The organism is Micromonospora sp. NPDC049048, assembly GCF_043197615.1.
Lineage (GTDB): Bacteria > Actinomycetota > Actinomycetes > Mycobacteriales > Micromonosporaceae > Micromonospora.
The window spans coordinates 72,866-130,027 of sequence record NZ_JBICTM010000011.1 but is presented as its reverse complement, the minus strand read 5'-3'; the positions used below and the strand labels follow the sequence as shown (position 1 = coordinate 130,027).

The window sequence follows — 57,162 nt, the reverse complement described above, 5'->3', positions numbered from 1 at the left end:
GGCGGGAATGATTCGGCGGATCGCGCCGACGGGTTGGGATGGCAAGGGTTTTCCCTCCAGATTCGGCCACCACCCGGATTCGTGCGACGGCTGATACGCCGTACGGCCGGGTTTGGCGACGGGCAGTTGTCGGCGGCTGAAGAGTGGAGCAATTTTCCCGGCGGCAATTATCCTGCCGTCATCCTTCGGCAGTTGATTGCCGTCGGATCGGGACGTCCACCACGCGGAGCGCTACGGCTTACGCGGTCGGCGCTGCCCATTCTCAACCAATCGAGGCATGACGTGCGGTCCCTTCACGATGCCTGGCGAACCGGGTGCGAAAGTCGCCGCCGGCTCACTTATGGTCGCGGGAGCACGGCCCGAGTTCTTCTCAAAAGTTGCTCAGTGGCCGACTACGCCGGATGTGTGACCGCCGCCCGATCGGACCCGTCACCCGTTAGACACCCGCACTCAACCACCGTGAGTGGGAAATCGCAGCGCGACGTGGCGCTCGTGCGCCATACGGCGCAGGGCGGACAGGGCGACGCCGAACAGGACGCTGCGGACGAGTGCGGGGCCCTTCTCGGTTTCGCCCTCGTCGGCGGCCAGGTCGAACTCCGTCATGACGAGCTGCTCGGCGGCGCGGGCGTAGGGAACGAAGAAGGTCGCCTCGGCCGCGCAACCGAGGCTGCGCAGCCCCGCCAGGACGTGGGCCAACACCTCGCCGGCGGGGGTGGCCTCATTGGACCAGCCGAGGGCGTCGGCGAGGTCCGCCACCTCCGTGCGTGCGCAGTCCACGGCGGCGCGGCCCAGCGTCGTCGAGCCGTCCAGGTAGAGAGTCCGGTCCAGGACCTTGTACGCGTCCCGCATAGTGACATCTTCGTCGTCGATGGCGGCCAGGATCTCCCGGACGGAGGACAGGTCCAGTCCCCCTATCCCGGTCAGCGTCCGGATCAGACGGATCCGCCGCAGATGCCGATCGCTGTAGTCGGCCTGGTTGCGGCCGGTGGGCAGGCCGGCCGGGAGTAATCCCTCACGCAGATAGAACTTGATGGTCGGGACCGACACGCCACTCTGCCGACTGAGCTCCGAGATACGCACGCGTCCTCCGCCCCTGGCGAACGTTTGGGCAATCTTGCCATAGAGATCGACCGGGAGCCATTGATGATTGCCGACTCCTGATGGCGGCAGACGCGACGCGGACCGAACCGGGCGGCCGGCCGACCACTTCAGATCGGCGCACACCACGGATGTCCGAAAAATTATGCTAAGGATTGATAAGCCGCAGCACGGATACTGGCGAGTTCCACAATACAATGAGCAATCCTAGCGATCTTCATCCCGATCGTACAGTGGCACGTGCCAATTCTGGGCAAGAAATGATAAGCCCATGGCCGTCACTCCTGGCTACGCTCCGAACGCAGAACGTGTTGACCGGGCAGCCGGCCTCGGCTAGCATCGACTGCGGTTAGCGGGGAATGGTGGCAGTCGACACCCCAGAATTGTTCGGCCGAATTCGCCACGTCCACACAATGTGATTGTCCGCAATCCGGGGGAGACAAATGCACGACACAGCAGAGCAGGCAGTGGAACGCGCCATCGACACCATGCGGAGCAATTTATCCGAGCAGTTGACGGTGGATGACATGGCGCGGGCCGCCATGTTCAGCAAGTTTCACTTCACGCGAATCTTCCAGCGGGTCACCGGAATCTCCCCAGGTCGATTCCTGTCCGCGATCCGCCTCCAGGAGGCCAAACGGCTGCTCACCACGACACGGCTCAACGTCACCGACATCAGCCTCCGGGTGGGATACAACAGCGTCGGGACTTTCAGCACCCGCTTCACCAAGAGCGTCGGTCTGCCACCCACCACCTACCGACGAATGGGAGGCTTCGCTCCTCGCATTCCCACGCAACGCCCGACGGGCGTGACGCAGGGCGTCATCACCGGACGGATCAGCGCGCCCCTCGACGGGCCCGTACCCGGGCTCATCTTCATGGGCCTGTTTCCGCACCGCATCCCCGAGGGCCCGCCCGCACGGTGCGCCATCCTGGAATCCCCCGGCGTCTACCGCTTCGCGAACGTGCCCGACGGCACCTGGCACCTGCTGTGTCACTCGGTCTCCGGTGACGTGCTCCGGCTCCAGCAGGACAGGGTGATGGTGTCCTCGGTGGGCCCGCTGACCGTCCGCGGACAGCTGACCCTGACCGCCGACGCCCATCTCAAGCAGGTGTCCAAGATCGACCCGCCGGTGCTCCTGGCCCTGCTCGACAGCCGCAAGGCGGCGTTCGAACGGCAGAACCAGTCCAAGGTGTACGCAGCCTGACCCATCCGGGGGCACGCAGCCCTCGGCGGCTTCCCAACACCGGGCCGCCGGCGCCATCAGGCGCCGGCGGCCCGCTGCCGTGCCCGCTGCCGCCTGCTGCCCTGCCGCCCCTGGTGGATGGGCCACCGTCGGCGCTCTGTGGCCTGCACCCGCCGCAGCGCTCTCGCCGGGACCACCGTGGCGATCGCGCCGGCGCCGCTGACCGGCGGAGCCGGGGGTGCCGCACGGGCACCGGGAGCGGGCTCGACGGACCACGGTGGGCGGCCCGGACATGCGCCCCGCTCCGAGCTCCGCGAGAGGGGTGGGCGGGCCGGGAATGCGCCCCGCCCGGAACTCCGTGGGGGTAGGCGGCCCGGGAGTGCGGCCGCACCGCGCTTCGTGCGGGTGCCCGGGCGGACAGCGACGGTCCCGCGGACGCCGGGGCGGCCGCGGGACCGGTGGACGCGGATCAGTTGACCTTGTGGACCGTCATCGGCAGGCCGCCGCGCACCCGCAGCGACAGCATCGGCTCGGGCACCACCGGCCGGCCGGGGAGCCCGACCAGGCGCACGTCCCGCACCAGCATGGCCAGCACCAGGGTGGCCTCCATCATCCCCAGGTTGTTGCCCACGCAGAACCGCGGTCCGGCGCCGAAGGGGATGTACGCGTACCTGGGCCGCTCCGAGCTGCGCTGCGGGTCGAAGCGTTCCGGGTCGAAGCGTTCCGGCGCGTCCCAGAACCGGGGATGGCGGTGCAGGGTGTACGGGGAGATGAGGATGTCCGCCCCTGCCGGCACGTGGTACCCGCCGATCTCGTCGGCCTCCTGCGCCTTGCGGGGCAGCAGCCACACCGGCGGGTAGAGCCGGATGGCCTCCTCCACCACCATCGCGGTGTACCGCAGCCGGTGCAGGTCCTCGTAGCCGGGCAGCCGGTCGCCGAGCACCGTCACGGCCTCCTCCCGGACCCGCTGCCTGATCTCGGGGTGCCGGTCGAGCAGGTGCAGGCTCCAGCCCAGCGTGCTCGCGGTCGTCTCGTGCCCGGCCAGCAGCAGCGTGACCAGTTCGTCGCGCAGCCGCTGCCGGGCCACCCGTGGGTCGCTCTCGCGCCCGGTCGAGAGGATCAGGCGGGAGAGGACGTCGTCGCGCCCCTCCACGTTCCGCCCCCGTCCGGCGACGAGCTCGTCGACGATGTGCTGGAGGTGCCGGCGGGCATGCCGGAACCGGCGCTGCCGGGGCAGCGGGATCCAGTGCGGCACGGCGCTCAGCGTCTCCAGCTCGAACATGGCCTGGTCCTGCACGGCCGCGAAGGACCCGCCGATGCCGTGGAAGCCGTTCAGCTCCGCGTCGAGCAGGGTCCGCCCGAGCACCCCGAGGGTCAGCGTCGTCATCTCCTCCAGCACGTCCACCGGGGGACCGTCGATCCGGGCCGACAGCCGCTCCACCAGCAGGGCGGCCTCCTCGCCGACGACGCCCGCGTACTGGGCGAGGCGGCGGTTCTGGAACGCCGGCTGGATGACCCTGCGCTGCTTACGCCACAGCTCGCCCTCGCTGGTGAGCAGGCCGTCCCCGAGCGCCCGGCGGGCGTGCACCAGGCCGATGCCCTTCTGGTAGTTGGCGCTGTTGTCGGCCAGCACGTGCTTGGCGTGCTCGGGGTGGTTGAAGAAGTAGAGCTTCTTGTGCCCGACCGGCAGCCGGGCCGCGTCGCCGTACCGCTCCGCCGCCAGGGTCATCATCCGCAGCCGGTCCCGGCCCATCAGGATCAGCATGCTCAGGGCGTGGGAGCGCGGGGGGCCCTGGGGCGTACGCCGGGCCCCTCCCTCGATCGTCGTCATGCCGCCTCACTCCGCTCGCGCTCGACCTGACGGAACCGCCCGGAGAGGAAGAGCAGGGCCTCCCCGTCCGCCCGGCGCTCCAGGGAGAGCAGCCGGCCGAGGAAGATGGTGTGGTCGCCGCCGTCGTAGACGCGCCACACCTCGCACTCGAAGTGGGCGAGAGCCCCGCTGATCAGCGGGGCCCCCGTCGTCGTGCCCGGGCTCCAGTCCACCTGGTCGAACTGCTCGCCGCCGAGCGGTCGCCGCCCGTCGGCGAAGTACCGGGCCACCCCCTCCTGGTCGTCGGTCAGCACCGAGACCGCGAACTCGCGCGTCTGGGAGAGGCAGGCGTGCATCACCGCGTTGCGGTCGACGCACACCAGCACCAGCGGTGGGTCGAGCGACACCGAGGTGAACGAGTTGGCGGTCATCCCGTGCGGGGTGGCGCCACCGACGGTCACCACCGTGACGCCGGTGGCGAACGCGCCGTACGCCCGCCGCAGTGCCGTCACGTCGGACGTGCCGACCGTGAGTGTTCGCTGTACGTCCACGACGTCTCCTTCTCGCGCCGTCAGGAACGCCGCGCCGAGGTGTACGGCGCGAGCGCCGTCACCAGTGCCTCCGGCACCCTCGCCGGCGCGGTGCGGGTGTTCGGGCCGCGCATGCAGGCGATGCGCTGCCGGCCCCGGGCCACCAGCGTCTCGCCGCCGTCCCGGTCGAGCTTGACGTAGTCGAAGCTGAACTCCAGCTGCGTCTGCGCCAGCTCCACCAGGCGCATCCGGATGGACAGCTCGTCGAACGCGGTGATCTCGGCGAAGAACTCGCAGTCGACGCGCAGGGTGAACAGCTTCAGGTCGTCGCGTACGTCCGCCAGCACGTCCGGCGCCCGTTCCTTCAGGAACATCTCCCGGCAGCGCCCCTGCCAGCGCAGGTAGTTGACGTAGTACACGTTGCCGACGAGGTTGGTCTCCTCGAAGCCCACCGTGTGCAGGTACTCGAAGTACTTGTCCATCCCTAGGCACGTCCTTCCGTGAGGATCGCGAACGCCATCGGCTGCGGCACGTCCCGCACGGTGGTGACGAGCGTGGCGATCCGCAGGTCGCCGGAGGCGAAGACCAGCCAACCGGCCCGCTCCGAGGGCACCGCGACCAGCGGCGCCCGGTGCGAGAGCCCCGCCTTGCGCAGGCACTCGATCGCCGCCCACACCCGCGTGGCCGCCGCGTCCAGGGACTCCCCGCCGTCGGCGGAGCAGAGCCGGGCGAGGTCGACGTGCGCGCCGAGGAGCCCGCGCCAGACCGACTCCTCCCGGTCGCGTACCGCCTCCACGTCGCAGGCGAGCGGCCCGGTGCCGACCACGCACAGGGTCAGGTCCTCGGCGTGCGCGGCGGAGAGGGACCGCCCGTCGCCCAGTTCGGGGCGGCCGTCCGGCCGGTACGCGACCTCGACCGGCCCGCCCGCGGCCCGGCCGGCGGCCAGGGCGGTGCGGGCCCGCCGGCGGCGGATCCCGTCCGGCGTGCCGGGCCCGGCCGGCTCGCCGCCCCCGGCCGGGGCCGCCGGGGCCGGCTCGACCGCGACGGCCACGTCGCCGCCGACCAGGTCGCCGAGGGTCCGCTCCAGGTACGACCCGAGCAGCGGGGCCACCCACGGCCCACGGCCGTCCTTCTTGCGTACCGCCCGCAGCCGCAGGCCCTCCCACCGCTCCACGACCTCACCGTCGGCGGAGCGCAACGCGATGTCGTAGACGTAGGTGTCACCGTCGCGGCTGCGTTCCTCGGCGCAGTAGCGCAGTTCCTCCGTCTCGGTCAGCCGGGGCCCGGCGGGGTGGAGCCGCTCGATCCCGGCCGGCAGCAGCGTCGCGTCGGGGACGCAGACCTGGTTGCCGTGCATGAGGGCGTCCCGCACGCCGGGGTCGCCGAGGAGCAGGCTGTCGGGCAGGTAGTCGGCGAACCACCGCGTCTGCGGCACCGTGACGACGTCGGCGTCGACGTGCCGGGCGGCCGACCGGTGGTAGCGGCGCAGCCGCTGGAACCGGCCGCCCTGGAACAGGATGTCGCCGTACAGGTCGGTGGCGGGGTCCAGCGGCACGGCCGGCAGCCCGGCGGGCACCTGCTCGGGCGGACCGGCCGGCGGTCGCGTCCCGGCGAAGTGCAGCCGCGCCCGGAAGTGCGCGGCGCTGAACTCCGTCTCCGCGCTGTAGACGACCGCGTCCACGAGGTCGTCGTCGACCACGAGGGTGGCGATCCGAATGGTGGTGCTGCCCTCCGGCGGCACCACGACGGGCCGCAGGAACTCGGCCCGCTCGACCACCGGCGTGTCGGTCCGTCCGGTCACCGCGGCGGCGACCTGGGCCATCGCCTCCATACCGAACACCGCCGGGAACAGCAGGTTTCCGTCCAGCCGGTGGTGGTCCAGGTAGAGGTCGGTGACCGGCTTGAGTTCGGTCTCGGTGACCAGCTCGACGCCGTGGTAGCGGACGAGCGGCCGGTCCACGAACCGCAGCAGCGGCAGCTCCGGAAGGTCCATCCGGACGGTGTCGATGCCCTCGGTACGCCCACTGACGACCACCACCGACGGTGCGTGCGCGTCGGCGAGCAGCCGCCGGAGCATCGCCACCCCCTGGTCGGGGGTGACCGGGGTGATGCCGTCGCGGGTCAGCGCCTCGACGACGGAGAGCCGCTCGCCCATGCCCACACCGGACCAGACCGACCACTCCAGGCAGAGGCTGCGGCAGTTCGGGTGGCGCCGGCCGAAGTCGACGGTCAGCTCCGCCAGCCAGTCGTTCGCCGTCGCGTAGTGGGCCTCGCCGCGCAGGCCGGCCCGGCCGATGATGCTGCCGAACGTCACCAGCAGGCGCAGCCGGTCGGGGTCGACCGCGTCGAGCACCGCCCGCAGGCCGTCGACCTTCGGCGCGAAGGTGCGGCGGAACGCGTCCATGGTCAGACCCGTCAGTGCCGCCGGCTCGTTGCGGCCCGCGCCGTGCAGCACCGCCGTGACCGGTCCCCACTCGGCGACGAGGCCGTCGACGGCCTGCCGTACCTGCTCGGGGTCGGCCACGTCGGCCCGGGCGTAGCGCACCCGCACGCCGGCGTCGGCCATCCGCTTGAGGTTCGCGGCCAGCTCCTCGTCGGCGGCGGGGTCCGAGCGGCCCAGCACGGCGAGGCGGGCGCCACTGTCGACGGCCATCGCCAGGGCGCACTCCGCGGTGATGCCCTTGCCGCCGCCGGTGACCAGCAGCAGGTCCTCGGCACCCAGCGGCTGCCGCGTCTCGGTCGGCCGCACCGGCAGCCCGCGCAGGGTGGGCACCCGCCGCCGCCCGGCGGCGTCGTGGTGCACCTCGGCGAATCCGTCGGTGGCGGCGACCTCCGCCGTCACCCGGGCCACGGCCTCCGGCACGGGCGGGGTGTGCACGATCGTGGTCCGCAGGTGCGGCGCCTCCAATCGCAGCGTCCTGGCCAGCCCGGCCGCGCCCGCGCCCTGCTGGACGAGGACGAAACGGGTGCCGGGGGCGGCGGCCGTCGCCGCCTGCGCGCCGCGCAGGGCCAGCTCGAGATCGGCCTGCGCGTACCGCTCCGGCAGGCACACCAGCACTCCCGCGCCGACGCCCGCGCTCTCCAGGGCCACGCGCAGCGGCTCGGCGAACGGGTGCCCGGCGGGGGCGAACAGCTGCCAGGGCCCGTCGGGCTCAGCCCCGGCGACCGCCGGCGCCGACAGGTCGTCGAACTCGACCGACCAGGCCCGGCACCAGTCGGCGACGCCGTGCACGAAGGCCGGGCCGGCGGTGTCGGCGTCCCGGCCGGTGCTGGCGAGCTGCTCCAGTGCCTCGGCGAGCTGCCCGACGGTGGCCGTCGCGAAGTTGGTCGGGGTCTGCGCGGCCGGCACGCCGAGCTGCTGCGCCGCCTGGTTGACCAGCTGACCGACCGTGATCGAGCTGAGGTGCAGGTCGTCGAGGAGTTGGCTGCCGTCGTGGACCATCTCCAGCGGCAGCTCGGCCCGCTCGGCGGCCAACCGCCGCAGCAGTTGCAGGCTCGACTCGCCGGCCGGCCGCTCCGGCTCCGGCCGGTGCACCTCTTTCTGCGACGGGGTCGTCGCCCGTACGCCGGTGCCCCCGGCCAGGCCCACCACCGGGGCGGACTCGCAGGGGCTGGCGAAGAAGCGGAAGTGCTGGCCCACCTCGAGCGGCCGGACCAGCCGGTCGTGGAAGAGCGCCCCCTCCACGCCGCCGGCGCCGACGACGTACGCGGCCGCCGCGACACGCAGCAGGCCCGCCAGCGACTCGTCGTCGGTGTTGAGGGCCACCGCCGGCAGGTCGGTGCTGCTCGACGCGAGGCCGGAGAGCACCTGCCCCGGGCCGATCTCGACGAAGAGGTCGACCTCCTTGGCGGCGAGCGCGACGGCCTGGCTGAACAGCACCGGGTCGGTGATCTGGCGGCGCAGGAGGGCGGCGACGTCGGTGTCGTGAGCGAGTGGCTCGCCGGTGACGGTGGAGACGACCCGCCGGTTGACGGACCCGAACCGCTCCCCCGCCAGCGCCCCCAGGAAGGCGTCGGCGGCCGGCTCGACCAGCGGCGAGTGGAACGCGTGCGACACCGGGAGCCGGGTGGTCCGCAGCCCGGCGGAGGTGGCCCGCTCGCAGGCGTCCTGCACGGCGGCCTCCGAGCCGGCGATCACGGTCTGCTCCGGCCCGTTGTATGCGGCGATCACCACGGACAGGCCGGCGATCAGCCCGGCCACCCGCTCCGGCGGGGCGCCGATGTTGGCCATCGTGCCGGAGGCGCTGTGCTCCCCCATGGTCCGGCCGCGCACGCCGGCGACCCGCAGCAGGGTCTCCTCGTCGAGCACGCCGGCCCAGTGCAGGGCGGCGATCTCGCCGAGGCTGTGCCCGACGGCGACGGTCGCGTCGAGGTTGAGCAGCGCCATCGCCCGCAGGCCGGCCAGCGAACCGGTGACGATCCGCGGCTGGGCCACCGCCGTGGCGACCATGTCGCCGCTGCGCGGCAGCGCCGCGCGCTGGTAGACCTCCTCCACGTCGGCGAAGCGCCGGCGCAGCGCGCCGCCCGAGGTGCCCCGGCCGGACCCCTGCCCGGGGAAGAGGAAACCGATGCGACCCGGCCCGCTCACGTGGCCCAGGAAGCAGCGGCCGTCGGCGGAGAAGAGTCGTACCTCGCCGGCGTCGAGGGTGTCGCAGACGCGGCGCAGCTGCCGCTCGGCGTCCTCGGGCGAGGAGACCACCACACCCGCCCGGTAGGGCAGGTCACGCAGCTCCCGGTGCAGGGTGGCGGCGAGGTCGCCCAGCTGGGCGTACGACACCGTGGGCGCGAACTCGACGAGGCGTTGCAGCCGCTCGCGCAGCTCCTGCGGGCTGCCGCCGTCGACGAGGAGCAGCTCCACGTCCTGCATCGACGCGGCGAGATTACGGAAGCGGCTGTCCAGTCGGGACGAGCGCCGCGGCTGCCCCTTGTCCAGCACGATGTGGGTGTTGATGCCGCCGAAGCCCATCGCCGTCACGCCGGCGCGTACCGGCAGGTCGCGCGGCCACGCCTCGGCCCGGCGCAGGGCCCGCAGCGCGGACTGCTCGGCGGTGAGGATCTCGTGCGGATCGACGCAGCCGATGGTCGGCGGCAGGACCTCGTGGTGCACCGCCATCGCGGCCTTGATCAGGCCGGCGACGCCGGCCGCCGCCTTGGTGTGCCCGATCATGCCCTTGATGGAGCTGATCGCGGCCTGCGGGGAGTTCGCGTCGGCGTTGCGCCGGGCCAGCGACAGCGCCTGGAGCTCGGTGGCGTCGCCCACCGCCGTGCCGGTGCCGTGGCCCTCGAAGAGCCCGACGGTCTCGATGCCGAACCCGGCCCGCTCGTACGCCCGGCGCAGGGCGAGCTGGTAGCCGGCGACCTCCGGGCGGGTGATGCCGCCCTTGCCGTCGGAGGAGATCCCCCAGCCCGCGACGGTGGCGTAGATGCGGTGGCCCGCCTGACGGGCCTCGGCCTCGCGCATCAGGACCACCATGCCGCAGCCCTCGCCCGGCCAGAAGCCGTTCGAGCTACGGTCGTAGACCCGCATCTCACCGCGGGCCAGTGCGCCGGTCTTGGCGAAGCCGATGATCTCGAAGGGGTCGATGGAGAGGTCCACGCCGCCGGCGATCGCCACGTCGACCTCGCCGTCGGAGAGGGTCTTGCACGCGGTGGCGACGGAGAGCAGCGACGAGGAGCAGGCGCCGTCGACGGTGTAGCCGCCGCCCTTGAAGTCGAAGTGGTTGCAGATGCGGCCGGCGATGGTGTTGGAGAGGCCACCGGCGAGGGTGTCCTCGTCGACCTCCGGGAACGGGCCCTTGAACGTCGCCTCGAAGTCGTCGAGGAAGCCGGTGAGCTGGTCGTCGTCCCAGTCCTGTTCCTTCAGCGCGGCGGCGACCATGCGGCGCACGTACGGCCAGCGCAGCCGCAGCTGGTTGGCCCGGGAGAACTCGCCGGTCAGCGTGTTGCCGACGACCACGCCGGTGCGCTCGCGGGGCAGTCCCTCCCCCATCGGGAACCCGGCGTCGGCCAGCGCCATGGCCGCCATGTCGAGGGCGAGCCAGTGGGTGAGGTCGGTGGACCGGTAGGTGCTGCCGGCGACCTTGTACGCGATCCGGTCGAACTCGTAGCCCTCGATCACCGCCGCGTTACGGGCGTAGAAACGGTCGGGCGCGGCGGGGTCGGGGTCGAAGTAGTCGTCGAGTCGCATCCGTTCCTCGGGCAGCCGCCGGAAGGCGCGGCGCCCGGCGATGGCGTTCTCCCACAGTTCCCGGGGGGAGGTGGCATCCGGGTAACGGCACGCCATCCCCACGACAGCGATCCTGGTCACGAGGTTTCTCCTTTGTCGCGCATGATGGTGGACCGCCGGGGCGTGGAACCGATCTGGCCTCGGGACGCCACGCTCAGCACCACCCCTCGAATTCCGCGGCGATGGCGCGCCGCCACCGCTCGTAGGCGGGTTCCTCGCCCTCCCGCTCGGCGGGCAGGGTGACGTCGGTGGCCTTCGCCGCCTCGGCGGTGGACACGCCGCAGAACACCTGGGTGGCGATCTCGTTGTGCGGGACGACCAGACCCGCGCGTACCCGGGCCCCGGCCGCGAAGGCGCTGCCCTGGGCGAGGTCCACGCGGTAGTCGCCGGCGTGGTCGCGGAAGCGGTGCAGCTCCGCCTCGGTGACGCCCCCGGCGTAGGTGGCGGCGAGGCCGGCCCCGGCGTACAGGTCGGCCCGCCGGTGCGCGGGGAACGCGCTGAAAATCTGGGTCACCCGGTCCACGTCGGTGCCGCCGACGAACCAGGTGGCCCGGCCGATGCCCTGGTCGATGACCCGGTCGGCGTACTCGCGCGGGCCGTCGGCCGGCCAGGGGAAGCGCGGGTGACGGTACTGGCCGTACACGTACCGGTCGGTGTGGAAGTACGCCTGGTGGAAGCCGTAGCCGTCGAGCACCAGCCAGCGCAGCAGCGGATCCGGGGCGTGCAGCTGGCCCCAGCGCATCCGGGGCAGCCGGGCCATCGCCCAGCCCACACCTACGTAGATCATGTAGAGGTGCGCGTCGCCCCGGCCGGCGAGCAGGTCGGCCACGTGCCGGGGGCGGCCCGGCCGCAGCGCGTCCCGGACGGCGAAGCCCATCCCGGCGCCCTCGTACGCGAAGCCACGAAAACGCTTCGGCACCGTCTCCAGGCGGCGCTCGGCGGCTGCGGCGCTCGGCGCCTCGGCGGCGTATCCGTAGCCGGAGAGGAATGAGGCGCCGACGGTTTCGAGTAGCGCCTTCGATTCCTCGTTCTTCACGTGGAATCCGCGCACATCCATTTTGGTCTCGGAGATATTTGGCGTCAGGATTCTGCGCCGCAGATCACGCAGGCTCTGCATCGCACGTTCCCCCAAAGGGTCGGTGTTGCCGCTGAACAGGGATGGACAGCTATTTCGATGATGGCAAGAGCGCGAACGGTTGATTTCTTCAACCTTGCGCATTCATCGCAACAATTCGAAGCGTGCACCTGGACCGCGGACTCGTCGGTCCACGGGCGTGCGGCGGCGCCACGGCGGGCGACGCGGGCGGTCCTCAGTGGTCGTGACCGACGCCGGCCGGCTCGAAGTGCGCACGGACGTTGCGCCGCCACAGCTCGTACGCCGGCAGCCGCCCGGCCGTCTCCGCGCGGACCGCCACGTCGTCGGCGAGGGCCGCGGCGGCGGCCACGCTACGCCCGCCGAACGCGTGCATCGCCGCCTCGCTGTGCGCCGGCACGTGGCCGGCGTGGCTGCGGGCCTTGGCGGCGAAGACCGCGCCCTGGGCCAGGTCCGGCGCGCAGTCGCCGGCCTCGGCGCGCAGCGCCGCGAGCGCCTCGGCGTCGGCGCCCCCGGCGAAGGTGGCGGCGAGCCCCACCCCGCTCCACAGGTCGCCGTGCCGGTCCGCGGCGAAGGCCCGCACGGCCCCGGCCACCTCGGCGGTACGGGCGCCGTGGATGAACCACAGCGCCCGCCCGAGGCCCTGGTCGGTGGCCCTCGCGAAGTAGTCCCCGTGGCCCTGCCAGGGGTACGCCGCCAGCCGCTCCTGCCGGGTCACCCACCGGTCGAGGTCGAAGTAGGCGCGGTCGAATCCGTAGCCGTCCACGGCCAGCCAGGTCATCGTCGGGTGGTACGGGGAGCCCGTGAGGTCGGGTACCACGTGCCGCCAGAGGGGCCGCGGCAGGCGCGCCATGGCGAACCCGATGCCGATGTAGGCGAGGAAGAGGTGCGGCGCGCCGGGCCCCCGCAGCAGGTCCCGGGTGCGGGTGCCGCGTCGAGGGCCCATCACGTCGAGGATGGTGCAGGCCATCGTGGCGCCCTCGTACGCGAAGCCCAGCAGTTCCCGGTCGACGAGCGCGAGGCGGCGCTCCAGCTCCCACGGGTCGCGGGTGTCGATGCCCCACTCGAACCCGCAGACCACCGACTGCGGAACCGCCTCCAGCCGGCGCGTGACCTCCGTGGCGGGGCCGGGGAAGCCCCGGTGCGCGAAGGTCACCTCCGCGAGCGTCGGCGCCATCAGCAGTCGACGCACGGAACCCAGTACCGTCGGCATGGCAGATCCCCCTGTCGGTACGACGACGCCGGCCCCGGCCGGCGGGTGACTTCATCGTCGCCGCGCGCCGGCCGGGGCCGCCTCTTCTGCTGTGCGCTCATCCGCCCGCCGCAGCGGGGTGGTGGGGGCTGCCGCGCGGACCGTGACCGGCCGCCGCGTCGCCGCCGACGTGGTCGCCGTCGGCCCCGGTCACGGGCCCGCGACGGGGCCCGTCCCGCGTCGCGGACGCAGGAACATCAGCAGCAGTGCCACCCCGACCAGACCCAGGTCCAGCAGGAGGAGCACGCCGTTGATGCCGTCGATGCGGGCGTGGTCGTGGCCGCCGGTCGCGTCGTCGATCGGTGCGGCGACGGAGCCGGCCGGGACGGCGCCGGGGGTCACCGTGAACCCGGCCAGGCCGGCGATCTGCCGGCCGTCGGGCAGCTGGGCGCGGTAGCCGACGCGGTAGGTGCCCGGCCCGGCGTCGCGCACGGGCACGACCAGACGACCGTCGCGGACGGCGGGTCGCCCGGTCGAGACGGTCGCCCCCGACGGTCCGGTGACGGCCAGGTGCAGGTTCTCGGCCGACTCCGCGCCGCCGAGCGTGAGCGTCACCTCGGCGGGCGCGGCCCCGACGACCGACCCGTCGCCCGGGTCCAGCATCAGTTGCCGGCTCTCGGCCGGGCTGCCGAAGAGAAGCAGCGCCAGGACCGACAGCACGACGCCGGCCGCCACGACGATCGCCGCCCGCTGCACCGCCCCGACCGACGTCGGCGGGGTGGGCGGTTCGGGTGGACGGGCGTCGTCGACGGCGGTCACGACAGCTGCGCCGCGGCCTCGGGCTGCCGGCAGCTGCACCACATCCGCTCGGCCTCCGCCGCGGAGGGTCGCAGGTGCAGGTACATCGCGATCACCATCGGCACGAAGACGACCGTGTTGTAGAACAGGTGCAACTCGACGCGGGGGATCACGACCTGGAGCAGGCTGGTGGGCACGGGGCTGTCGAACAGGTGCCGGCCGGTCTGCGCCTGCAACAGCAGCAGCAGGTGCTCGATGTGGTGCCAGAACTGGATCGCCACGGCGAGGGTCCACCAGCTCCGGCTGCGCCCGACGAAGCCGGGTCGCAGCATCCACATCCCCACGAGCATCACGATCGCGTAGCCGTAGTGCAGCCACTCGGAGCTGACGAGCCACGGGAACGGCATGCCGAGCACTCCGCGCGCCTCCGGCCGCGACCAGCCCAGGCCCCAGATCTGGTACGCCTGCACCAGGTGCTCGGCCCAGTGGGCCAGCACGACCAGGAGAAAGAGATTCAGAGCCGTCCGATGGTGCGCTCCGTTCAGGGTCGCCCACCGCCCGGACGTCCCGGGCAGCCTCGTCTGATTGCTGGTCACGTTTCCTCCTTGAGGGGTGACGGGCGCGCGAGAACGCCTCGCCTTCGCCCAGCGTCCCGACCACGCCACGCCGGCACGTCTCCGATGTTGCTGAGTTCGGGTCGGGAATCCGTCAGACCGGCTCCGGCGAGCCGGCGGGGGCGTACCACGCGCCGACCCGTCGGGCCGCCGCGAAGCTGGCCCAGGCGACCGCGTCGACCAGCGCCGCGTCGCCCGGCTGGTGGCGGCGGAACTCCGTGACCACCTCCTCGTCGACCTGGTAGGAGGCGAACGCGGTCAGCAGGGCCAGGCGGCCGGCGGCCCGCTCCGCCTCGGGCAGCGGCGCGATCAGTCGTTCGCACCACTGTCGACTCAGGCCGGTCTCCTCCCCCCGCCAGGCGTCGAGGCGTTCCGCGACGAGGTCCCGGACGGCCGGCGGGACCGCCCGCTCGCCGGCCGCCTCGAACGCCGCGTAGGCGCGGGCCATCGCCTCGGCCACGTGCGGACTGCCCACCGCCCAGCCGGCCTCCGCCGGCAGCGGCGCCGGTGGCAGCAGCCGTACGGAGCGGCCCGGTTCCCTGGCCTCGCGCAGCGTGCCCTGCAGGACCCAGCCGATGCCGCGCTTCAGGCGCCGCCGTGCCCTTGGCGCCAGCCCCGGCGGGAGCAGGAAGTTGGAGAGGAACACGTTGACCACGCGGGCGACGTAGTGGAAGCCCACGACCACGCCGACGAACTCCGGGCGGTCCCGCTCCGGAAACGGCAGCACCGGCCGCGAGGTCTGCGGCTGGTGCGCCGTACGGGCCCACTCGGCCGCGTCGCGGATGCGCCGGTCGGTGATCTCGGTGAGCCGGTCGGCCACGATCGCCTCCGCGTCGTGCTCCGTGGAGAGTTCGTAGAGCCCGACGCTGTGCATGTCCACGCAGTACGGGCAGATGTTCGCCACCGACACGGCGGCGGCCACCGCCTCCTTGGTCGCCCGGTCCACGGTCTGCGTCGGCAGCAGCGGCTCCCGCATGACCATCCAGTACGCGGCCAGCACCTCCGGCGACGGGGAGTGCAGCTGTGCGGGCGGCACGACGAGCTGCATCTCCTGCGCGACCTGGGTGTAGACGCTCTCCACCAGCCCCTGTGCGGCGCCCTGCGGAACCGGCGTGACGTAGTTGACCTGGCGCTGGACCACCGACGAGGCCACCCGACGAGCGATCATGATCTGCCTCCTGCTCTGCGCCGCCCCGCCGGGCGGCCACGACGACGGCTCCCACGACTGCGGCAATGCCAGTATTGGGAGTCCGACGGCGCAGGCCACGCGTTCGGCGCCGGTTGAGCACCCTCGGAGAAGGACCCGCCGGCGGGGCCCGCTGATGATGGGCGACGACCCCAGTCCCCCACGTGCGGGAGTAGCGATGCTGGTCCTGGTAACCGGTGGCACCGGATTCATCGGCTCCCACTCGACGGCGGCCGTCCTCGACGGCGGCCACCGCGTCCGGATGCTCGTACGCGACCCGGCCCGCGCCCGCCGGGTGCTGGCCGCGCTGGGCGTCGACGCCGGCCGGGTCGAGCTGGCCACCGGAAACGTCACCGACCCCGTCGCCGTGGCCCGGGCCGCCGACGGCTGCGCCGCCGCCCTGCACGCCGCCGGCGTGTACAGCTTCGACTCCCGGGACCGGGCGCGGATGGCGGCGGTCAACCTGCGCGGCACCGAGGTGGTGCTCGGGGCGGCGCGGACGGCGGGCCTCGACCCGATCGTGCACGTCTCCACCTTCGGGGCGCTGCTGCCGGCCACCCGGTCGCCGCTGACCGTCGACTCGCCGGTCGGCGCGCCCCGGGAGGCGTACCTGCGCAGCAAGGCCGCCGCCGAGCACGTCGCCCGCCGGCACCAGGAGGACGGCGCGCCGGTGGTCATCACCTACCCGCTGGCCTCGCTCGGGCCCGACGACCCCCACCTGGGCGACCAGACGACGCGGGTACGCAACGTGCTGCGCGGGTTCATGCCGCTGTGGCCGACCGGTGGCTTCCCCGTCGGCGACGTGCGGGACGTCGCCCGGCTGCACGCGGCGGTGCTCGAACCCGGCCGCGGTCCCCGCCGCTTCCCGGCCCCCGGCCGCTACGTCACGACCCGCGAGTTCGTCGAGGCGCTGCGCCGGGTCACCGGGCGGGCCCTGCCCACCCTCCGGCTCCCGGCGTCGGCGCTGCTGCCGATGGGTCACCTGGTCAGCGCGGCGCAGCGGCTGTCGCCCGTACATCTGCCCGCCGAGCACGGCGCGATCTACCTGTGCGCCGCCGCCCGCCCGATGGACGCCACGCCCACCGAGGAGTTGCTCGGGCCGACGGGCCGGTCGCTGGACGAGACGATGGCCGACACCGTGCGCTGGCTGCACCGGACCGGCCGGCTGAGCCGACGCCAGGCCGGACGCGCCGCCCTCCCGGCGACCGCCGCGCCGCACCGGACCACCGACCGGGCCTGACCGGCAGGCGCCGTCCGCGCCGTCGTTGGCGCGTCGGGGGGACGGGCGAGGAGGTCGCGCGCGCCGGCGGGGCGGCCGGAAGCCGCGCGCCGGGTAGTTCCGCGCGCCGGCCCGCCGGCGGGAATTGTCGTGCCGCGCCGCCGGCGGCAATTCTTCCGCGCCGACCGGCACCGGCACCGAAAGACGTTCCTCAGCAAAACAGAAGATGCGTCCCACCTGCGTCGGTAGCCACGATGATGCAGAACTTTTCGCCCACCATCCGCACCGCGCGGGACCATTCCGCGCGACCACCATTCAATTCCTTGTTTCCGTCGCCCTTACCGGGCGGCGGTCAAGGCTGCCCGAAAAACGATTCGGCGGGACCGGGAACCGACGTGCCCGCCCAGAAGGAGGTAGCCGCCGTGCAACCGGAGACACCCGAGGAACAGCAGGCACGCGTACTGACGCTGGAGGCGTTCGCCGACACCATCATCCCCGGGGCGAAGCGGTCCGCCGACGACCGGGCGATCGCCGGCGTCTCGTCCGACGGCGGCGCCGTCGAGTCGGGGGCGCTGGCCCTGATGGAGGACCCGGCCGGCGGGGTGTCGCTGATGCTGGGGACGCTCAGCGAGGCCCTCAACGCGCACGCCACCGGGTACGCCGAGGCGAACGGCCTGCCCCTCGACCCGGCGGTGCCGCCCTTCGTCGCCCTCGCGTTCGACCACCGCACCGCGTTGCTGAGCCACCTGCTCGCCCCGGACAACCCCGAGAAGGAGATGTGGGTGGGGCTCGCGCTGTTCAGCAACATGGCCTACGACAGCGCAGCCCACATGAACACGCGCGACGCGCTCGCCGCGGGGCATCCGGGGCTGCTGGCGATCGGCATCACCCGACCCGACGACGACGGGCTGTGGCGGTTTCCCGAGTACTCGTACGGACGCCCGCTGTCGCGACTGCACCCGCACACCACCCCCACAGGGAGCCCGGCATGACCAGTAGCGCAAGCACCGACGTCGTGGTGATCGGCAGCGGCTTCGGTGGGGCGATCCCCGCGTACCACCTGGCCGCGGGCGGGGCGCGGGTGGTGGTCCTGGAACGTGGACCGTGGCTGTCCAGCGAGGAGTTCGACCACGACTTCAAGCTCGGCTCGTCGTACACCCGGATCTTCGACTTCACCGTGGGCGACGGGATGAGCGTGCTCGGCGGCAACTGCGTCGGCGGTGGCAGCGTCGTCTACTTCGCCACCATGCCGCGCGCGCCGCAGTTCGTCTTCGAACGGCAGGGCAGCATCGGCCGGCGGATGTGGCCGGCGGCCATCACCCGCGACAGCCTCGACCCCTGGTACGACCGGGTCAGCGAGGCGCTCCCCATCACGAAGCAGAGCTGGGACAAGGTGCCGTACGCCGGCGGCCTCTTCGCGGCGGCATGCGCGCACGCCGGGCGCACGGCCAACCCGGTGCCGTCGGCCGTGGACGTCGACAAGTGCACCAACTGCAACTGGATGATGGCCGGGTGCCGCTTCGACGCGAAGCGTTCCCTGCTGCTCAACTACCTGCCGGGGGCCCTGGCGCACGGCGCGGAGATCCGGCCGCTGCACGAGGTGCAGCACCTCTCCCGCACCGACGACGGCGGCTACCGGGTGCACTACCGCATCGTCGACGCCGAGGACTACCGGATCTTGCACGACAGCGGGACGATCGACGCCAAGATCGTCATCGTGGCCGCCGGGGCCGGGGCCACCCCGGTGATCCTGCAACGCTCGGAGCCCACCCTGGGCACGATGCCCACCGCCGTCGGCCGGTACTTCTCCGGCAACGGGGAGCGGCTCAACACGGCCGTCTTCGACGACGACCGGGTCCGGGAGGTGCTCGGCCTCAGCCGGCCCGATGGCAGGGGCTACGACGCCAACCAGATCGGCCGCGGGCCGACGGTGGCGACCTGGGACCGGCTCGACCCGGACCTGCCCGAGTACGAGCGGTACTCGCTGGAGCAGCTCTTCTTCCCGCTGGGGCTGGGCACGATCCTCGCCCAGGTGCCCGACGCGCAGGGCCCGAGCTGGTTCGGCCTGGAGAAGAAGGAGATGCTGCGCCGCTGGCAGTCGTGGCTGACGCTCTTCACGATGTCGGAGGACGACAACGAGGGCGTCTTCGGGCCGCCGCCGGCGACCGGCAACGCCGACCGCATCTCCCAGCAGATGCTCGGCCGGGGTCCGCTGCGCTACCGGCCCACCGCCAACACGCTGCGGGGCTGGGCCGCCGCCGACGCGGACGCCAGGGACATCCTGGAACGCGACGGGCTGGCCCGGGTGATGCCGTGGACCAACGACGTGGTGGGCGCGTACACGGTACACCCGTTGTCGTCCTGCCGGATCGGCGACGACCCGGCGACGTCGGCCCTCGACGACCGGCACGAGCTGCGCCAGCACCCGGGCATCTTCGTCACCGACGGCTCGGCGGTGCCGGGCGCGCTCACCGTCAACCCGGCCCTCACCATCGCCGCGCTCGCCGAACGCGCCGTGCCCGGCATCGTCCGCGCGGCGCAGGAGCGCGGCGTGCCGGTCACCTACCACGGCTCGCTGCCCGAGGGGACGGCCAGCGCGGTGCCCCAGGTCGTGCCCAGCTAGGACCACGACGGGCCGGGGGCGCCGTCCCGCCCCCGGCCCGTCGCCCGCCCGACCAGGAAGGAAACCGATGGGCAGGCGACTGGCTCGGGTGACGAGCCGCACCATGCTGACCCACGTCCGGCACGTGACTCCCGTCGCCCCGCGAGCCGCCGACGGGCCCGTCGCGCGGGTCTACCGGCAGATGGCCGACGACTTCGGCGTCCTCGCGCCCCCGGTGCTGCTGCACTCCTCCGCCCCCGACGTGCTGCGCGCCTGCTGGCTGATGCTGCGCGAGACGCTGCTCGCCGAAGGGCTGGTCGGCCGCGACGCGAAGGAGGTGGTCGCCGCCGCCGTCTCCGAGAGCAACCGGTGCCCGTACTGCGTGGAGGTGCACGGCGTCACTGCGGCCGGGCTGCTCCGCGACACGGACGGGTGGCTGGCGGCCGGGATCGGCGGGATCGGCGACCCCCGGCTGCGGGCGCTGGCCGAGTGGGCCCGGCACAGCGGGGCCGTCAGCCCGGCGCGCCGCCGCCCGCCGCCCTTCCCGACGGAGCACGGGCCGGAGCTGATCGGCGTGGCGGTGGCCTTCCACTACCTCAACCGGATGGTGAGCGTCTTCCTCCAGGACTCCCCGTTGCCGCCGGCGCCGGCCGGGATCCGCTCCGGGGTCCGGCGCACGGCCGCCCGCATCATGGGGGCGCTGGCCCGGGCCGGACGGCCACCCGGACATTCCCTGGAGCTGCTGCCGCCCGCGCCGCCGGAGCCCGACCTGGCCTGGACCGTCGGGCAGCCGCACGTGGCCGCCGCCTTCGCCCGCGCCGGTCAGGCCGTCCGGCGCGCCGGCGAGGCCGCCCTGCCGGAGCACGTCCGGCAGCGGATCCTGGCCTGCCTGGACGACCCGCCACCCCCCGAACCGGGCGGGGGCCGGTGGTTCGACGCCGCCGTCGCCGAGCTGACGCCGGCCGAGCGACCCGCCGCCCGACTGGCGCTGCTGACCGCGCTCGCGCCGTACCGGGTCACCGACGCCGACATCGCCGCCTGTCGCGACGGCGGCGCCGACGACGCCGCCCTGGTCACGGTCACCGCCTGGGCGAGTCTGGCCGCCGCCCGCCGGATCGGCGCGCGGCTGCACGCGGACGGCGTGGTGCCGGCCCCCGGCGTCGACGCCGCCGTCGGGGAGGAGGCCTCCCGTGCGGGCGAGTCGTGACGCGCCGCGGGCCGTCGACCCGCCGCCACCGCGGCCGGGCGCCGGCAACCCGTGGGCGGCCCTGCTGGTGCTGTGCCTCGGCAACTTCCTCATCCTGCTGGACACGAGCATCGTCAACACCGCCGTGCCGGACATGATGCGGTCGCTGGACACCGGGATCGACAGCATGCTGTGGGTGCTCAACGGCTACCTGCTGGCGCTGGCGTCCCTGCTCATCGTCGCCGGGCGCCTCGGCGACCTGTTCGGCCCGCGTACCGTCTTCATGGCCGGCATGGCGGTGTTCGCGGTGGCCTCGGTGCTCTGCGGGGCGGCCCAGTCCCCGGGGCAGCTCATCGGCGCGCGGGTGGTGCAGGGCGTGGGCGCCGCGGCGCTGCTGCCGCAGGCGCTGGTCCTCATCTCCGGCATCTTCCCGGCCGCACGGCGCGGCGCCGCCTTCGGCATCTTCACCGCCGTCGCCGGCGTGGCCGCCGTCAGCGGCCCCACCCTCGGCGGGCTCGTCATCACCCGGTTCGGCTGGGAGTGGATCTTCTACCTGAACGTGCCCCTCAGCGTGGCGGGCGTCGCCCTGGCCTGGTGGCTCGTCCCGGACCTGCGCACCCGCCGGCCGCGCCACCTCGACGTGGTCGGCGTGCTCCTGGCCACCGCCGCGCTGCTGGGCCTCATGTACGCCCTCATCGAGGGCGAACGGCACGACTGGGGCACGGTGTGGGGGCCCGTCGGCATCCCGGCGATCCTGGCCGCCTCGGCGGTGTGCGCGGCGGTGTTCGTGCTGCGCGAGCGCCGGCAGCGGGAGCCACTCGTGCCGCCCGGCCTGTTCCGCCTCGGCAACTTCGCCCCGGCGACCCTGATCACGCTCGTCAGCTCGTTCGGGCTGTACGGCTTCCTGCTGGTCTTCGTGATCGAGACGCAGTCGCTGCTCGGCATGAGCCCGCTGGAGTCGGGCCTCGCCGCGCTGCCCTGGACGCTGGTGCTCAGCGCCGTCGCGCCGGTCGCCGGACGGCTCACCGACCGGCTCGGCGGCCGACGCCTGCTCGCGGGCGGGCTCACCGTGTACGCGCTCGGCGTACTGGGCATGGCGGTGCTGGTCACGCCGCACTCCACCGCCGGCACGTTCGTCGTACCGCTGATCGCCGTCGGCATCGGGATGGGGGCGTCCATCGCGCCGACCACCACCGAGGCCATGCGGGAGGTGCCCGCCCGGTTGGCCGGCGCCGCCGCGGGCGTGCTCAACACCGCGCGCCAGGTCGGCGGCGCGCTCGGCGCGGCGGTCGTCGGGGCCGTGCTGCAACACCGGCTCGCCGACACCCTGCCGGAGGCGGCCCGCGCCCAGGCGGCGACGCTGCCGCCCGAGGCCCGGGCGGCCTTCCTGGACGGCTTCGGCGCCGCCCAGGAGGGCATCCGGCTGGGCGCCGGCCAGGCCGGCGGGTTCGTCGTGCCGGCGGGAACCCCGCCGGAGGTGGCCGACCGGTACCCGGCGCTGGCCGCGGACGCCTTCGCCGCCGCGTTCCTGCCCGCCGTCCGGCCGGCGCTGGCCGTGGTGGGAGGCGTCCTGCTGCTCGGCAGCCTGTTCGCGTTGTGGATGCGCGCGGCGGTACGCGCGCAGGCGCCGGCGGGAACGGGGCCCTCCGCACAGTGGGAGAAGACGATCGCACCGCCACCTGCCGATGATTGAGGCGGCGGCGCCGACGCGACCGCCGGTTCCCCGTCGACCATCGGGCGCGCAGCGCCGGCGACGTGCACCCCGACACCCGCACCGAGAGGATGAGCGCGTGACAGAACAGGATGTGTTCGCCGCCCTGGAGGCCGAGGGCGACGACGTCGACCGCATGGTCGCCGACCTGGACGACGCGGGGTGGCGGACGGCCACCCCGGCCGAGGGCTGGACGGTCGCGCACCAGATCGCCCACCTGACCGCGACGTTCCGGATGGCCGGGCTGGCCGCCGCCGACCCGGACACGTTCCGGGCCCTGACGTCGCGCCTGAGCGACAACTTCGACGCGAACGTGAACGCCGCGATGGCGCCCTACCTGGCCGAGCCGCCCGCGGGGCTGCTGAGCCGGTGGCGTACGGAGCGGGCCACCGCGGAGAAGGCGCTCGCCTCCGTGCCGCCCGCGCAGCTGGTGCCCTGGCTCGTCCGGCCGATCCCGGCGGCGGTGCTCGCCGCGGCGGGGATGATGGAGCTGTTCGGCCACGGCCAGGACATCGCCGACGCACTCGGCGTACGCCGCGAGCGCACCGACCGGCTGCGCCCCCTCGTCGAGTTCGCCGTGCGCACGTGGGACTTCGGTTACCAGGCGCGCGGCCTGAGCACGCCGGACATCGCCCTGCGCTTCGAGATCACCGCGCCGTCCGGGGCGGTCTGGCGGTTCGGTCCGTCCGACGCCGAGCAGGTCGTCACCGGTCCCGCCGCCGACTTCTGCCTGCTGGTCACCCGCCGCCGGCACCGCGACGACCTGTCGGTGACGGCGGTGGGCGCCGACGCCGAGCACTGGCTGGACATCGCCCAGGCGTACCGGGGGCCGGCCGGACCCGGGCGGGCTCCCGGGCAGTTCGCCGGCTCCTGAGCGTCCGTGCGCCCCGGCGGACTCCGCCGGGGCGCACCGCCAGGTTGCCCGCCATAACGAAGGGGCCGTCCGTCGGACGGCCCCTTCGACCGGTGGCGCGGCTGGTGTTCAGCCGACGATCTCCACCCGGGAGTGGTCGCCCACCAGCATCCGGTTGCCCCGCTCCGGCCCGCCGCTGCCGACCGTGGCGGCCCGGCCCACCAGGGAGCGCCGCAGGTCGCGTACGGCCGTGATCCGTGCGCCGTCCATCACGATCGAGTCCGCCAACTGGGTACGGCGCAGCACACAGTCGCGCCCGACGGAGGTGTGCGGGCCGACGGAGCTCTCCTCGACCAGCGTGCCGGCCCCGATGATCGCCGGTCCCTCGATCCGCGACCGGAGCACCCGGGCGCCGGGCTCGACGACGACGTCCCCGTCGAGCACGCTGGCCGCGTCGACCTCGCCGGCGACGAGGCCCCGCAGGCCGCTCAGCATGTACTGGTTGCAGTCCAGCACGTCCTCGATCTGGCCGAGGTCCTTCCAGTAGCCGGCGTACTCGCTGGCCCGCACGGCCGCGCGCCGGTCGACCAGCCACTGGATGGCGTCCGTGATCTCCAGCTCCCCGCGGGAACTGGGGCGGATGCCGTCGACGGCGGCGTGGATGGCGAGCGTGAAGAAGTAGGCGCCCACGATGGCGAGGTCGCTGCGCGGTTCCTGGGGCTTCTCCACCAGGCGGACGACTCCGCCGTCACCGTCCAGCTCCACCACGCCGGAGGCCCGGGGATCGGCGACCTTGTGGACCACGACGTCGGCGGCGGGGCGGTCGCGCCGGAAGCGCTCCGCGACGTCCGTGACGCCGTCGGCGAGCAGGCAGTCGCCGAGGAACATGGCGAAGTCGTCGGCGCCCAGGAAGGGGCGTGCCACCTGGACGGCGTGCGCCAGCCCGCGCGGCTGGTCCTGTCGGATGTAGGTGAGGTCGAGGCCGAACCGCGAGCCGTCGCCGACCGCCTCGGAGATCGCCCGGGCCTGGTCACCGACGACGATGCCGACCTCGCTGACGCCGAGTGCCCGCACACCGTCGAGCACGTGTTCGAGCACCGGCCGGTTCGCCACCGGGATGAGCTGCTTGGGCATGGAGTGGCTGAAGGGCCGCAACCTGGTGCCCGTCCCGCCCGACAACACAAGAGCCTTCATGGACGTCCTCTCCTTTGCGCGGTACGCCTGCGGCCCTCGGCGCGCGTGCGCCTGGGGCGCGATCCGCCCACCCGGACGGTGGCGTGCGGGCGTCCCGCGCCACCGGCACCGACCGACCCGCTCCCGTGGCGGCGGTCGCTGGCGCCCCGCACACGATGATCGGCGTCGGCGCACTTCATTGTTGGAGCGCCCCCACGGCCGCCGCATCTCCGGGTTTGCGCTGCTGTGGCCCCGGTCCGGGGCGGCGCGGCCGGCGCCTGCGGGGCGGGAGGCGACGGCGGTACGCCAATCCCGCTCGCGGCAATCCTGAAGGTGCGAGCCGTCAGCGGGCGGGCAGAGGATTCCAGCAGGGCCGGCGCCTCGACACGTCCCACGACGCACGGGAGGACGGCGCGAGCGGCCCGGTCCCCATCCACGGCTGACCCACCACGCCCCGTCGCGGGCCTCGTCCCGCCGAAGGATGTGACATGACGTACGTCCGCCCCGACCGCGCGTCGCCCCCGGGCAGCCGCGTCAAGCCCGGCGTCGCACCGGCACCGATCCTGCGCGGCGAGGGGCAGTGGGCCTTCGGGCACGCCGAACCGCTCAACGACAACGAACGGATCAAGAAGGACGACGGCCCGCTGAACGTCCGCTGGCGCATCGAGAACATCTACTCACGGCGGGGCTTCGCGAGCATCGAGCAGAGCGACCTGCACGGCCGGTTCCGCTGGTGGGGGCTGTACACCCAGCGTCGTCCCGCCACGGCCGCCGGCGCGCGCGCCACGCTGGACCCGCACGACCTCGACGACGAGTACTTCATGATGCGCATCCGCACCGACGGCGGGCACCTGGACCTGCCGCAACTGCGGACCGTCGCCGACGTCTCCGTCCGGTACGCCCGCGACAGCGCCGACGTCACCGACCGGCAGAACATCCAGCTGCACTGGATCCGGATCGAGGACGTCCCGGAGATCTGGCGCCGGCTCCAGGCGGTCGGTCTGAGCACCGTCGAGGCCTGCGGCGACTGCCCCCGGGTCGTCCTCGGCAGCCCGGTCGCCGGGATCAGCGTGGACGAGGTCGTCGACGCCACCCCCGCCGTACGCGCGATCGTCGAACGGTTCGTGGGCGACCCGGCGCTGGCGAACCTGCCGCGCAAGTTCAAGTCCTCCGTATCGTGGTTGCCCGACGTGCCGTACGAGGTCAACGACCTGTCCTTTCTGGGGGTCGTGCACCCCGAGCGCGGCCCCGGCTTCGACGTGTGGGTCGGTGGGGGCCTCTCCACGGCGCCGATGCTGGCGCGCCGCCTCGGCGCCTGGGTGCCCCTCGACGAGGTGCCGGACGTGTGGGCGGCGATCGTCGAGGTCTTCCGGGACTACGGCTACCGCCGCCTGCGCAACCGGGCGAGGTTGAAGTTCCTCGTCGCGGACTGGGGAGTGGAACGCTTCCGCGCCGTCGTCGAGGGCTACCTGGGCCGCCCCCTCGTCGACGGCCCGGCGCCGGCCCTGCCCGCCGCACCGGTCGACCACGTCGGGGTGCACCCGCAACGCGACGGGCGGTACTACGTCGGTGTCGCGCCGCTCGTCGGCCGGGTGTCGGGCACCCGGTTGGCGGCTCTGGCGGGCGCCGTCGAGCGGCACGGCGGCACCTGGATCCGGCTCACGCCGTACCAGAAGATCCTGGTGCCGGACGTGCGGCCGGACCGCACGGACGCGCTCGTCGCGGCGCTGCGGGACATCGGCCTGGAGGCGCAGCCGTCGCCCTGGCGCCGGTCGACCATGTCGTGCACCGGCATCGAGTTCTGCAAGCTCGCGGTCGTCGAGACCAAGGGGCGGGCCGCGGCGCTGGTGCGGGAACTGGAGAAGCGGCTGGCCGACGTGCCGGTCGACCTGACCGTCAACGTCAACGGATGCCCGAACGCGTGTGCGCGCACCCAGGTCGCCGACATCGGCCTCAAGGGACAACTCGTGCGCGGCCCGGACGGCCAGCAGGTGGAGGGGTTCCAGGTCCACCTGGGGGGCGGCCTGGCGTTGGCGGCCGGTCAGGCCGGCGCGTTCGGGCGCAAGCTGCGCGGGTTGCGGACCACGGCGGAGGACCTGCCCGACTACGTCGAGCGGCTGGTCCACCGCTATCTCGCCGGGCGTCGGAGCCCGGCGGAGACGTTCGCCCAGTGGATCGGGCGGGTCGAGGAGGGCCAACTTCGATGATCACGACAGGACGATCTGCCCGGTCCGGCGCCGGGCTGCCCGAGCTGGCGGAACAAGCCGGCCACGAACTGGAGGACGCGCCGGCCGAGGAGGTCCTGCGGTGGGCCGCCGACGCCTTCGGGCCCCGGTTCTGCGTCACCAGTTCCCTCGCCGACACGGTGCTGATCCATCTCGCCGCGCGAACCGTCCCCGGGGTGGACGTGATCTTCCTCGACACCGGCCTGCACTTCCCGGAGACCTTGGCCGTGCGGGACCGGGTGACGGCGACGCTGCCGGTCACCCTCCGGTCGGTCCGTCCCGAGCTCACGGTCGCCGAACAGGACCGGCGGTACGGCCCACGCCTGCACGAACGCGATCCCGACAGCTGCTGCGACATGCGCAAGGTCCAGCCGCTGCGCGCCGCGCTGGAGCGGTACGACGCCTGGGCGGCGGGGCTGCGCCGCGACGAGTCCCCGAGCCGGGCCGACACCCCGGTCGTCCACTACGAGCACGCGCGGAGGAAGGTCAAGGTCAATCCGCTGGCCCGGTGGACGGACGAGGACGTGGCCCGCTACCTGGCCCGCCACGACGTGCCGGTCAACGACCTACGCGCCCGGGGATACGCCTCGATCGGCTGCCAACCGTGCACCCGGCCCGTACGCGACGGCGAGGATCCCCGGGCCGGGCGCTGGGCCATGTTCGACAAGACCGAGTGCGGGCTGCACACCTGACGGCGGGGCCCCGCAGTGACGTGGGCGCGCCGGGGACGGGATCCGGCGCCCCGCTCACCGCAGCGCGTCGGCGCGCTCGACGGCGGTCGTCGGCTCCTCGGCCGGCGGCCGGCGGCGCAGCAACGGCACCGGGATCAGGGACACGACCCCGGCGGCGACCGCCAGCACCACGTAGTTGGCGTGCGCCAGCACCACCCCGGCGACGACGCTGGCCACGGCCGAGGCGGCCCAGACGAGGGCGTCGACCCGGCCCTGCACCGCCCGCCGGGCGGCCGGGGTCAGCGCCTGGGTGAGCAGGGCGCTGCCGCCGACGAAGGTGAGGTTCCAGCCCCAGCCGAGCAGGAAGAGCGAGATCACCAGGCGGGTCACGCCGCTGCCGTGGGCCGTCGGCCACGACGCCACCACGACGGAGGTGACCAGCGTGCCGATGCCCATCAGGATGGCGGCCCGGCCGCCGAAGCGGTCCGAGAGGTGGCCGGAGAGCGGCGCCAGGGCGAACATGCCGATCATGTGGCCGCTGAGCACCACGCCCACCGCCGTGAGGCCGTGGTGGTTGCTGCTCATGTGCAGCGGCGTCATGGTCATCAGGGCGACCATGGCCAGCTGTCCGGCGATCATGGACACCAGCGCGACGGACACCGCGGGGTGCCGCCACACCTGCGCGGGGGTCGCGTCGGTGGCGCCCTCCCGGGCAGCGGTCCGGGACCGGGGCATGGCGGTGGAGGCGAGCACGCAGACGCCGGCCGCCAGCAGGGCCACGAGGTACGGCCCCGCCAGGTCCGGCAGGCCCAGCCGGTTGGCGGCCGTCGCGCTCGGATCCAGCAGGTTGGGCCCGAAGATCGCCCCGACGGTGCCCGCCCAGACGACGACTCCGACGGCCAGCCCCTGGCGGCGGGGCGGGTACAGGTCCGCCGCGCAGTACCGCGACAGCTGTGCCCCGCCGTTGCCCACTCCGAGCAGCACCATGCCGAGGATCAGCAGCAGCACCTGCCCGGACGCCACCGACGCGCCGGCGACCGCCGCGCCGACGATCGCGACGAGATAACCCAGCGACAGCGCCCAGCGGGTGCCCCGGCGGGCCATCAGCGCCGCCAGCCAGAGCGTGCCGGCCGCCGTGCCCAGCACGCCGGCGGCGTTCGGCACGCCGCTCCACGTCTCGGTCAACCGCTCCGCGCCGATCAGCGTGGACGCCGTGCTGGCCCCCACCATGGCGGTGTTGGTGGCGGCCACCCCACCGAGCAGGGCCGCCATCGACCGTCGCCGGCCGGCCGTCTCCACGTCGACACTCATGATCGTCCTTCCTTGCTGAGCAGGGCCACCGGCAGGCGGCCGAACAGGTCCCCGACGCGGGGCGCCGACGTGCCCACCGGCGTGCCGGTGAGCACGTCCACCCAGCCGTCGGGGCCGCCGGGCAGGGGCAGCACGGTGTCGGCCCAGCCGCCCCGCTCGGCGAGCCGTACCGGCAGGCGGGTGGCCAGCGCCACGACGCCGTCGGGACCGCCGCGCGAGAAGCCGACCAGGTGCCGCGCCGCGACACCCTCGGCGTGGACCGGGCGGTAGCCGCGGAACAGCCGGGGGGCGTCCCGGCGCAGCCGCAGCACCCGCGAGGTCACCAGCAGCTTGGCCGCCCCCGTGTCGTCGACCGGCGGCGTCCGGCCCGCGTCGATCTCCGCCAGCAGCCGCCGGCGGACCGCGAAGTCGACGGGGCGGCGGTTGTCCGGGTCGACCAGCGAGTAGTCCCACAGCTCGGTGCCCTGGTAGACGTCGGGCACCCCGGGACCGGCGAGCTGCAACAGCTTCTGGCCCAGCGAGTTCGACCAGCCGGGCCCGGCGATCCGGTCGACGAAGGCACGGACCTCCGCCGCGAGGGGAGCGTCGGCGAGCACCCGGGCGGGCCAGCCCGTGACGCCGTCCTCGTAGGCGGGGTCGGGATCGTGCCAGTTCGTGCGTACCCGCGTCTCGCGGGCGACCTTGAGCAGGTAGGCGGAGAGCCGCTCGGGACCGATCGGCCAGGCGCCGAGCAGGGTCTGCCAGGCCAGCGGTTCGAGCAGGGGGTCGCCGAGCGGCTGCCGGGCCGACCAGCGACGGAACCGCTCGGCGTACGCCTCCGGCAGCTCGCTGAGCACCGCCAGGCGCGCCCGTACGTCCTCGGAGCGCTTGGTGTCGTGGGTGGAGAGCGTGGTCATGGTGGTGGGCCAGCCGGCCTCCCGGGCCGCGTTCGCGGCGTGCAACTCGGCCGGGGACACCCCGAACCGGCCCGGCTCGACGCCCACCTCGTTGACCGCGACCAGACTGTTGTACCGGTAGCTCGCGGTGTCCTCGACGCCCTTGGCCATGACCGGGCCGGTCGCCTGCTGCACCCGCACCGCGAGCGGGCCGGTCGGCCGGGCCAGCATCTCGTCGCGGACGGCGGCCAGGATCCCGCGCAGCCCCGGCCGGCGCCGGGCGGCCCGCTCGACCGCCTCGTCCAGCGCCCAGCGGTGCTGCGGCAGGTACGACCGGTAGACCGGGAACTCCACCAGCAGGGCCCGTACGGCCGCCGCGCGGTCGGCCGCCGGGCGGTGTGGCAGCAGCGCCGCGACGAGCGCCTCCACCCGTCGCGCCTCGGCGACGAGCATCGTCGCGACGACCTGCTCGCGCGCCTCGCGTACGACGTCGGTCAGCGCGGTGCCGGTCAGGCCGGCCGCCTCGGTCAACCGCTCCCGGCCGCCCGGGTCCACGAAGACGCCGGAGACCTCCGCCAGGGCGTCGTAGCCCGTGGTGCCGTCCACCGGCCAGCCCGCCGGCAGCTCCTCGCCGGCGCCCAGCACCTTCTCGACGACGATCCACGCCCCGGGTGCCGCCGCCCGCAGCCGGCGCAGGTATCCCGGGGGGTCGGCCAGCCCGTCGGGATGGTCGACCCGCAGCCCGGTGACCTGCCCCTCGCGCACCCAGCGCAGCGTCTCGGCGTGCAGCGCCCCGAACACCTCCGGGTCCTCGGTGCGCAGGCAGGCCAGGGTGTCGATGTTGAAGAACCGGCGGTACGTCAGGTCGGCCGCCCCCCGGCGCCAGGACACCAGCCGGTAGTGCTGGCGGGCGTGCACCTGCGCCGCCGTGCCGTGCCCGGTGCCGGGCGCCAGGGGGAAGCGGTGCTCGTGGTAGACGAGCCAGTCGTCGGCGACCTTCAGCTCCCCCTCGGCCGCCGCGCCGCCGTCGCCGTCGTCGCCGAGCACGGGCAGCAACAGCGGCCCGGCCGAGAAGTCGACGTCGAAGTAGCGGGCGTAGCGCGACCCCGGCCCGTGCCGCAGCACGTCGGACCACCACGGGTTGGCCGCCGCGTCGGCGACGCCCATGTGGTTGCAGACCACGTCGACCACGAAGCCCAGCCCCGCCTCGGCGAGCCGCCGGGCGAGCGCGAGCCGCGCCGGCTCGCCGCCGCGCCCCGGGTCGGTGCGGGTGGGGTCCACCAGGTCGTAGCCGTGGGTCGAGCCGGGAACCGCGGCGAGCAGCGGGGAGGCGTAGAGCGCGCCCACACCCAGGTCGGCCAGGTAGTCGGTCAGCCCGACGGCGTCGGAGAGGCCGAGATGGGGACCGAACTGGAGGCGGTACGTGGAGGTCGGTGCCGCCATCAGCCGGTGAACCCCCTGGCCCGTCGCCGCGACGCCCGCCGGTCCCGGCCGTACGTCTCGGTCAGCCGGCGCAGCCGGAACTCCAGGCCCGGCGTCAGCGCCTCCATCCGGAACCGCCACCGCCAGCTCCCCTCGGCCTGCCCCGGTACGTTCATCCGGGCCGACGCGCCCAGCTCCAGCACGTCCTGCAACGGCAGCACGGCGAGCCGGGCCACCGACGCGAAGACGGCCCGCGCCATCGACCAGCAGATGCCGTCGGAGACGTCGCCGAGGTAGCGCCCCACCCGCAGCCGCTGGTCGGCGCTCGACTCCTCCCACCAGCCGAGTGTGGTGTCGTTGTCGTGCGTTCCCGTGTAGGCCACGCAGTCGGTCGGGTAATGGTGCGGCAGGTGCTGGTTCTCGTCGCCGGCGAAGGCGAACTGGAGCAGCCGCATCCCGGGGATGCCGGCGTCGATGCGCAACTGCTGCACCTGCGCCGACGCGGGCCCCAGGTCCTCGGCCAGCATCGCCACCTCGCCGAGTTCCTTGCGTACGGCCTGGAACAGCGACGGGCCCGGACCGTCGCGCCACTGCCCGGCACTCGCCGGACGGCCCACCGGCACGGCCCAGTAGCGCAGGAAGCCCCGGAAGTGGTCGAGCCGGATCATGTCGTACAGCTGGGTCATCCGGCGGATCCGGTCGACCCACCAGGCGTAGTGGTCCTCCGCCATCAGCTCCCAGCGGTACAGCGCGTTGCCCCAGACCTGGCCGTCGGCGCTGAACTCGTCGGGCGGGAACCCGGCCACGGCCGTCGGGTGGCCCGCCGCGTCGAGCTGGAACAGCTCCGGGGCCGCCCACGTCTCGCAGCTGTCCGTGCCGGTGAACATGGCCACGTCGCCGATCAGCCCGATGCCGAGGCGGTGGGCGTGGTCGCGGACGGCGGCGAAGTGCGAGGCGAACAGGTACTGCTCGAAGCGGTAGTAGTCGAGCCGGCCGCGTTCGGCGTCGTCGAGCCGGGCCAACGCGTCCGGATCCCGCCGGGCCAGCGGCGCCGGCCAGCTCGTCCACGGCCCGCCGTGCCGCTCCCGCAGCGTCATGTAGCGGGCGTAGTCGTCCAGCCACCACGCCTGTTCGCGGGCGAACGCCTCGCTGGCGGCGGTCGGCGTGAAGACCGCGTACGCCCGGGCCAGCAGGTTGGCCTTGACGGCGCTCGCCGCCGGATAGTCCGCGGTGTCCGGTGGCAGCGCCGGTACGGCCGCCAGGTCGGCGGCGGTGAGCAGGCCCTCGTCGCGCAGCCGCTCGACGCTCACGTAGAGCGGGCTGCCGGCCAGCGTGGAGCAGGTCTGGTACGGGCAGCCGTCCGCGCCCACGGGGTTGAGCGGCAGCATCTGCCACACGCTCTGCTCGGCGGCGGCGAGGAAGTCGAGCCACTCGATCGCGGCCGGCCCGAACTCACCCACCCCGAACCGGCCCGGCAGTGAACTGGGATGCAGCAGGATCCCGCTACGTCGGTCGACCGGCACCCGAGTCGTCCTCCCGTCCTGTCCCGTGCGCCGGGGCGGCCGGCGCCCGCACGTACAACCGCTCGTACCGTTCGGCGGCCTCGTCCCACGAGAAGCGGGCCCGCATGCCGCGCTCCCGCAGCCGCGCCCACGCCGGCCGGTCGCCCCAGCACGCCAGCACCCGCTCGAGCAGGTCGACCAGGTCGGGCGGGCGGTAGCCGTCGAACGAGAAGCCGAGCCCCGTGGCGGCGACCGTCTCCGCCATGCCGCCGACCCGCCGGACCACGGGCACCGACCCGTAGCGCAGCGCGATCAGCGGCGCCAGCCCGCACGGCTCGAACCGGGAGGGGGCCAGGAAGGCGTCCGAGCCGGCGTACGCCAACCGGGCGGTCGCCTCGCCGCTGTCCGGGTGGTACGCGACGTGCGGGTAGTAGCGGGCGGCGCGGCGGAACGAGCGCTCGTACTCGGCCCCGACGCCGACGACGACGAGTTGCAGCCCGAGGGCGGCGATCTCGTCGATGCCCTCCAGCAGCAGGTCGACGCCCTTCTGGTCGACCAGCCGGCCGACGAAGGCGAACAGTGGCACGTCCGGGTCGGTCGCCAGACCGCTGCGCTGCTGGAGCGCCCGCTTCGCCACCGCCTTGCCCGCGAGGTCGTGCACGTCGAAGCGGGCCGGCAGGTGCGGGTCGGTGGCGGGGTCGAAGTCGTCGTAGTCGACCCCGTTGCGGATCCCGTGGTAGTCCTCCCCCCGGGCGCGCAGCAGCCCCTGCAACCCGACCCCGTGCGCGGGCGCGAGGGTCTCGTCCCGGTAGCGGGCGCTGACGGTGGTCACGGCGTCGGCGTACCGGATGCCCTGGGCCAGCAGGTTGCCGGTGCCGTAGCGGGTCAGGTCGAGCTCGTCGGCCGTGTCGTGCGGGAACAGCCCCTGGTAGGCGAGGTTGTGGATGGTCATCACGGTCCGCGGGGCCGCGTCGAGGGTACGCAGGTACGCCGGGACGTGCCCGACGTGCCAGTCGTTGCAGTGCACCGCGTCGGGCGGAACCGCCGAGCGGACGGCCAGCTCGGCGACCGCCCGGGAGAACAGCACGAAGGACGGCAGGTGCTTCTCCACGTACCCCTCCGGGCGCTGCCAGTCGGGGTGCTGCGGCGTGCGCAGGGTGAGGTAGCGGACGCCGTCGTGGTCGCCCAGGTCCTCGACGGTGAACTCGGCGCGCGCCGAGCCCGCCGCGACCGCCACGGAGCCGACCCGGCGGCCGTCCGGCAGCCCCGCGTAGCCCGGCAGGAACAACCGGACGTCGTGGCCCCGGCCGGCCAGCGCCCGGGGCAGGGCCCGCGCGACGTCACCGAGACCGCCCACCTTGACCAGGGGCGCCACCTCCGAGGTGGCGAAGAAAACCCGCAGCGGGCGGCCGGCGCTCACGCCGGCGTCCCCGACAGCGTGGCCGGACCCGTGGCCGTGGACAGGGCCGCGACGGGGGCTCCGGCGACGCGCAGCGTGACCGCGCCCCCGGCCCGGGCGACGCTCAGCGCGGACAGGTCCGGCGCGGTCCAGGTCGCGCCGGCGGCCCGCAGGGTCGGCGCGGGACCGACGCCGACGGTCACCGCCCCGGCGGAGGAGGCCGCCCGTACGCCGCTGGGCGCGTCCTCGACGACCAGGCAGTCCGCCGGGGCCAGCCCGAGCCGGTGCGCGGCGAGCAGGTAGCAGTCCGGCGCCGGCTTGCCGCGTGCCGTCTCGCCCCAGGTGACCATGGCGTCGAAGGCTGCGGCCACACCCAGCTGCCCGACCACCCGGTGGGCCCGGCGCGCGGAGGCGCCGGTGACCAGCGCGAGCCGGACACCGGTGCCGCCGAGCGTGGCCAGGATCTCCCGGGCGCCCGGCACCTCGACGAAGGCGAGGTCGGTCTCGGCGACCCGGACCCGGCGCAGGATGCCCTCCCGCGTGTCGGGGTCGAGGTCGCCGAAGATCGCCGAGACCGAGTGTTCCGGGGAGCAGCCGAGCACGTCGTCGCGGATCGCCGACGCGGACAGCGCCCGGCCGTGCTCGCCGGCCAGGCCCCGCCACAGCGACAGGATGGCCTCGGTCGAGTCGATCAGGACGCCGTCCAGGTCGAACAGCACGCCGGAGAAGACGGGGAGCGGTCCGGCCGACATCAGCCCCCCGCCACGGCGGGCAGGATGGTCAGCGAGTCGCCGTCGCGCAGGCGGGACTCGAGCATCCCGCTGGTACGCACGTCGACGTCGTTGACGTAGAGGTTGACGAAGCGGCGCAGCTGCCCGTCCTCGCCCATCACGCGGCTGCCCAGCCCCGGATGCCGGGCCTCGAGGTCGGCCAGCACCTCGGCGACGGTCGAGCCGTCCGCGGTCACGTACTTGCTGCCGCTGGTGTAGTTGCGGAACACGGTCGGGATGCACACCTCGACGGCCATGGTCGGCTCCTCGGTCAGTAGGGGATCTCGTCGCCGGGCATGGCACCGGCGAGGTACGACAGCCGGCCGGCCGCCACGGCGTGCTGCATCGCCCGCGCCATCAGCATGGGTTCCCGGGCCTTCACGAGGGCGGTGTTGACCAGTACCGCCGCCGCCCCGAGCTCCATCGCCAGGGTGGCGTGCCGGGCGCTGCCCAGGCCGCCCTCGACGACCACGGGGATGCCGACGTTGTCGATGATCTGGCGGATCGGGCCCGGGTTCGGGATGCCGTGGCCGGAGGCGACGGGGGCGCTCATCACGCGCAGCGCCGCGCAGCCGAGCGCCGCCAACTCCTTGGCGACGGCGAGGTCCGGCAGGATGAACGGCATGACCTCCCAGCCCTGCTCGCGCAGCTGGGCGGCGACCTCGACGGTGGCGCGGTTGTCCGGCTCGTTGGTCCGGCCACGCACGTCCAACTTGAACACGGTGATGCCGTAGGCGTCGTGCAGGATGCGTACGGTCTTCCACGCGCTCTCGGCCGACCGGGCGAACGAGGTCGTGCCGATCCACAGGTAGTCGTCGATGGCGATCTCGTCGGCGAGGTCGGACAGCAGGAGACTCGACCGGTTGTTGTCCGGGTCCACGGTGGTGATGAAGACCTGGGACCCGGTCGCCTCGAGCACCTGGCGGATCACCGACGGCGAGGTGTACTGCTCGATCCCGACGAGCAGGCGTGAGGTCAGCTCCGTGTCCCCGAGCCTGACCCACGCGTCCCGGAGGCCGGTGACCTCCATCGAATCCACGGACATGTGCACCCCTTTCTGGTCGAGGCCGGGTACGACCGGTGGTGCGCAGCGTCAGCCCGGGGCGGACGTCCCCGCAGCCCGCGAGGACCGCGCGTACCGCCGGCCGGCGGATGACCGATCGGTCCGTCGCAGCAGTCGCGAAGGAAATCTTGGTTGCCACGCCGCGGCGCGGCATCTTCCAACGTGCGGCGCTTCATGACGCGTGGGTCATTGATTCGTTACGACGACGGTGATATTTGGCGGCGGGTGGTCGCGCGGCGGTCCGGCCCCCGGGTCCGGCCCCCGGACAGCCGGGGACGGGCCGTCACCGCCGGATCAGGACCTCCGGCAGCGGCTTGCGGACCAGGTCCGGCACCGTCGCGTCGGGCGCCGGATACCCGACCGGCATGACCAGGTACGGGCGCTCCTCCGGCGGCCGCTCGCACACCTCGTTGAGGAAGCGCATCGGGCTCGGCGTGTGGGTCAGGGTGGCCAGCCCGGCGTGGTGCAGCGCCGTGATCAGCACGCCGACCGCGATGCCCACCGACTCCTTGACGTAGTAGGGCTTCGGGGAGCGGGGGCCCTGGTGCACCTCGAACACCACGATCACGACCGGCGCCACCTCCAGGAAGGGCTTGTGCCAGTCCGTACCGATCGGGGCGATCGCCTCCAGCCACTGCGCCGACGCCCGCCGGGCGTAGAACCCGCGCTCCTCGGCCTCGGCGGCCTCGCGCAGCCGGCGCTTGCGGGCGGCGTCGGTGACCACGACGAACCGCCACGGTTGCAGGTTGGCGCCGCTCGGCGCGGTGGCCGCCGCGCGGATCGCCTCCTCGATCACCTCCATCGGCACCGGCCGCGGCGAGAAGTGCCGGATGGAGCGCCTGGCCGCCATCCGGTCGGCGAAGGTGCGCGCGTTGCGCACCATGTCACCCGCCGCCAGCGGCGAGTGGGGTCCGAGGTCACCGGTCATTCGAGCCATGAGCGCCTCCCCGCGCGATCGACGGAATTAGCATCGCCCAGCGGTGCCGGGCGCGTTTACGAAACCGTGCGGACTTCGACCGGCGGGCGGCGTTCCTCGGCAACCTCGTCGGGGGCGGTGGCGAGGAGCCGGGCCGTCAGCGCGGCCAGCAGCGCGGTGCGCTCCGGCATCCTCGCGACGTCCACGTACTCGCCGCGGGCGTGCGGCAGGCCCCCGACCCCGCCCAGCCCGTCCAGGGTGGGTACGCCGAGCGCGCCGGTGAAGTTGGCGTCGGAGGCGCCTGGGGCGGCGACGCCGCGTACGGTCGGCAATCCGAGTTCCGCCCCCACCGACTGCGCGATCCGCAGCAGCGGCGTCGACACGGAGGCCGGCAGCGGGTACCGGTTGATCCCGCCGCCGACCGTCAACCGCGCGTCGGGCAGCCGGGGTGTCAACGCCCGGACCAGCCGGTCCACCCGGTGCAGTTCCTCGCGCGTCCAGGCCCGCACGTCGACGCTGAGGACCGCGGACTCGGGTACCACGTTCGTCATCGTGCCCGCGGAGAGGACCGTCGGCGTCACGCTCGTCTCCCCCGCGGCGAAGGCCTGCACCGCGAGGATGTGGTGGGCGAGTTCGACCCCGGCGTTGACGCCCCGGTGCGGTTCCACGCCGGCGTGCGCCGCCCGTCCCCGCACGGTGATCCGGTAGACGGAACCGCCCTTGCGGGCTACCTTCAGGTCGCCGCCCTCGGTGCTCGGCTCGCCGACCAGCACCGCCCCGGAGCGGCGGGCCTGCTCCTCGATCAGCGGCCGGGAGGTGCCGGAGCCGCTCTCCTCGTCGCAGGTGAGCAGCAGCCCGACCCGCGACGTGTCCGGCAGCAGTTCCAGCGCGGTGAGCATCTGCACGATTCCGGCCTTCATGTCGCAGACCCCGGGCCCCGTGGCGGTGGTTCCGGTGATCGTGAAGGGCCAGTCCCGGATGGTGCCCGACGGCCAGACCGTGTCGTAGTGACCGAGCAGCAGCACACGCTGGTCGGGGGCCGCCCAGAGCAGGTGCGGCAGGCCGTCGAGGACCACGCGACGCCCCCGCCGGCCCAGCGCCGCGTCACCCCACGCCTGCAGCAGATCGGCGCAGGCGGCGAGTTCCGGTCCCGCTCCCGGCGGCGACTCGCAGGTCACCAGCCGGCGCAGCCGCGCCGTCATCACCGCCGCCCGGGCCCGCGCCCCACGCCGCAACACATCGACATTCGCCATCGTTCGATGGTGGCACCGCCGCCGCGCCCATAAACGTCACGATGTCCGACAGCGCACGGAAACGGTGGTACGACCCGCAACACGGCATCCTGGAAGACAAGGATGCCGTGTCGCGGGTCGCCGAGGTGGGCGGCGCCCCGAGGCGTACGCCCGGCGGCGGGTGGCCGCCGGGGTCACGGGGAGTTCGTCAGTGGCTGCCCTCGAGCTGGCCGCGCAGCTTGCCCAGCGCGCGAGCGAGCAGGCGGGAGACGTGCATCTGGGAGACCCCGACCCGCGCGGCGATCTCGCTCTGGGTGAGGTTGCCGTAGAAGCGGAGGGTGAGGATCTTCTGCTCGCGCTCGTCGAGGGTGGCGAGCGCGGGGCCGAGGGAGGCCCGGAGCTCGGCCAGCTCGAACTCGCCGTCCTCGGCGCCCAGGGTGTCGCCGAGCTCGGTGGCGCTGTCGCCGTCGCCGATGGGGGTGGACAGGGAGACGGCGTTGTAGGCGCGCGCGCCTTCGAGCCCTTCCAGGACCTCCTCCTCGGTGACGCCGAGGTGGGTGGCGATGTCGGCGACCGTGGGCGCGCGGTTGAGCGTCTGGGTGAGGGTGCCGTTGGCCTCGGAGATGCGCAGCCGCAGTTCCTGCAGGCGGCGCGGCACGCGGATGTTCCAGGTGCGGTCGCGGAAGTGGCGCTTGATCTCGCCGAGGATCGTCGGGATGGCGAAGCCGGCGAAGTCCACCCCCCGGGAGGCGTCGAACCGGTCCACGGCCTTGATCAGCCCGAGGGCGGCGGTCTGGGCCAGGTCCCCGTTGGGCTCGCCGCGCCCGCTGTAGCGGAAGGCGAGGTGGTGGGCCAGCGGCAGCCACGCCTCGATCACCCGCGCACGCAACGCCGGCCGGTCGGGGTGCCCCTCCGGCAGGGCTGCGAGGGCGGCGGTCAGCTCGCTCGCGCGGGTCTCGTCACCGGAGACCGTGGTGGCGGTGTCGGTGGTGGTGGTGCTCGGCGCGGTCGTCGTGGTGATCATGTTGCCCTTCCTGTCCCACAGATGCGGCGACGCCGGGAACCGGCGACCGCAGTGCCACCACCCTAGACCAACGGCCGTCGCCATATCAACCGAACGGACGATGGACGAAAGCGACAGAGTCTCCCATCCCAGGCGCGAACGCTGTGGGACAGGCCACGGCGCCGGCGCTGACGGAGGGACTCGGGCGGGCAGACCCGCCGCGGGGCCCGGGGCCACGAGGGGGGCCGAGGGGCGGCCGGTGACCACCCGCCCGGGGCCGGCGAGACGGTGCAGCCCCGGCTCAGGGGGCAGCCGTCGCCGCGTAGAGCCGGCTCACCGTCTCGGCGACGCAGACCGGCTTGCCGCCGGCGTCGCACTCCACGGTCGCGGCGGTCACCAGCTGCACCCCGCCGGGCACCGGGGACACCTCGGCGATGGTGGCGACGGCCCGGACCGCCGTGCCGACCCGCACCGGGGCGGGAAAGCGCACCCGGTTCAGCCCGTAGTTGACCCCCATCCGCACGCCCCGCACCCGGTAGAGCCGGCCCACCAGCGCCGGCAGCAGGGACAGGGTCAGGTAGCCGTGGGCGATCGTGCCGCCGTACGGGCCGGCGGCGGCCCGCTCCGCGTCGAGGTGGATCCACTGGTGGTCGTCGGTGGCGTCGGCGAAGAGGTCGACGCGCCGCTGCTCGACACGCTGCCACGGCCCCGGGCCGAGGGTCTCCCCGACCGCCGCGGCCAGCTCGTCGACCGAGTCGAAGGTCCTCATGCCAGGTGCCCTCCCAGCCGCGTGTAGCCGCGCAGCAGGTCCCGCGCGATGATGAGCCGCTGCATCTCGTCGGTGCCCTCGAAGATCCGGTAGAGCCGGACCTGCCGGTACCACCGCTCGACGGGCAGCTCCCGGGTGTAGCCCATGCCGCCGTGGATCTGCAGCACCCGGTCGACGACCCGGTTGACCATGCCGGCGCCGTAGAGCTTCGCCATCGACGAGGCGTGCCGGGGGTCCATGCCCTGGTCCACCGTCCAGGCCGCCCGCAGGATCAGCCAGCGGGCCGCCTCCAGCTCGGTCTCGGAGTCGGCGATCATCCACTGGATCGCCTGGTTGTCGCCGATCGGCCGACCGAACGTCTGCCGCGTGGTGGCGTGGTCGATCGCCATCCGCAGGGCCCGCTCCGCGATGCCGACGGCGTGCGAGGGGATGGTGTAGCGCCCCTTGCCGATCCACTCCATCGCGAGGGCGAAACCCTGGCCGGGGTCGCCGAGGATGTTGCGCTCCGGCACCCGTACGTCGTCGAAGACCAGCGCGGCCGGCCCACCCTCGCCCATGGTCTGGATGAACTCCGAGCGCCAGCCCATCGCCCGGTCCACCAGGAAGGCCGTGGCGCCGCCGTTGCGGGCGCCCTTCTCCCGGTCGGTGACCGCGATGACGATGGCGAAGTCGGCCTCGTTGCCGCCGGTGATGAAGGTCTTCTCGCCGTTGAGCACCCAGTCGCCGCCGTCACGGCGGGCGCTGAGCCGGATGTTGGCGGCGTCGGAGCCGGCACCCGGCTCGGTGATCGCGAAGCAGCTGCGCCGCTCCCCCTCGATCGTCGGGATCAGGAACTCCCGCTGCTGTTCCTCGTTGGCCCGGAACAGGATGTTGTCGGCCTCGCCGCCGAAGCGGAACGGCACGTACGAGCGGCCGATCTCGGTCCAGATCAGCGACTGGGTGACGGCCGGCAGGTCCATGCCGCCGTACGCCTCGGGGGTGGCCAGCCCCCAGAAGCCGAACGCCCGCGCCTTGAGCTGCAACTCGCGCAGCTCGTCGGGCTCCAGCCCGGGCCGGTGGGCGCGTTCGCGCCGCAGCAGCTCCTGCTCCAGCGGCATGACCTCCCTGGTGATGAAGTCGCGGGCCGTGTCGCGAATGGCCCGTTCGGTGTCCGAGAGCGCGAAGTCCATGTCCCCTCCGGGGTCGGTGCGGTGCTACGCGCGGCTCAGCGCGCGCCGCCGTTGACGTACAGGGTCTGGCCGCTGACGTACGAGGCGTCGTCGCTGGCCAGGAAAGCGATCACCGAGGCGATCTCGGCCGGCTGGGCGACCCGGCGCAGCGGGGTGTGCTCGGCGACCATGCGCTGGTGCTCCTCGGGGCTGCTGCCCACCCGCTCGGCGGTGGCGGCGGTCATCGCCGTGGCCACGTAGCCGGGGGCCACCGCGTTGACGGTGACGTTGAACGGACCCAGCTCCACGGCGAGGGTGGCCGTCAGGCCCTGCACCCCGGCCTTGGCCGCCGCGTAGTTGACCTGGCCCCGGTTGCCCAGGGCGGAGCGGCTGCTGAGGTTGACGATCCGGCCATAGCGGGCCGCCACCATGTGCTGCTGCGCCGCCTGGCAGCAGAGGAACATGCTCGTCAGGTTGGTGTTCAGCACCGCCTCCCACTCGGGCAGCGCCATCTTGAACAGCAGGTTGTCGCGGGTGATCCCGGCGTTGTTCACGAGCACGTGCAGCCCGCCGTACGCCTGGACCACCTCGTCGGTCATGGCGGCGACCGCGGCGGCGTCGGTCACGTCGCAGCCGATGCCGACGGCCCGACCACCGGCGGCGGCGATCTCGTCGGCGACGACCTGGGCGCGTGCCGCGTCGAGGTCGACCACGGCGACCGCCGCACCCTCGGCGGCCAGCCGGTGCGCGGTGGCCGCGCCGATGCCCTGCGCGGCGCCGGTGACGACGGCGACGCGGTCGGCGAATCTGGTCACGGTTTCTCCCTGGCTTCTAGAAGGCGTTGACGCCGGTGAGCGCGCGCCCGATGAGCAGCTGCTGGATCTGGCTGGTGCCCTCGTAGAGGGTGGCGACGCGGGCGTCGCGCAGGTACTTGCCGACCGGGTACTCGTCGATGTAGCCGTAGCCGCCGAAGACCTGCACCGCGTTGTTGGCCGCGCGCACGGCGGCCTCGCTGGCGAAGAGCTTGGCCGTCGACGCCTCGGTGGCGAACGGCTCGCCCCGGTCGATCAGGTCGGCCACGCGCCAGACCAGCAGGCGCGCGGCGTCGGTGTCGACGGCGATGGCGGCGAGCAGCTGCTGCACGAGCTGGTGGGCGGCGATCGGCTTGCCGAACTGGGTGCGCTGCCCGGCGTAGCCGACGGCCGCGTCGAGGCAGCCCTGGGCGATGCCGACGCAGCCCGCCGCCACGGACATCCGGCCCTTGGCCAGGGTGGCCAGCGCCAGCCGGAAGCCGGCGCCCTCCTCGCCGAGGCGCGCCGAGTCCGGCACCCGTACGCCGTCGAGGCGCAGCTCCCCGGTGGCCTGCCCGCGCAGCCCCAGCTTGCCGTGGATCTCGCGGCGGGTCAGGCCCGGCGCGTCGGTGGGCACCAGGAACGCGCTGATACCGCGGTGACCGGGGCCGCCGGAGCGGGCGAAGACCAGCGCGACGTCGGCGGTGGTGCCGTTGGTGATGAACATCTTCGCGCCGGTGATCAGCCAGTCGGTGCCGTCGCGCACCGCCCGGGTGGTCAGCGCGGCGGCGTCGGAGCCGCTGTCCGGCTCGGTCAGCGCGAAGCAGCCGAGGGCGGCGCCGGAGCAGAGCCGGGGCAGCCACTGTGCCCGTTGCTCGGCGGAGCCGTGCGCGGCGATCGACTTGGCGACCAGTCCGAGGGAGACCGAGACGATGCCGCGCACGGCGGAGTCGCCCCGGCCGAGCTCCTCCAGCACAAGGCAGTAGGAGAGGTGGTCGCCGCCGGAGCCGCCGTCGTCCTCGCCGATGGTGAGGCCCAGGAAGCCGAGGTCACCCAGCTTGCCGACGATGTCGGGGTCGACGGACTCCCGGCGGTCCCAGGCGGCCGCGTGCGGCGCCACCTCGCGGTCGACGAAGTCCGCGGCGAGCCGGCGGACCGCCGCCTGCTCGGCGGAGAGTTGCAGATCCATGAGCCTTAAACTAGCGGTGCAAGTTTAATTCCGTCCAGACCCGGGTGTGGCAGAGTCTCAGACGACCGCACCAGCGAAGGAGGACCGGAATGCCCCGGCCGCGGCAGGCCCTGCTCAGCCGGCAGCGGATCGTCGAGACCGCCGCCGCGCTGATCGACGCCGAGGGGCTGGCGGGCTTCTCCACCCGCCGCCTGGCCGCCGAACTGGGGGTACGCGGCCCGTCCCTCTACAACCACTTCGCCACGAAGGACGAGATCCTCGACGCGGTGGCCGACACCGTCACCGGCCAGGTGGACGTGTCGTACTTCGGCCGCGTCGACTGGCGCGAGGCGCTGCGCCGGTGGGGGCGCTCCTACCGCGCGGCGCTGGCCGCGCACCCGAACATCGTGCCGTACCTGGCCCGAGGGCCGGGACGCCGACCCGCGGCCCTGGCCATGGCCGACGCCGTCTACGGCGGACTGGTCGCCGCCGGCTGGCCGCCGGCCCGGGCGACCCACATCGGCGCGCTCATGCGCTACTTCGTGACCGGCTCGGCGCTGGGCTCGTTCGCCCGGGGCTTCGTCGAGGACCCCGGGGTGTACGCGAAGCAGTACCCGCACCTGAACCATGCCCACCGGCTGGCGGAGCACCAGCAACAGGTGGACGAGGGCGCCTTCGCGCTGGGCCTCGACGCGCTGATCCACGGGCTGTCGCGCACCTACGAGGAGCACATCGGGCCGCTGCCACCCCTCCCGCCGGCCGACGACGCGTACTAGAGTCGAAACTTGCACTGCTAGTTTTGACCGATGTACGTGAGGGGCGCGATGGATCTCGCACGGACCGACTTCTACCTGGACGGCGAGTGGGTCGCCGCCGGCGCCGGGGAGACCGTCGCGGTGCGCAACCCGGCGACCGAGGAGGTCTTCGCGGCCGTCCCGGCCGGTACGGCCGCCGACGTCGACCGCGCCGTCGCGGCAGCCCGGGCCGCCTTTCCCGGCTGGGCCGACACCGCGCCCGCCGAACGGGCCGCGTGCCTGGACCGGCTGCACACCGCCCTCTCCGCCCGGGCCGACGAGATCGCCCGCACCGTCGCCCTGGAGCTGGGCACCCCGCTGAAGGTGGCCACCCGGGTCCAGGCCGGCCTGCCGCTGACCGTCCTGCGCAGCTACGTCGAGCTGGCCGCCCGTCCCCCGGCCGACGAGACCGTCGGCAACTCGCTGGTGCTCCGGGAGCCGGTCGGCGTGGTCGGGGCGATCAGCCCGTGGAACTACCCGCTGCACCAGGTCGTCGCGAAGCTGGCCCCCGCCCTGGCCGCCGGCTGCACGGTGGTGCTCAAGCCGAGCGAGCTGACCTCGCTGACGGCGTACCTGCTCTTCGACGCGATCCACGAGGCCGGCTTTCCGCCCGGGGTGGTCAACCTGGTCACCGGCACCGGCCCGGTCGTCGGCGAGGCCATCGCCGCGCACCCGGACGTCGACATGGTCTCCTTCACCGGTTCGACGGCCACCGGGCGGCGCATCTCCCACCTCGCCGCCGACCGCATCGCCCGGGTGGCGCTGGAACTCGGCGGCAAGTCGGCCAACGTGGTTCTCGACGACGCCGACCTGGCCACGGCCGTGAAGGTCGGGGTCGGCAACGCGTTCGCCAACTCCGGCCAGACCTGCACCGCCTGGACGAGGCTGCTGGTGCACCGCGACCGCTACGACGAGGCCCTCGACCTGGCCGCCCGGGCCACGGCGGGCTACCGGCTCGGCGACCCGTTCGACCCGGCCACCCGGCTCGGACCGCTGGTCTCCGCCGCGCAGCGGGAACGGGTCCGCGAGCACGTCGCGCGCGGGTTGGCCGACGGGGGCCGGCTGGTCGCCGGCGGGCCCGACGCCCCACTGCCGGAGCGGGGGTTCTTCGTCGCGCCGACGGTGATCGCCGACGTCGACCCCGACAGCGCACTGGCCCAGGAGGAGGTCTTCGGTCCGGTGCTCGCGGTCATCGGGTTCGACGACGAGGACGAGGCGGTGGCCATCGCCAACAACTCCCGCTACGGGCTGGCCGGCGCGGTCTGGTCGGCCGACGAGGAGCGGGCGCTTCGGGTCGCCCGGCGGATGCGCACCGGCGCGGTCGACGTCAACGGCGCCCCGTTCAACCCGCTCGCCCCGTTCGGCGGCTACAAGCAGTCCGGCCTCGGCCGGGAGCTGGGCCGGTACGGGCTCGAGGAGTTCCTCCAGGTGAAGGCCATCCAGCGATGAGGGCGCTGGTCGCACGCGGCGTGGGCGCCCCGCTGCGGGTGGAGGAGATCGAACTGCCCGCCCCGGGCCCGCACGAGGTACGGGTGAGCGTCCGGGCCGCCGGCGTCTGCCACTCCGACCTGTCCATGGTCGACGGCACGCTCGCGCCGCCGTACCCGCTGGTGCTGGGGCACGAGGCGGCCGGTGTGGTGGTCGCGGTCGGCGACGCCGTCACGCGGGTCGCGCCCGGCGCGCACGTGGTGCTCAACTGGGCTCCGCCGTGCCGCGACTGCTGGTACTGCGGGCGGGACGAGCCGTGGCTCTGCGAACGCACCGGCGGGCCCTCCGTCCCCCGGGGACGCACACCGGCCGGCGAGCCCCTGCACGTCACGCTCGGCCTCGGCGCTCTCGCCGAGGAGGTGGTGGTGCCGCAGAACGCCGTCATCCCGGTGCCGGCCGAGCTGCCCTTCGAGGCGGCGGCGCTGCTGGGCTGCGCCGTGGTCACCGGCGTCGGCGCGGTCCGGCGTACGGCGCAGGTCGCGCCCGGCGAATCGGTGGTCGTGATCGGCCTCGGCGGGGTGGGGCTGTCGGTCGTCTCCGCCGCGCGGGCCGCCGGCGCCGACCAGGTGCTCGCCGTCGACGTCTCGGCGAGCAAGGCGGCGCTGGCCACCGCGGCCGGGGCCACCGAGTTCCTGCTCGCCGACGAGTCGCTCAACCGGGCGATCCGGGAACGCACGGCGGGGCGGGGCGTCGACCACGCGCTGGAGTGCGTCGGGCGGTCGACCACGATCCGCACCGCCTGGCGGGTGACCCGCCGGGGCGGGCAGGTGACCGTCATCGGCATGGGGGCCAAGGACGACATCGTCGGGCTGGGCGCGCTGGAGATCTTCCACTCGGCCCGGACCCTGCGCTCCTCGGTCTACGGCTCCTCCGACCCAGACCGGGAACTGCCCGAACTCGCCCGGGCCGTGCTCGACGGCACCCTCGACCTCGGCTACCTGATCACCGACCGGACCACCCTCGACGGCGCCCCCGACGCCTTCGCCCGCATGTCCCGCGGCGAGGGCGCCCGCACGATAGTCCTCCCCACCCCCTGACACCCGCCCCACCCCTCCCCGCCTCCGCTCAGGGCGGGGAGGGGAGGGCGGGAGGTCAGCGGCGGGGTCAGGAGAGGGCGCGGGCCAGCTCCGTGCGGGAGCGGATGTTGAGCCGGTGGAAGATGTTGCGCAGGTGATGGTCGACCGTACGGGTGGAGAGGAACATCCGGGCCGCGACCTCCCGGTTGGTGGCGCCCTCGGCGACCAGTTGCGCGATCCGGAGCTGCTGGCCGGTCAGCAGTCGCGCCACCGACTCCTCCGGCGGGCCGACGGACTCGCCGGCCGCCCGCAGCTCCGTGGTGGCCTGGTCGGCCCAGACGCCCGCCCCGAGCAGGGTGAACGCCTCCCGGGCGGCGTGCAGGTGCTCGCGGGCCGCGCGCGGTCGGCGGCTGCGGCGCAGTTCCCGGCCGAGGAGCAGCTCGGTGCGGGCCCGCTCGAACGCGCCGGCGGCCGTGGGGTGCAGCCGCAGCGCGGTGCGGAACTCCTGCTCCGCCTCGGCGCTGCCCCGGGGCGCGAGCAGCCCGTGGCAGCGGGCGGAGAGGGCCCGGCGCGACGGGCTCGCCGTGCTGCTGGCCCACCGGTCGAAGACGGCGAGGGCGGCGCCGGCCGCCGGCCGGTCCGCGACGGCGGCGGCCGCCTCCACGAGGTACGGGGTGGCCATCACCAGCACCAGCACCTGTCCCCGGCCGGTGCCGGGGCACGCGAGCGCGGCCAGTCGCGCGGCGGCGGCGGCCGGTCGGTTGTCGACCAGGTCGAGCACGGCCAGCGCCCACTGCGCCAGGGCACGGGGCCGGCTGTGCGCGCCCGCGTCCTCGCCGATCTCGCGGATCCGGTGCAGGGCGGTCTCGCGGTCCGCCCGGACGGCGGCCAGCACCGCCAGCATTCCCAGGTGTACGCCGGCCCAGTTGTCCTGACCCGTGTCCCGGGCGATCCGCAGCCCCTCCCGGGAACTGTCCATCGCGGCGTCGTGCCGGCCCAGCCAGTACTCGGCGGACGCCCGCAGCTCCAGCGCACGCGGCAGGGCGGACAGCTCGCCCCGCTCGCGGGCCAGCTCGACGGCCCGCGCGGCGAGCCGGTGCGCCGCCCCGTCCACCGCCACCAGCAGCCCGGCCGAGGCAGCGCAGGTCAGGGCCCCGGGGGTCAGTGCCGGCCCGGTCAGCTGTCCACCGAGGACGACCGCCCGGCGCAGGGCGGGCCCGGCCTGCTCGTGGTCGCCGCGCAGGGTCGCCGCCGTCCCGGCGACGTACGCGCTCAGCAGCTCGGTCGCGGGCGGGTCACCGGGGCGGCGCAACAGCTCCGCCCTGCGGGCCACCTCGGCGTAGCGGTACTGGTCGCCGGCGAAGCAGGCGGCCTCGCCGGCCCGTACCAGCGCGCCGAGGGCCAGCGCGCGGTCGCCGGATCCCGCGCCGTCCGCGCCGGCCTGGTCCGCGCCCGCCGCCGTGGACGCCACCGTGGCGGCCCGCCCGCGGCCCATGGCGGTCCACGCGTTGTCCGGGGCGGCTCGCCCGGTGTCCGTGCCGGTCGAGGCGGTGTCCGGGGCGGTCAGCGTGTCGGCGGCGGCCAGCAGGGTGGTGAGCGCGGAGCGGGGGTGCCCGGCGCGCAGTTCCAGCTCCCCGCGCAGCAGGCCCGCCCGCCCCGCCACGGTGGCGTCCACGGCGGCGGGCAGGCCGCCCAGCAGCAGCCGGGTCCGGTGTGCCCGGCCGGCCGACCAGGCGTACCGGGCGGCGGCCACGAGCCGGGCGGCGGCCCGCGCCGGGTCGTCGCTGAGTTCGGCGGCCCGCTGCAGCGCCGCCGAGGCCGCCGTCGCCGCGGCCCCGCTCTCGGCTGCCGCCTGCTCCAGTTCGGCGGCCAGGGCCGGGTCGGGACCCTGCGCGGCGGCGGCGAGGTGCCCCGCCCGACGCAGCCGGTGCCCGGCCCCGTCGAGCACGCGGGCGAGCAGCAGGTGCGCCGCGCGCCGCTCGGCCAGTGGCGCGGCGGCCCGGACCACGGTCCGGACGAGGGGCTGCGGGAACGTGACGCGGTGCGGCTCGACGCGGACCAGGCCCGCGAGTTCGGCCGGCGCGAGCGCTTCGACGGCCGTGCCGGCGATCCGGGCGGCCCGGAGCAGGGTGCCCGGCTCCCCGTCCTCGTCGAGCGCGGCGAGCAGCAGGACGCGGCGGGTGTCGGCCGGCAACCGGTCCAGCCGGGCGCGGTAGGCGCGGCCCAGCCCGCCGTCGGCCGGCGGCGTCTCGGGTACCGGCTCCTCCCCGCGGCACTGGCCCGGGGTGAGCACCCCGGCCAGGTCGACCAGGGCCTGCGGGTTGCCGCCGGCCGCCGCGCCGAGCGCGGCGGCCACGGACGGAGCGGGTGGGCGGCCGGCCAACCGGTCGGTGAGCAGGGCGAGGCTGTCGCGGTCGTCGAGCGGACGGAGCCGGTGGCGGGCCATCCCGTCGAGCGGCACGTCCGCGGCGGTGGTGAGCAGGACGGCCACCCGCGACCGGCGCAGGCGGCGGGCGACGAACGCCAGCACGTCGGCGGTGGGCTGGTCGCCCTGGTCCACGTCGTCCACCGTGCAGAGCAGCGGGCGTTCCCGCGCGGTGGAGGTGAGCAGGCCGAGCACGGCCAGGGACAGCGCCAGGCGCCGGTGGGCGGGGCAGCCCGCACCGGTCAGCGCCCGCAGCAGTACCCGCCGCTGTTGCTCCGGGAGTTCGTCGGCCCGCTCGAGCACCGGATCCAACAACCGTTGCAGCCCGGCGTACGGCAGGCCGGCCTCCTCGCGCAGGCCCGTGCCGGCCAGGACGGTGCAGCCCTCGGCGTGCCGGTGCGCGTAGTCGACGAGGGCGGTGCGGCCGGATCCCGGCTCGCCCTGGATCAGCAGCGCTCCCCCGCCACCGGTGGGCAGTACGCCCAGCAGGTGCCGGATCGCGGCACACTCCTCGCCCCGGCCACGCAGCACGGTTAATTGCACTGACAATGCAGTAACCATGCATCGAGTGTCACCTATCGGCCGCCCGATGGAAAGACCGGTGCGCCGACCGTGTCAGCGGGGGGCGACGCCGGCCAGCAGGGCCGCCACCGTACGGGCCATAACCGCCCGGGCCTGGTCCACGCCCAGCCCCAGCCCGTCGCGCAGCATCGACCAGGCCGGCCACATGCTCGCGGCCACCAGGGCGTGCACCAACTGGTCCCGGTCCGGGCCGGCCTGTTCCAGCTCGGCGGCGAAGAGCTGCTCGACCTCGTCGCGGACCCGCTCGATGTGCTTGAGGCGGTTGCGGCGCAGCTGCCCGGAGACCGGTTCGCGCATCTGGGCGGCGCGGGCCGACGGCGTGATGAGCTGGAGCAGCCGCGCCCGCTGCCGGCAGTACGCGTCGATCCGCCTGGCCAGCGGCAGCGCCGGCGAGATCGGGCGGTGGGCGGCGTCCTGCTGCCGGAGCAGCTCCGCGCCGCTGGCCTCGAAGAGCGTCTCCATGTCCTTGAAGTTGGTCCAGAGCGTGCGCAACGAGATGCCGGCCCGCTCGGCGATGCGCTCGCCGGTCGGCCGCAGGTCGCCCTCGGAGATGAGCGCCAGGTGCGCCTCGACGATCGCCGCCCGGGTGCGCTCGGCCCGGGCGGTCCGGCCGTCGACCCGGACCGGAGCCTCGGCACCGCCCATCTGCGCCCGCCTCCTCGCCGTCACGTCGCCCGCACCGCCGCGCCGAGTCTAGCCAGGCCGGTCATCCGACGGACCGGGCGAGGCTGACCCCGCCGTCGAGGACGATGGTCTGCCCGGTGATCCAGGCCGCGTCGTCGGAGGCGAGGAAGGCGACCGCGCCGGCCACGTCGGACGGCAGCCCGAGGCGCTTCAGGGGGTACGCCCGGGCGACCTCCTCCTCGCGGCCCTCGTGCAGCGCCGCGGCGAAGCGGGTCTTCACCACGGCGGGCGCGACCGCGTTGACCCGGACCTTCGGGGCGAGCTCGACGGCCAGGCACGCGGTGAGGTGGTCGACCGCGGCCTTGCTCACCCCGTAGAAGGCGATGCCGGGCGACGGGGTGCGCCCGGCATCGAGGACACGTTGACGACGCAGCCGCCCCGCTCGCCCATCCCCGCGGCGACCTGCTGCACCCAGCCGAGCGTGCCGACCAGGTTGACGTCGAGGATCTTGCGGGCCGCCGCCAGGTCCAGGTCGACCAGCGGCCCGTACGCCGGATTGATGCCCACGTTGTTGACCAGCACGTCGACCGGACCGAATGCCTCGGCCACGGCGTCGACCGCGGCCCGGCGGTGCCCCGCGTCGTCGGCCCGGCCGGCGACGGCCACGGCGCGGGCGGGCCCGCCGAGCGCCTCGACCGCCTCGGCCAGGGCCTGCGGGTGGCGCGCGGTCAGCCCCACGCGGGCGCCCTCGGCGACGAGTCGCCGGGCGATGGCCAGGCCGATGCCGCGACTGGCGCCCGTGACCAGGGCGACCCGGCCCACGAGTCGCCCCGTATCTGCATTCACGATGCAGATACTAGAAGTGGCTTCGATGCTCGTCAACGACGGAACATCGATGGACGCCTCACATTCCATTGACAGCGCGCTGCGGTAACCGCACTGTCGATGCACATAGTTCGCTCCCCCGAGAGGACGCTCCCATGCCCGAAGCCGTCATCGTCGCCGCCGCCAGGTCACCCATCGGCCGCGCGTACAAGGGCTCCCTGCGCGACCTGCGCGCCGACGACCTGGCCGCCACCGTCGTACGGGCCGCCCTCGACCAGGTGCCGGCGCTCGACCCGCGCGAGATCGACGACCTGATGCTCGGCTGCGGGCAGCCGGCGGGCGAGCAGGGACACAACCTCGCCCGGGTCGTCGGCACCCTGCTCGGGCTGGACCACCTGCCCGGCACGACCGTCAACCGCTACTGCTCGTCGTCGTTGCAGACCACCCGGATGGCCCTGCACGCCATCCGGGCGGGCGAGGGCCACGCCTTCCTCTCGGTCGGCGTGGAGTGCGTCTCCCGCTACGACCGGGGCCGCGCCGACGGGCACCCCGGCACCACCAGCCCGGCCTTCGCCGACGCCCTGGCGCGCACCGCGAGCAGGGCGGCGGGTGAACTGCCGGGCTGGCACGACCCGCGCGAGGACGGCGAACTGCCGGACGTCTACATCGCGATGGGGCAGACCGCCGAGAACGTGGCGCACCTGCGCGGGGTGTCCCGGCTCAGCCAGGACGAGTTCGCCGTACGGTCGCAGCTGCTGGCCGAGAAGGCGATCGCCGACGGCTTCTGGGCCCGGGAGATCACCCCGGTCACCGTGCCCGGCGGAGCGGTGGTGAGCGCCGACGACGGGCCGCGTGCCGGGGTGACCCTGGAGGCGGTGGCGGCCCTGCCGCCAGTGTTCCGGCCCGACGGCACGGTGACCGCCGGCAACTGCTGCCCGCTCAACGACGGTGCCGCCGCGCTCGTCGTGATGTCCGACGTACGCGCGCGGGAGCTGGGCGTCACCCCGCTGGCCCGGATCGTCTCCACCGGCCTGAGCGCCCTCTCCCCCGAGATCATGGGGCTCGGGCCGGTGGCGGCGTCCCGGCAGGCGCTGCGGCGGGCCGGCATGTCGATCGACGACGTCGACCTCGTCGAGATCAACGAGGCGTTCGCCGCCCAGGTGCTGCCCAGCGCCCGGGAGCTGGGCGTCGACTGGGACCGGCTCAACGTCAACGGGGGCGCGATCGCGGTGGGCCACCCGTTCGGCATGACGGGCGCCCGGATCACCACCACACTGATCAACTCGCTGCGCTGGCACGACCGGGAGATCGGGCTGGAGACCATGTGCGTCGGCGGCGGGCAGGGCATGGCGATGGTCATCGAGCGGCTGAGCTGACCCGGCCCGGCCGGGCTCCCGGGACGCCGTCAGTTGCCGGCGGCCCGCGAGCCCGTCTGGCACGCCGGGTGACCGCCCCGCCCAGCCCGGACCGGGCGGGGCGGGCCGGAGGGCCGACGCGCCACGCCCGGTCCGCGCCGGGTACGACCGGTCAGGAGGCCGTCGGCACCCCGTTGGCCGGCGGCGCCACCGGCGCGGCGGTGTGCTCGCGTACGGGCCCGTCGCCCTCGTCCGTCTCGTACGTGGGTCCGAAGTAGGCCTGCGTCCCGCCGCTCACCCGGGTCAGCCGCTGCCCGCCGTAGCCGGAGTGGTCGGTGTCGGAGTAGCGCAGCGGGGCCAGCCCGGGCCCCTGGTAGCCGCCCTTGGCGACGGCCTCGGTGACCGCCTCGCGGGTGAGATCCTTGCCGGCGGCGAGGAGCACCTGCACGAAGAGGTAGCCGACCGCCATGCCGTAGACGGTGTTGCCGTCGAAGGGCGCGTCGCCGTTGTACTCCTTGTTGATCCTGGTGAAGAGCTGGACCCACGGGTCGGCGGCGTCGGTGGCCATCGGCAGGTAGTTGGCGCCCACCATGCCCTCCAGCAGCCCGGCGTTGGCGCCGAGCTGCTTGGCCAGCGTCGGGTGGTCGGCGCCCACGTTGGAGACCAGCCACTGCGGCTGGAACTTGAGCCGGGCGGCGGTGCCGACGGCCAGGGCGGTGAAGCCGGGCACGGTGGCGAGGATGACGACCTGGCAGCCGGCCGCCTTGAACGCGCCGATCTGGGGCGCCACGTTGGTGTTGCTGGTGACGTACGTCTGCTTCGCCACGACGGCGTCGGCGCCGAGCACCTTCTCCACGCCGACGAGGCTGTCCCGGCCGAAGTCGTCGTCCTGGCCGAGGAAGCAGACCTTGCGCCCCGGCAGGCTGGTCTTCACGTGGTGGGCCAGGATCTTGCCCTCCACCGTGTAGTCGGGGTTGAAGCCGAACGTGCCCGGGTAGCGGTCGGGCTGGTCCCAGCTGCGGCTGCCGGAGGCGACGAAGAGGTCGGGCACCCGGTTGCTCTTGAGGAAGTCGAGCACGCCGGTGTGGGTCGGCGTGCCCAGCCCGTTGAGGATCGCGAAGACCTTGTCCTGCAGGACGAGCTGGCGTACCACCTGCTGGGTGTTCGCCGGGTTGTAGCCGTCGTCCATGATCTTGTAGGTGATCTTACGGCCGTGCACGCCCCCGTTGGCGTTGACGTGGTCGAAGTACGCCTTCGTCGCCGGGGCGATCTTGGAGTAGCCGGCGGAGGCCGGACCGGTGAGCGGCATGTGCGTGCCGACCACGATCTCGGTGTCGGTGACGCCGGGGACCGCTCCCCGGCCGCCGCCGTCGTCCCCGGTGCAGGCAGCGGAGGTGACGAGCAGGGTGATGGCGGTGGCGAGCGCGAGGCCGCGCCGTGCCGTTCGTGTCATGTCAGACACCGACCTTTCCTCGGTCCGGTTGGTGGTGGGTGCGGTGGTGGTGGGGTGCGGTGGTGGTGGGGACGGGTGTTCGGGTGGGGCGGGTGCGGGCTCCCGGACCGGGACGGCTCACGGCCGCCGTCGGCCCGCCCGGCGCGCGGATAAGGCCCGGGCCAGCCGGGACAGCAGGCCCTGCACGCCGCCGGGAGCGGCGATCATGACGACGACGAGGGTGAGCCCGAAGATGGCCAGGGGCAGGTTGCCCTCGACCCGCTGCGCGAGCGCCGGCGACAGGGTGAGCTGCTCGGTGACGGCGTGCGTCAGGTCGGGCAGGACGACCAGCAGGACGGCGCCCCACGCGGCGCCGGCGAGGCTGCCCAGCCCGCCGATGACGACCGCCATCAGCAGGAACAGCGACAGCGTCAGCGAGAACGCCCCGGGCGACACGCTCTGCGCGAGGACCGCGAGCAGGGCGCCGCCGAGCCCGGCGCCGCCCGCGCTGACCACGAAGGCGAGGACCTGGGTGCGGGCGACGTGGATGCCGGCGAGGCGGGCGGCGACCTCGTCGTCGCGGACCGCCCGGAAGGTGCGGCCGTACCGGCTGCGTACGAGGTTGGCCAGCAGCAGCAGGGCCAGCAGGGTGGCCGCCGCGGTGACCCAGAGCTGCCACCGCTCGTAGGGGAAGTAGGGGCCGAGGGCCGCCGGCGGGGGCTCGACCGGCACCGCGAGCCCCTGCTCGCCGTTGAGGACGCCGTCGAAGGTGACGGCCAACGCCGGTACCACGACCGCGACGGCCAGGGTGACGCCGGCCAGGTAGGGCCCGCGCAGCCGGGCGGCGGCCACCCCGACCACGGCGCCCACCGCGAGGGCGGCGAGGACGGCCGCGCCCAGCGACACCGGCAGCAGCCAGCCGCCGGTCATCCCGGCGTCGGCGAAGGCGTTCTGGCACAGGGCCACGGTGTACGCGCCGGTGGCCATCAGCGCGCCGTGCCCCAGCGAGAGCTGCCCGTTGAGCCCGGTGAGGACGGTCAGCCCGGCGGTGGCGCACAGGTAGGCGGCCACGGTGGCGAGCTGGAAGTTGCGGAAGGGCTCCAGCCCGTAGCTCGCGGCCACCAGCAGCAGCGCGGCGACGACCGCGAGAGCGAGGTGGCGCAGCAGGGTCGAGCCGCGTCGGGTCCCGGCCGGACGCGTGCCGCCGGCGCGCGCCCTCGTGCCCGGCGGGGTCGCCGCCCGGGTGGCGCTCACACCCGCCTCGCCGCGACCGGGGCGAAGAGCCCGGCGGGACGGACCAGCAGCACGGTCAGCAGCAGCACCAGCACCGCGAGCGGGGTGAGGTCGCTGCCGGCGTAGCCGCTGACGTAGGAGAGCAGCAGCCCGACCGCGAGGCCGCCGACCACGGCCCCCGGTGGGCTGTCCAGTCCGCCCACCACGGCGGCGGTGAACGCCGATACGAAGACCAGGTCCATCGCGTGCGGGTGCAGGCCCAGCTCAGTGGGGATGACCAGCATGCCGGCCAGCGCGCCGACGCCGGAGGCCAGCGCCCACCCGAGGGTGAGCATCCCGCCCACGTTCACCCCGAGCAGCCGGGACACCTCGGGGGCGAAGGCCGCCGCGCGCATCCGCAGGCCCACCGCCGTGCGGGTGAAGGTCCAGGCGAGCCCCACGACCACCACCGCGACCGCCGCGAAGACGAACAGGTCGTACGGCGACAGGACGGCGACGCCGCCCACGGTCAACGGGTTGCGGGAGAAGGGCGTCCCGGCGGGCAGGAACTCGCTGCCGTACGCCATGCCGAGGACGGCCTGGATCAGCAACACCAGCCCGAGCGCGACGATCACCGGGTTGAGCGGCGAGGCGTGGTCGACGAAGCGCATGACGACCAGGTCGACCGCCGCGCCGAGCAGCAGCCCGGCGGCCAGCGCGGCCAGGAAGCCCAGCCAGTACGAGCCGGTCGCGGCGGAGACGCTGTAGGCCACGTACGCGGTGGCGACGGCCATCGCGCCCTGGGCGAAGTTGACGATCCTGGCCGCCCGCCAGATGAGCACCAGCGCCAGGGCGAACGCGGCGAGGACCGCGCCCCTGGACAGGCCGTCGAGGGTGAGGAAGACGAAGCGGTCCAACGGTCCTCCCTTGCGGGGACGAGGGGTTCAGAAGCCGAGGTAGGCGTGCCGGAGGTCGGCGTCGTCGCGCAGCCGGCCGGCCGGGGCGGTGGTGACGACCCGGCCCAGGGACATCACCACGCCCTCGTCGGCGATCGAGAGCGCGCTGCGCACGTTCTGCTCGACCAGCAGGACGGTGAGACCGGTGTCGTCGCGCAGCCGGCGCAGCAGGGCCATGGTCTGGGCGACCACCCGCGGCGCCAGGCCGAGCGACGGCTCGTCGAGCAGCAGCAGGCGGGGCCGGCCGACCAGCGCCCGGCCGAGGGCGAGCATCTGCCGCTCGCCGCCGGAGAGCTGGTGCCCGTGGTGGCGCCGCCGCCGGGCCAGCGGCTCGAAGAGCTGGTAGACCTCGTCGAGGGCGCGGGCGGCGTCGGCCCGGTCGCGCCGCCACAGCCCGCCGAGGCGCAGGTTCTCGTCGACCGTCAGCTCGCCGACCACCCCACGGCCCTCCGGGACGTGGGCCATGCCGCGCCGCACGAGCTGCTCCACCGCGACGCCGCGCAGGTCCTCGCCGGCCAGGAGGACCCGGCCGGCGGTCGGGCGCAGCATGCCGGAGAGGGTGCGCAGCAGGGTGGTCTTGCCGGCCCCGTTGGCGCCGACGACGGCCGCGATGGCGCCCTGCGGCACGGTGAGGTCGATGCCGTGCAGCACCGGCGCGCCGCCGTAGCCGGCCGCCAGGCCGCGTACCTCGAGCAGGGCCCCGCCGCTCATGCCGCGGCCTCGTCGACGGCGGCGCCGAGGTAGGCGTCGGCGACCGCCGGGTCGTCGCGTACCTGCTCGGGGGTGCCGGCGGCGATCACCCGGCCGAAGTCGAGCACCACGATCTCGTCGCAGACGGACATCACCAGGTCCATGTGGTGCTCCACCAGCAGCACCGCGCAGGGGTCGGTGTCGCGTCGGGGCAGTCCCCGGATCAGCTCCGCCAGCTCGGCGATGTCGTCGGCGCCCAGGCCGCCGGCGGGTTCGTCGAGCAGGAGCAGCCGGGGGCGTGCGGCCAGCGCGCGGGCCAGGGCGACCCGCTGGCGTACGGCGAAGGGCAGCGTGCCCGGCGCGGCGTCGGCGTGCCCGGCGATGCCCAGGGTGTCCAGGACGTCGAGGGCGTGCCGGCGCAGCCGGCGCTCGTCGCGGTCGCTGCGGGGCAGGCCCAGCAGGGCGGCGAGGAAGCCGGCGCGGGCCGTGTGGGTGGCCCCGGTCATCACGTTCTCGAGCACGGTTAGCCCGGCGAAGAGCCCGGTGCCCTGCAACGTGCGGGCGACGCCGAGCCGGTTCAACCGGTGCGGGCGCGGCCGCAGCGGCCGGCCGTCGAGGCTCAGCGAGCCCTCGTCCGGCGTGACGAAGCCGCAGACGACGTTGAACAGCGTGGTCTTGCCGGCCCCGTTGGGACCGATCACGCCGACCACCCGGCCGGGCGGCACCCGCAGCGAGACGTCGTCGAGGGCGGTGAGCCCGCCGAAGCGGACTCCGATGTGGTGCAGTGCGAGCCCTTGCTCCATCACCCGTCCCCCCGGCAGCCGCCAGTATTTACACTGGGAGTGTACGTTTCTGAGGTGGGCCGTCAATACCTTCGACGCCCTGGCCGCACACGCTCGTCGGGGGGCCCCCCGGGGGGGGGGGGGGCCCCCGGGTTGTTTGCTACCAGGGGGCCCCACCGGGGGGCCCCCGGGTTAGGGCCGCCCCCCGCGGGGGGGGGGGGCGGGGCGGGGGGTGGGG

At 74.3% G+C, this 57,162-nt stretch carries 45 protein-coding genes and 1 pseudogene; 13 read left to right on the top strand and 33 right to left on the bottom strand.

All coding sequences use genetic code 11. The annotated features are described in order from the left end of the window. Window positions 1-450 precede the first annotated feature (450 nt). Window positions 451-1,080 carry a MerR family transcriptional regulator gene (locus tag ACGFIG_RS28685; protein WP_393008134.1) on the bottom strand — a complete coding sequence of 210 codons (630 nt, stop codon included), beginning with the start codon at window positions 1,078-1,080 and terminating at the stop codon, window positions 451-453. Window positions 1,081-1,541: 461 nt separating this feature from the next. Between ACGFIG_RS28685 and ACGFIG_RS28680 the strand changes: the two genes are divergently transcribed. After that, entirely contained in the window at window positions 1,542-2,306 is a 765-nt protein-coding gene (locus ACGFIG_RS28680) for a helix-turn-helix domain-containing protein (RefSeq protein ID WP_393008132.1), read from the top strand. Window positions 2,307-2,754: 448 nt separating this feature from the next. Here ACGFIG_RS28680 and ACGFIG_RS28675 read toward each other — a convergent pair whose 3' ends face one another. The 9 genes from ACGFIG_RS28675 to ACGFIG_RS28635 all read right to left on the bottom strand — a co-directional run bounded on the left by ACGFIG_RS28675 (window position 2,755) and on the right by ACGFIG_RS28635 (window position 15,716). Further along, complete coding sequence (locus ACGFIG_RS28675; RefSeq protein ID WP_393008130.1) at window positions 2,755-4,116, bottom strand: cytochrome P450; 1,362 nt, start codon at window positions 4,114-4,116, stop codon at window positions 2,755-2,757. Then, complete coding sequence (locus ACGFIG_RS28670; RefSeq protein ID WP_393008128.1) at window positions 4,113-4,646, bottom strand: flavin reductase family protein; 534 nt, start codon at window positions 4,644-4,646, stop codon at window positions 4,113-4,115. The genes ACGFIG_RS28675 and ACGFIG_RS28670 overlap by 4 nt, the downstream gene beginning before the upstream one ends. 20 nt (window positions 4,647-4,666) lie before the next feature. Continuing rightward, window positions 4,667-5,107, bottom strand: coding sequence for an acyl-CoA thioesterase (locus ACGFIG_RS28665; protein ID WP_358092072.1), 441 nt, complete (start codon window positions 5,105-5,107; stop codon window positions 4,667-4,669). Between the two features lie 2 nt (window positions 5,108-5,109). Then, window positions 5,110-10,932 (bottom strand): SDR family NAD(P)-dependent oxidoreductase, encoded by a 5,823-nt coding sequence (locus tag ACGFIG_RS28660; RefSeq protein ID WP_393008126.1) that lies wholly within the window; start codon window positions 10,930-10,932, stop codon window positions 5,110-5,112. Window positions 10,933-11,005: 73 nt separating this feature from the next. Next, a complete protein-coding gene (locus ACGFIG_RS28655) occupies window positions 11,006-11,968 on the bottom strand; it encodes a DUF1702 family protein (RefSeq protein WP_393008196.1) in 963 nt (320 codons plus the stop codon). A 193-nt stretch (window positions 11,969-12,161) separates the two neighbouring features. Beyond that, complete coding sequence (locus ACGFIG_RS28650) at window positions 12,162-13,157, bottom strand: DUF1702 family protein (RefSeq protein ID WP_393008124.1); 996 nt, start codon at window positions 13,155-13,157, stop codon at window positions 12,162-12,164. 189 nt (window positions 13,158-13,346) lie between these two features. After that, window positions 13,347-13,955 (bottom strand): copper resistance protein CopC, encoded by a 609-nt coding sequence (locus ACGFIG_RS28645; RefSeq protein ID WP_393008122.1) that lies wholly within the window; start codon window positions 13,953-13,955, stop codon window positions 13,347-13,349. Beyond that, the gene (locus ACGFIG_RS28640) at window positions 13,952-14,530 is read right to left on the bottom strand and encodes a hypothetical protein (protein ID WP_393008120.1); all 579 of its coding nucleotides are present in this window, start codon (window positions 14,528-14,530) and stop codon (window positions 13,952-13,954) included. The genes ACGFIG_RS28645 and ACGFIG_RS28640 overlap by 4 nt, the downstream gene beginning before the upstream one ends. Before the next feature lie 112 nt (window positions 14,531-14,642). After that, on the bottom strand, window positions 14,643-15,716 hold the full coding sequence (locus ACGFIG_RS28635; RefSeq protein ID WP_393008118.1) for a carboxymuconolactone decarboxylase family protein: 1,074 nt from the start codon (window positions 15,714-15,716) through the stop codon (window positions 14,643-14,645). A gap of 196 nt (window positions 15,717-15,912) precedes the next feature. Between ACGFIG_RS28635 and ACGFIG_RS28630 the strand changes: the two genes are divergently transcribed. The 6 genes from ACGFIG_RS28630 to ACGFIG_RS28605 all read left to right on the top strand — a co-directional run bounded on the left by ACGFIG_RS28630 (window position 15,913) and on the right by ACGFIG_RS28605 (window position 23,326). Then, window positions 15,913-16,974, top strand: a complete 1,062-nt coding sequence (locus tag ACGFIG_RS28630) for an NAD-dependent epimerase/dehydratase family protein (RefSeq protein WP_393008116.1) — start codon at window positions 15,913-15,915, stop codon at window positions 16,972-16,974. A 401-nt stretch (window positions 16,975-17,375) separates the two neighbouring features. Next, complete coding sequence (locus ACGFIG_RS28625; RefSeq protein ID WP_393008194.1) at window positions 17,376-17,945, top strand: DUF5987 family protein; 570 nt, start codon at window positions 17,376-17,378, stop codon at window positions 17,943-17,945. Continuing rightward, the gene (locus ACGFIG_RS28620) at window positions 17,942-19,576 is read left to right on the top strand and encodes a GMC family oxidoreductase N-terminal domain-containing protein (RefSeq protein WP_393008114.1); all 1,635 of its coding nucleotides are present in this window, start codon (window positions 17,942-17,944) and stop codon (window positions 19,574-19,576) included. Before ACGFIG_RS28625 ends, ACGFIG_RS28620 begins: the two co-directional genes overlap by 4 nt. A 103-nt stretch (window positions 19,577-19,679) precedes the next feature. Continuing rightward, a complete protein-coding gene (locus tag ACGFIG_RS28615; RefSeq protein WP_393008192.1) occupies window positions 19,680-20,762 on the top strand; it encodes a hypothetical protein in 1,083 nt (360 codons plus the stop codon). Continuing rightward, window positions 20,746-22,434, top strand: a complete 1,689-nt coding sequence (locus ACGFIG_RS28610; RefSeq protein WP_393008112.1) for a DHA2 family efflux MFS transporter permease subunit — start codon at window positions 20,746-20,748, stop codon at window positions 22,432-22,434. The genes ACGFIG_RS28615 and ACGFIG_RS28610 overlap by 17 nt, the downstream gene beginning before the upstream one ends. 97 nt (window positions 22,435-22,531) lie before the next feature. Further along, window positions 22,532-23,326, top strand: a complete 795-nt coding sequence (locus tag ACGFIG_RS28605) for a TIGR03084 family metal-binding protein (RefSeq protein ID WP_393008110.1) — start codon at window positions 22,532-22,534, stop codon at window positions 23,324-23,326. 108 nt (window positions 23,327-23,434) lie between these two features. On the opposite strand, the gene ACGFIG_RS28600 is transcribed toward ACGFIG_RS28605, so the two are convergent. Further along, window positions 23,435-24,499 carry a glucose-1-phosphate thymidylyltransferase gene (locus ACGFIG_RS28600; protein ID WP_393008108.1) on the bottom strand — a complete coding sequence of 355 codons (1,065 nt, stop codon included), beginning with the start codon at window positions 24,497-24,499 and terminating at the stop codon, window positions 23,435-23,437. A gap of 467 nt (window positions 24,500-24,966) precedes the next feature. Between ACGFIG_RS28600 and ACGFIG_RS28595 the strand changes: the two genes are divergently transcribed. Both ACGFIG_RS28595 and ACGFIG_RS28590 read left to right on the top strand, forming a co-directional pair. Further along, window positions 24,967-26,685, top strand: coding sequence for a nitrite/sulfite reductase (locus tag ACGFIG_RS28595; protein WP_393008106.1), 1,719 nt, complete (start codon window positions 24,967-24,969; stop codon window positions 26,683-26,685). Next, complete coding sequence (locus ACGFIG_RS28590; protein WP_393008104.1) at window positions 26,682-27,395, top strand: phosphoadenylyl-sulfate reductase; 714 nt, start codon at window positions 26,682-26,684, stop codon at window positions 27,393-27,395. Before ACGFIG_RS28595 ends, ACGFIG_RS28590 begins: the two co-directional genes overlap by 4 nt. 54 nt (window positions 27,396-27,449) lie before the next feature. Here the strand turns inward: ACGFIG_RS28590 and ACGFIG_RS28585 are convergent, their stop codons facing one another. The 14 genes from ACGFIG_RS28585 to ACGFIG_RS28520 all read right to left on the bottom strand — a co-directional run bounded on the left by ACGFIG_RS28585 (window position 27,450) and on the right by ACGFIG_RS28520 (window position 42,764). Then, window positions 27,450-28,685 (bottom strand): MFS transporter, encoded by a 1,236-nt coding sequence (locus ACGFIG_RS28585; RefSeq protein ID WP_393008102.1) that lies wholly within the window; start codon window positions 28,683-28,685, stop codon window positions 27,450-27,452. Then, complete coding sequence (gene treY, locus ACGFIG_RS28580) at window positions 28,682-31,003, bottom strand: malto-oligosyltrehalose synthase (RefSeq protein WP_393008101.1); 2,322 nt, start codon at window positions 31,001-31,003, stop codon at window positions 28,682-28,684. The genes ACGFIG_RS28585 and treY overlap by 4 nt, the downstream gene beginning before the upstream one ends. Next, window positions 31,003-32,505, bottom strand: a complete 1,503-nt coding sequence (malQ, locus tag ACGFIG_RS28575; protein ID WP_393008099.1) for a 4-alpha-glucanotransferase — start codon at window positions 32,503-32,505, stop codon at window positions 31,003-31,005. Before malQ ends, treY begins: the two co-directional genes overlap by 1 nt. Beyond that, window positions 32,486-33,904, bottom strand: coding sequence for a glycogen synthase (locus ACGFIG_RS28570; RefSeq protein ID WP_393008097.1), 1,419 nt, complete (start codon window positions 33,902-33,904; stop codon window positions 32,486-32,488). The genes malQ and ACGFIG_RS28570 overlap by 20 nt, the downstream gene beginning before the upstream one ends. Continuing rightward, on the bottom strand, window positions 33,901-34,635 hold the full coding sequence (locus tag ACGFIG_RS28565; protein ID WP_393008095.1) for an HAD family hydrolase: 735 nt from the start codon (window positions 34,633-34,635) through the stop codon (window positions 33,901-33,903). The genes ACGFIG_RS28570 and ACGFIG_RS28565 overlap by 4 nt, the downstream gene beginning before the upstream one ends. Further along, window positions 34,635-34,910 carry a MoaD/ThiS family protein gene (locus tag ACGFIG_RS28560; protein ID WP_393008093.1) on the bottom strand — a complete coding sequence of 92 codons (276 nt, stop codon included), beginning with the start codon at window positions 34,908-34,910 and terminating at the stop codon, window positions 34,635-34,637. Before ACGFIG_RS28560 ends, ACGFIG_RS28565 begins: the two co-directional genes overlap by 1 nt. Window positions 34,911-34,924: 14 nt before the next feature. Beyond that, entirely contained in the window at window positions 34,925-35,698 is a 774-nt protein-coding gene (locus ACGFIG_RS28555) for a thiamine biosynthesis protein ThiG (RefSeq protein WP_393008091.1), read from the bottom strand. 301 nt (window positions 35,699-35,999) lie between these two features. Next, complete coding sequence (locus tag ACGFIG_RS28550) at window positions 36,000-36,644, bottom strand: nitroreductase family protein (protein ID WP_393008190.1); 645 nt, start codon at window positions 36,642-36,644, stop codon at window positions 36,000-36,002. A 65-nt stretch (window positions 36,645-36,709) separates the two neighbouring features. After that, window positions 36,710-37,885 (bottom strand): M20/M25/M40 family metallo-hydrolase, encoded by a 1,176-nt coding sequence (locus tag ACGFIG_RS28545; RefSeq protein ID WP_393008090.1) that lies wholly within the window; start codon window positions 37,883-37,885, stop codon window positions 36,710-36,712. 187 nt (window positions 37,886-38,072) lie between these two features. Beyond that, window positions 38,073-38,888 carry a SigB/SigF/SigG family RNA polymerase sigma factor gene (locus tag ACGFIG_RS28540; protein ID WP_393008088.1) on the bottom strand — a complete coding sequence of 272 codons (816 nt, stop codon included), beginning with the start codon at window positions 38,886-38,888 and terminating at the stop codon, window positions 38,073-38,075. 280 nt (window positions 38,889-39,168) lie between these two features. Continuing rightward, complete coding sequence (locus ACGFIG_RS28535) at window positions 39,169-39,636, bottom strand: MaoC family dehydratase (RefSeq protein WP_393008086.1); 468 nt, start codon at window positions 39,634-39,636, stop codon at window positions 39,169-39,171. Next, the gene (locus ACGFIG_RS28530; RefSeq protein WP_393008084.1) at window positions 39,633-40,805 is read right to left on the bottom strand and encodes an acyl-CoA dehydrogenase family protein; all 1,173 of its coding nucleotides are present in this window, start codon (window positions 40,803-40,805) and stop codon (window positions 39,633-39,635) included. Before ACGFIG_RS28530 ends, ACGFIG_RS28535 begins: the two co-directional genes overlap by 4 nt. A gap of 35 nt (window positions 40,806-40,840) precedes the next feature. Next, window positions 40,841-41,599: a 3-oxoacyl-ACP reductase FabG gene (gene fabG / locus ACGFIG_RS28525; protein WP_393008083.1), complete on the bottom strand. Its 759-nt coding sequence runs from the start codon at window positions 41,597-41,599 to the stop codon at window positions 40,841-40,843. A 16-nt stretch (window positions 41,600-41,615) separates the two neighbouring features. Next, the gene (locus tag ACGFIG_RS28520) at window positions 41,616-42,764 is read right to left on the bottom strand and encodes an acyl-CoA dehydrogenase family protein (RefSeq protein ID WP_393008081.1); all 1,149 of its coding nucleotides are present in this window, start codon (window positions 42,762-42,764) and stop codon (window positions 41,616-41,618) included. 89 nt (window positions 42,765-42,853) lie between these two features. On the opposite strand from ACGFIG_RS28520, the gene ACGFIG_RS28515 reads away from it, so the two are divergent. The 3 genes from ACGFIG_RS28515 to ACGFIG_RS28505 are packed head-to-tail and all read left to right on the top strand — an operon-like array spanning window position 42,854 to window position 46,062. Next, window positions 42,854-43,519, top strand: coding sequence for a TetR/AcrR family transcriptional regulator (locus tag ACGFIG_RS28515; RefSeq protein WP_393008079.1), 666 nt, complete (start codon window positions 42,854-42,856; stop codon window positions 43,517-43,519). Window positions 43,520-43,567: 48 nt separating this feature from the next. After that, a complete protein-coding gene (locus ACGFIG_RS28510; RefSeq protein ID WP_393008077.1) occupies window positions 43,568-44,986 on the top strand; it encodes an aldehyde dehydrogenase family protein in 1,419 nt (472 codons plus the stop codon). Continuing rightward, the gene (locus ACGFIG_RS28505) at window positions 44,983-46,062 is read left to right on the top strand and encodes an alcohol dehydrogenase catalytic domain-containing protein (RefSeq protein ID WP_393008075.1); all 1,080 of its coding nucleotides are present in this window, start codon (window positions 44,983-44,985) and stop codon (window positions 46,060-46,062) included. Before ACGFIG_RS28510 ends, ACGFIG_RS28505 begins: the two co-directional genes overlap by 4 nt. 67 nt (window positions 46,063-46,129) lie before the next feature. On the opposite strand, the gene ACGFIG_RS28500 is transcribed toward ACGFIG_RS28505, so the two are convergent. The 3 genes and pseudogenes from ACGFIG_RS28500 to ACGFIG_RS28490 all read right to left on the bottom strand — a co-directional run bounded on the left by ACGFIG_RS28500 (window position 46,130) and on the right by ACGFIG_RS28490 (window position 50,587). Further along, the gene (locus ACGFIG_RS28500) at window positions 46,130-49,009 is read right to left on the bottom strand and encodes an AAA family ATPase (RefSeq protein ID WP_393008188.1); all 2,880 of its coding nucleotides are present in this window, start codon (window positions 49,007-49,009) and stop codon (window positions 46,130-46,132) included. Between the two features lie 72 nt (window positions 49,010-49,081). Next, window positions 49,082-49,693 carry a TetR/AcrR family transcriptional regulator gene (locus ACGFIG_RS28495; RefSeq protein WP_393008073.1) on the bottom strand — a complete coding sequence of 204 codons (612 nt, stop codon included), beginning with the start codon at window positions 49,691-49,693 and terminating at the stop codon, window positions 49,082-49,084. Between the two features lie 61 nt (window positions 49,694-49,754). After that, window positions 49,755-50,587, bottom strand: a pseudogene (locus tag ACGFIG_RS28490) (SDR family oxidoreductase). Between the two features lie 65 nt (window positions 50,588-50,652). On the opposite strand from ACGFIG_RS28490, the gene ACGFIG_RS28485 reads away from it, so the two are divergent. Continuing rightward, a complete protein-coding gene (locus ACGFIG_RS28485) occupies window positions 50,653-51,873 on the top strand; it encodes an acetyl-CoA C-acetyltransferase (protein WP_393008071.1) in 1,221 nt (406 codons plus the stop codon). Window positions 51,874-52,024: 151 nt separating this feature from the next. On the opposite strand, the gene ACGFIG_RS28480 is transcribed toward ACGFIG_RS28485, so the two are convergent. The 5 genes from ACGFIG_RS28480 to ACGFIG_RS28460 all read right to left on the bottom strand — a co-directional run bounded on the left by ACGFIG_RS28480 (window position 52,025) and on the right by ACGFIG_RS28460 (window position 56,945). After that, on the bottom strand, window positions 52,025-53,305 hold the full coding sequence (locus tag ACGFIG_RS28480; RefSeq protein ID WP_393008069.1) for an ABC transporter substrate-binding protein: 1,281 nt from the start codon (window positions 53,303-53,305) through the stop codon (window positions 52,025-52,027). Between the two features lie 117 nt (window positions 53,306-53,422). Further along, window positions 53,423-54,538, bottom strand: coding sequence for a branched-chain amino acid ABC transporter permease (locus ACGFIG_RS28475; protein ID WP_393008067.1), 1,116 nt, complete (start codon window positions 54,536-54,538; stop codon window positions 53,423-53,425). Beyond that, window positions 54,535-55,413, bottom strand: a complete 879-nt coding sequence (locus ACGFIG_RS28470) for a branched-chain amino acid ABC transporter permease (RefSeq protein WP_393008065.1) — start codon at window positions 55,411-55,413, stop codon at window positions 54,535-54,537. Before ACGFIG_RS28470 ends, ACGFIG_RS28475 begins: the two co-directional genes overlap by 4 nt. A gap of 27 nt (window positions 55,414-55,440) precedes the next feature. Next, window positions 55,441-56,163: an ABC transporter ATP-binding protein gene (locus ACGFIG_RS28465; protein WP_393008063.1), complete on the bottom strand. Its 723-nt coding sequence runs from the start codon at window positions 56,161-56,163 to the stop codon at window positions 55,441-55,443. After that, the gene (locus ACGFIG_RS28460) at window positions 56,160-56,945 is read right to left on the bottom strand and encodes an ABC transporter ATP-binding protein (RefSeq protein WP_393008061.1); all 786 of its coding nucleotides are present in this window, start codon (window positions 56,943-56,945) and stop codon (window positions 56,160-56,162) included. Before ACGFIG_RS28460 ends, ACGFIG_RS28465 begins: the two co-directional genes overlap by 4 nt. Between the last annotated feature and the right edge of the window lie 217 nt (window positions 56,946-57,162).

What these genes read in the sequence shown, in the direction of transcription:
- ACGFIG_RS28675 (WP_393008130.1), bottom strand. Translation starts at nt 4,116, where the DNA reads ATGACGACGATCGAGGGAGGGGCCCGGCGTACGCCCCAGGGCCCCCCG.
- ACGFIG_RS28655 (WP_393008196.1), bottom strand. Translation starts at nt 11,968, where the DNA reads ATGCAGAGCCTGCGTGATCTGCGGCGCAGAATCCTGACGCCAAATATC.
- ACGFIG_RS28560 (WP_393008093.1), bottom strand. Translation starts at nt 34,910, where the DNA reads ATGGCCGTCGAGGTGTGCATCCCGACCGTGTTCCGCAACTACACCAGC.
- ACGFIG_RS28505 (WP_393008075.1), top strand. Translation starts at nt 44,983, where the DNA reads ATGAGGGCGCTGGTCGCACGCGGCGTGGGCGCCCCGCTGCGGGTGGAG.
- ACGFIG_RS28635 (WP_393008118.1), bottom strand. Translation starts at nt 15,716, where the DNA reads ATGATCGCTCGTCGGGTGGCCTCGTCGGTGGTCCAGCGCCAGGTCAAC.
- ACGFIG_RS28565 (WP_393008095.1), bottom strand. Translation starts at nt 34,635, where the DNA reads ATGTCGGCCGGACCGCTCCCCGTCTTCTCCGGCGTGCTGTTCGACCTG.
- ACGFIG_RS28460 (WP_393008061.1), bottom strand. Translation starts at nt 56,945, where the DNA reads ATGGAGCAAGGGCTCGCACTGCACCACATCGGAGTCCGCTTCGGCGGG.
- treY (WP_393008101.1), bottom strand. Translation starts at nt 31,003, where the DNA reads ATGGCGGCACCGACCTCCACGTACCGCCTCCAGTTCGGTCCCCATCTC.
- ACGFIG_RS28495 (WP_393008073.1), bottom strand. Translation starts at nt 49,693, where the DNA reads ATGGGCGGTGCCGAGGCTCCGGTCCGGGTCGACGGCCGGACCGCCCGG.
- ACGFIG_RS28590 (WP_393008104.1), top strand. Translation starts at nt 26,682, where the DNA reads ATGATCACGACAGGACGATCTGCCCGGTCCGGCGCCGGGCTGCCCGAG.
- ACGFIG_RS28530 (WP_393008084.1), bottom strand. Translation starts at nt 40,805, where the DNA reads ATGGACTTCGCGCTCTCGGACACCGAACGGGCCATTCGCGACACGGCC.
- ACGFIG_RS28650 (WP_393008124.1), bottom strand. Translation starts at nt 13,157, where the DNA reads ATGCCGACGGTACTGGGTTCCGTGCGTCGACTGCTGATGGCGCCGACG.
- ACGFIG_RS28555 (WP_393008091.1), bottom strand. Translation starts at nt 35,698, where the DNA reads ATGTCCGTGGATTCGATGGAGGTCACCGGCCTCCGGGACGCGTGGGTC.
- ACGFIG_RS28480 (WP_393008069.1), bottom strand. Translation starts at nt 53,305, where the DNA reads ATGACACGAACGGCACGGCGCGGCCTCGCGCTCGCCACCGCCATCACC.
- ACGFIG_RS28630 (WP_393008116.1), top strand. Translation starts at nt 15,913, where the DNA reads ATGCTGGTCCTGGTAACCGGTGGCACCGGATTCATCGGCTCCCACTCG.
- ACGFIG_RS28535 (WP_393008086.1), bottom strand. Translation starts at nt 39,636, where the DNA reads ATGAGGACCTTCGACTCGGTCGACGAGCTGGCCGCGGCGGTCGGGGAG.
- ACGFIG_RS28620 (WP_393008114.1), top strand. Translation starts at nt 17,942, where the DNA reads ATGACCAGTAGCGCAAGCACCGACGTCGTGGTGATCGGCAGCGGCTTC.
- ACGFIG_RS28615 (WP_393008192.1), top strand. Translation starts at nt 19,680, where the DNA reads ATGCTGACCCACGTCCGGCACGTGACTCCCGTCGCCCCGCGAGCCGCC.
- ACGFIG_RS28540 (WP_393008088.1), bottom strand. Translation starts at nt 38,888, where the DNA reads ATGATCACCACGACGACCGCGCCGAGCACCACCACCACCGACACCGCC.
- ACGFIG_RS28550 (WP_393008190.1), bottom strand. Translation starts at nt 36,644, where the DNA reads ATGACCGGTGACCTCGGACCCCACTCGCCGCTGGCGGCGGGTGACATG.
- ACGFIG_RS28585 (WP_393008102.1), bottom strand. Translation starts at nt 28,685, where the DNA reads ATGAGTGTCGACGTGGAGACGGCCGGCCGGCGACGGTCGATGGCGGCC.
- ACGFIG_RS28665 (WP_358092072.1), bottom strand. Translation starts at nt 5,107, where the DNA reads ATGGACAAGTACTTCGAGTACCTGCACACGGTGGGCTTCGAGGAGACC.
- ACGFIG_RS28595 (WP_393008106.1), top strand. Translation starts at nt 24,967, where the DNA reads ATGACGTACGTCCGCCCCGACCGCGCGTCGCCCCCGGGCAGCCGCGTC.
- ACGFIG_RS28545 (WP_393008090.1), bottom strand. Translation starts at nt 37,885, where the DNA reads ATGGCGAATGTCGATGTGTTGCGGCGTGGGGCGCGGGCCCGGGCGGCG.
- ACGFIG_RS28485 (WP_393008071.1), top strand. Translation starts at nt 50,653, where the DNA reads ATGCCCGAAGCCGTCATCGTCGCCGCCGCCAGGTCACCCATCGGCCGC.
- ACGFIG_RS28520 (WP_393008081.1), bottom strand. Translation starts at nt 42,764, where the DNA reads ATGGATCTGCAACTCTCCGCCGAGCAGGCGGCGGTCCGCCGGCTCGCC.
- ACGFIG_RS28465 (WP_393008063.1), bottom strand. Translation starts at nt 56,163, where the DNA reads ATGAGCGGCGGGGCCCTGCTCGAGGTACGCGGCCTGGCGGCCGGCTAC.
- ACGFIG_RS28600 (WP_393008108.1), bottom strand. Translation starts at nt 24,499, where the DNA reads ATGAAGGCTCTTGTGTTGTCGGGCGGGACGGGCACCAGGTTGCGGCCC.
- ACGFIG_RS28510 (WP_393008077.1), top strand. Translation starts at nt 43,568, where the DNA reads ATGGATCTCGCACGGACCGACTTCTACCTGGACGGCGAGTGGGTCGCC.
- ACGFIG_RS28680 (WP_393008132.1), top strand. Translation starts at nt 1,542, where the DNA reads ATGCACGACACAGCAGAGCAGGCAGTGGAACGCGCCATCGACACCATG.
- ACGFIG_RS28515 (WP_393008079.1), top strand. Translation starts at nt 42,854, where the DNA reads ATGCCCCGGCCGCGGCAGGCCCTGCTCAGCCGGCAGCGGATCGTCGAG.